Below are 55661 nucleotides of genomic sequence, written 5' to 3' on the forward strand. Positions count from 1 at the left end.
CAGCCTGCATTGATCCTTGAGGACTCCGTCTTCGGACGTTCGCAACGTCCGGATCCGCCCAGCGGCTTGACACTGCCCCTCCCTCCTCGCGGGAGGGGCTTTTGTTTGCGCGCTTCGGTCAGAGTCCGCCGAGGAAGGCGAGCAGGGTGCGGCTCGGCATGAAGAAATAGCCGCCGCCAAGGGTCCGGACGAATTTGGGCAGCGGCTTCAAGCGCACCGGACCGTCCTGGCTCGGCACCATATAGCCGCTGGCGCCGTCGCCGTGGCTGTTGAGCGGATCCTGCTCGCCCACCAGGCCGTGAAAGGCGGGGCTGACCAGCCAGGTCTGCTGGATGAACTCGAACTGTCGCTCGATGTCGCCGTTGAGGCACATGAACAGCAGGCCCGGTTTCTCTCCCGGCCTTGGCGCGTAGAGCCGACCGAGGCGATAGATGCGGTGGCGATTGGAGATGCCGACCTGCTCCAACGAGCCCGGCTTCAGCGAATCGCGCGGATTGGCGCGCCTGATGTGTGCGCCGAACGGACAGCGCAGCGCCTGCGGGTCTTCGACGCCATAGAGGAAATCGTTGTCGCCGCGCGGATTGCGCGCGGTCGCGGCGGGAATGGCGGCCTGATCCGCGGGATTGGTCGGCGGCCGCGCCGTCCGCGAGGTGGCTTCCGCGGCCAGCGGCTGCGCCTCCGCGCTGGGCTTCTCGGCCGCTTTCTCTTTCGCCCTTTTCTCGATCTCCTTCGGCAGCGGATAATAAGGGTTGCGGACGAGTGAGGAGCCGTCGCGCCAGCGGCCGATCAGCTTGGCGGCGATGAAGTCGGGCCGGACGTCATAGGGGGGCGGCAGCCGTGTCTGGAGCCGCCGCGATTCGGACCAGCAATAGTCCCAGAACCCCTTCACGTCCTGCTCGAGCTGCCGGATGACGAGGAAGGTGCCGTTGCGGCCGATCGCTCGGGGCGATTCGACGACGCTGTTGCCGAAGCTGCGGCTCCTGTCGGCGACGGGGAGAAGATTGTCCGGATCCGCGAGCGGCGACAGCTCGGGCTCGGGCGGGAAGTTGCCGCGATTATCGGGATAGCCGATCAGGAACTCGCCGGGCTCGACCAGGTGGATGGGATCGTTGTTGCGATAGCTCTGGTAACTGCCGCGGATGATCGGTTGGGAGACGCCATCGACGAAGCCGAACGGCTCTACCGCGGGCTTTTCGACGCGGGCGAGCGGGATTCGGTGCGGCTCACCCATGCCGGCGCGCGCCGCATGGGCCGTGATCACCGCTTCCAGCCGAGCGATCGCCTGCTCCGTCCGTCCGTAGGCGAGCAGCGCCAGATCGTGGCGGGCGTCGCCCCATGACCAGGTGTCCGGATCATTATCTCCGAGATCGCCGAGGATGCGGGCACGGTCGGGATGGCTCATCCCCTCGAGGAATGCGGCGGGAAAACCGCTGACGCACTCGTCGGGGAGGCCGAGCCTGCGCAGGGCGCCGGCGGCGAGGGCGACGGTCAGCACCGCCTGGCGGCGGAGCTTGCGGCCGTCGCCGAACGCGATCTGCGGGTGGATGGCGGCCATGAATGCCCGGGCCGATGCCGGATCGTCCGGCAAGCGGTAGAGAAGGCAGGCGCCATGGGGCATGAAGCCGAGGCCGCCGAAGACCAGGCTCTGTATATCGAAGCTCTCCAGCTTCGCGTCCGGCCGGGAGGCCGATCCGAAGAGGGCCAGCCACCGCGCCGCTTCGTCATTGGTGAGCGCCGCGGCCAAGCCGCGACGCAAAGTGGCGTTGCAACGGACATGGTCGGTCGTCTGAGCCGGATAGGCGCTGTACCAGAACAGCGTCGGAACCATGCTCGCGCGGGCGTAGCGCTTGAAGCGCTCGCCGTCGGTGGCGCCGTCCTGGAACAGGTTGCGCGCCCTTGGGAAGCCGATCGAATTCGACCAGACCGCGGTCAGCCCGGCATGGGCGCGGGTGATGAAATCCTCCAGATAGCTTTCCCAGCTGCCGCCGAAATTGGAGAAGAAGATCAGCTTTCGGGTCCCGGGCACGGTGATCCAGCGCGCAGCGTGGATGGTCGAGATCCCGCCCAGGAATCCCGGTTGGTAGACCTTGGTGGCGAGTTGGCCGATCAGCCAGAAGACGAGGCGGATGGTCAGCCAGCGAACCGGCCCCGGCTTCCGCACCGTCACCGAGATCATATGGTTCTGGGCGCAATGATTCTCCCGGGAGACGATCTCCCTCAGCGTGGCCGCTTCGGCTGCCCGGCCGTCGGTCCAGTCGCTCTCCTCCAGCCGGCGAAGCTTGAGGTAGAGAAATGCGAGACCGAGGAGGGTGGCGGCCACAAGGATGCCGAGCGCGCACAGCGCGGCGCCGAGCGCTTCGCCGATCTCGCCCTCGATCAACAGCGCGATCAGGAAGGCCGCCGCAATCAGGATGCCCAGGGGCCACAAAAAGGTGCGCACGAAGGGCCCCGCGAAGAGGCCGATGCCGGAGAGGATCGAGATGGAGCGCTCGTCGCGGCCCGGCGGCGGCGGCGGCTCGAGCGCCCAGCGATGAGCCGGGTCGGCCGCGACGTCACGACGGACTGCCGCCAGCCGGTCGATCGGCCGCTGGCCGGCGACGCCGCTGTCGATCCGCGCGGCAACGAAGGCGGCGAGCGCCGCTTCGGCGCGAATGCGTCCCACCGTCATGGCCGGCGTTCCGGCAAAGGCGAGACCGGGATTGTCGAGCAGCCCGGATCCGATTCCGATCCGATGGGCACGCAGATAGGCCAGCAGACCGACATTGTTCCGCCAGTCTCTTGCCCTCGCGAAGATCGGCTCCAGCCGGGGACCGATGGCCGACACGATCCGCTCGATCGCCCGGTCCTCGTTCCCGTCGGCCGTGAATTCGAGGATCAGGTGAGCCTCTTCATCCTCCCCTGCCGCGATCGCGCTGAGGCTCATGAAATGGGTGCCTGCACCGTCGTCGTCGGTACGGTCCAGCGCTTCCCGGACCTCCGGTGCCGCCGGGTTGCCGAGCGCGGCGATCTGCAGGCGAAGTGCGGCAACGTCGCTATCCTTGACCGCGGCGACGATGGTGATCAGCGAATCCATCAGGCGCTTCCTTCCCTCAGCGTCACGTCGAGATGGCCGGGAAAGGGACCGGCCCAGCGGACTGAGCCGATCCGGGCGAGACCGCGCGACACGAGCGCCCCGACGAGCAGCGGGATCTGGAAACGATTGACCGCCCTGCCCGAACAGGGGTGAAGGCCGCCGCCGAAATGCAGGTAGGCGGCGCGATCGCGGTCTGGCCGCAGCCGGGTTGGACCTGGAAAGACGGCGGGATCGAGCATCGCCGCTTCGGTCCAGGCGATCACGCGCTCGCCTTGCCCGATCGTGCGCCCGCTCAGGCTGGTGCCGGCCGTCGCCTCGCGCAGCAGGATCGGATTATGCGGCCACTTGCGCAGGGCTTCGAGGCACCAGCCGTAGAGGCGATCCTGGTCGGCGAGGTCGGCCTGCATGCGATATTGCATCCCGGGCTCTCGTCCGATCACGGTGAGGATCTTCGCCACGCAGGTGGCCGTGGTGTCGATGCTGCCGACCATCATGCCGCCGAGTGCGCGGCGGATCGCGTCGTCGTCGAGAAGGCCCTGCCGGATCAGTTGCCCCATCAGGTCGTCGCCCGGGGCCGCATTAGCCCGCCGCCGCGCAATCTCCTCGGCCAGCCACGCCTGCATGAGCCTGCCCGCCTCGATGCCGCGTTGCTTCGCGGCCTCGTCGCCGCCGAGATTGAGGAAGGTGTGGGCGAAGATCGATCGGGCTACTTCCATGAATATGAGGTCGTCCGGACCGTTGATCCCGAATAGGCCTTGCGCCGTCCGCGCCGCAATCGGTCGGGCATAGGCCTCGACTGCGTCGATCGTGCCCCCGGCCGGGACAGCGGCGAGACGGGCCGCCGCGTCCGCCGCCGCGCCTTCGCGCAGGCGCGAGAGGTCGACCGCCGCCAGGGCCTTGTAGAGCGCCCTCCGCTCGCGCTCGAGCGCGGCCGATCGGTCCATGCCGAGGATGAAGGGACCGCCATTGACCTCCTCGATCTTGCCCACATTCACCGCAGCAATGCCGAAGTCGAGGTCGCGCCCAAGCAGCTCGCGGACATGGGCGTGGCGGATGGCGATGACCCGCTTGCCGAGACGCACCGGTCTTGAAGGGGCGAAGCGGGCGGCGATCCGCGCGGCAAGGCCGGGAAGGGTGGGACCGGCCAGCAGCCGGGCAAGGAGGCCCGGCGGCCTTGCCGGTGTGGCAATCGAACTCGGAACCCCGCCTTTGCTCATCGGACGGCTCCAGATACTGGACTCGAACCGTTGCCCTCGAGAGTCAAGGTGACCTATTCGTCCAGATGAGTCCAGTTAATCCGGCAGCGCTTCCGAGTGTGGAGAAAGGCGCGGTCCGAACTCGTCAAGTCGAGGCCCGGGATCAGCCGGCGAATTCTTGGAAAGTCACGTCTTTTCCGATCATTGGAATCATTGCCCGCATAGCGGTCTCGCGCCGGCCGTCATCGTGGAGGAGGCGTCCATTGCCGGATCCTGAGGGAGAGTCCGGCTTCGTTCGGCCCACTCGGCAAGCGGGGCTAGCGCGGCGCGTCGGGAACGGTCGCCTCCGCGCCGATCCGCAGCCTCCGGGTCGCGCCGTCTGATCCGACGATCCACAGATCGCCGAAATCCTCGTGGACGAGAGGCCCCGGGCGCGCTCCGCCGAGCTGCTCGACGATGTCCGGGACGGTGTTGCTGTGGCCAACGATCAGCGCTGGTGTCGGCCCCGCGCGGACGCGCTCGACGAGCCCCGGCGTGTCCGCGGGATCGTAGACCAGAAGCTCCAGGCCAAGCCGGGTCGCGAGCGGCGCCGCCGTCTGGCGGGTCCGCTTGAAGTCGGTCACGTAGATGGCCCGAGGTGAAGGGCCGAAGCCCCAGTCGGAGAGCCGTTCCGCTTGGGCTGCGCCTTCAGCCGTCAGATCGGGATCTCGCTCACCCTCGGGCGTGTTCAGGTGGCGCACCACGTAGGTCGGGGAAGGCGCGGTTTGGGCGATTGTGGCGCAGCCGGCACCGAGTGTCAGCGCGGCGAAGGCGAGCAGGTTCAGCAGCGGCTTCATGGCCTTTCCTCTCAAGGCTTTCGGTCTCGACGGCGCCGCGTGGCAAGGGGGTGCATCGCCCGCGAAAATGGACTAACGCCGGCGCGAACCGCCAGAAACAGGGTAGAGAATGGCCGACAAGATCGAGCGCCGCAACCGGCCGGCGCTCTCCCTTCACGTTCCCGAGCCGGACGCCCGGCCGGGGGACGAGCCCGACTTCAGCCGAATCCAGATTCCCGCCGCCGGCAGCGTGCCGCGGCCGGACGTGACGGCGCAGCCCGCCGAGACCCATCCGCTCTGCTTCACGATGGTGCGGGTGCTCGACGACGAGGCCAATGCGGTCGGTCCCTGGGATCCCCGGCTCGACCCGGACACGCTGCGCCGGATGCTGCGCGACATGATGATGGTGCGGGCGTTCGACGATCGCATGTATCGGGCGCAGCGCCAGGGCAAGACCAGCTTTTACATGAAGTCGACGGGCGAGGAGGCGGTCGCCGTCGGCGCGGCCCATGCCCTCGACCGTGAGGACATGTGCTTCCCGACCTATCGCCAGCCGGGCTTGCTGGTCGTGCGCGACTATCCGCTCGTCGACATGATGTGCCAGATCTACTCCAATCGCGGCGACAAGCTCCAGGGCCGTCAGCTGCCGATCATGTATTCCGACCGGGCGCACGGCTTCTTCACCATCTCCGGCAATCTCGCCACCCAGCTGCCGCAGGCGGTGGGCTGGGCGATGGCCTCCGCGATCAAGGGCGACAGCCGCATCGCCGCGACTTGGGTGGGCGAGGGATCGAGCGCCGAAGGCGACTTCCACAGCGCCATGACCTTCTCCGGCGTCTATCGCGCGCCGGTGATCCTCAACCTCGTCAACAATCAGTGGGCGATCTCGAGCTTTGCCGGCATTGCCGGCGGTGAGCTCACCACCTTTGCGGCGCGGGCGGTCGGCTACGGCATTGCCGGCCTTCGCGTCGACGGGAACGATCCGCTCGCCGTCTATGCCGCGACCCTGTGGGCGGCGGACCGCGCCCGCTCCAATCTCGGGCCGACGCTGATCGAGCATTTCACCTACCGCAAGGAAGGCCATTCGACGAGCGACGACCCGGCCGCCTACCGCCCGCAGGGCGCCGGCGAGAAATGGCCGCTCGGCGACCCGATCCAGCGGCTGAAGCGGCACCTGATCAATCTCGGGGAGTGGAGCGACGAGCAGCACGAGTCCCTCCAGACCCAATTGTCGACCGAGGTCCGTGCCGCCCAGCGCGAGGCGGAGAAGCAGGGCGTGCTGGTCGCCTCGACCATCGACTTTCCGCACGACGTCAGGACCATGTTCGAGGACGTCTATGCCGAGATGCCGTGGCACCTGAAGGAGCAGCAGGCGCAGATGGCCGCCGAGCTGGAGACGAAGCGCAAATGACCGCGATGAACATGATCGAGGCGCTCAACTCGGCGCACGACGTGATGATGGCGCGCGACGACAATGTCGTCGTGATGGGCGAGGATGTCGGCTTTTTCGGCGGCGTGTTCCGCGTCACTGCCGGACTCCAGGACAAATATGGCCGCTCGCGCGTCTTCGACGCGCCGATTTCGGAGAACGGGATCATCGGCGTCGCCATCGGCATGGCGACCTATGGACTGCGGCCGGTCGCCGAGATCCAGTTCGCCGATTACATTTATCCCGGCTTCGACCAGGTCGTCTCGGAGGCGGCGCGGATCCGCTACCGGACGGCCGGGGAATGGTATGTACCGCTGACCATCCGCTCGCCTTATGGCGGCGGCATCTTCGGAGGACAGACCCACAGCCAGTCGCCCGAGGCCCTGTTCGCCCATGTCGCCGGCATCACGACCGTGATCCCGTCCAACCCCTATGATGCCAAGGGCCTGCTCATCTCCGCGATCGAGAGCGACGATCCGGTGGTCTTCTTCGAACCCAAGCGCATTTATAACGGCCCGTTCGACGGCTTCTTCGATCGACCGGTGACGCCCTGGTCGAAGGATCCCAGGGCCGAAGTGCCGGAAGGCTATTACACGGTTCCGATCGGCAAGGCCGCCATCGCCCGGGAAGGGCAGGCGCTCACCGTCCTCGCCTACGGGACCATGGTTCACGTCGCGATCGCGACCGCCGAGGCGAACGGAATCGATGCCGAGGTCATCGATCTGAGGACGATCGTCCCGGTCGACATCGAGACGATCGAGCAGTCCGTGCGGAAGACCGGCCGCTGCGTCGTCGTTCACGAAGCGACGCGCACGGCCGGCTTCGGCGCGGAGTTGAGCGCGCTCGTGCAGGAGCGCTGCTTCTATCATCTCGAGGCGCCGGTGCAGCGCGCCGCGGGCTGGGACACGCCTTATCCGCATTCGCTGGAATGGGCCTATTTCCCCGGCCCGATCCGGCTCGGCACCGCGTTCAAGAAGGCACTGGAGGACTGACCGGTCATGGCCCGCTACGAATTCAAGCTGCCCGACATCGGCGAGGGCATCGCCGAGGCCGAGATCGTCGCCTGGCACGTCAAGGTCGGCGACGAGATCGCCGAGGACCAGCCGATCGCGGACCTGATGACGGACAAGGCGACGGTCGAGATGGAATCGCCGGTGGCCGGGAAGGTGGTCGAGGTCGGCGGCACGGTCGGCGATCAGGTCGCCATCGGCAGCGTGCTCATGGTCGTCGAGACCGAAGGCGAGGCGGACGCGCAAGCGCCGGAGGAGCCGCTCGCCGATGGGCTCGCGGAAGTCCCCGATGCGCTCGAGGTGCCGACCACCGACATCGAGCCGGACGAGCGGCGGACCCAGGCCGATCGCCGTGGCGCCGAAGCGGACCGGCGGTCAGAGGAAAGGGGCGGCGAGGATCGCAGAGTCGGCGAATGGCGGGCGTCGGCGGAGCCGACGGACGAAGATCGGCGGCAAGGCGATCGCCGTTCGGGTGAGGAGCGCCGCGCCCAAGAGCGCGCTAGCCCGGACCGCCGGCAGGGCGAACGGCGCGCCGGAGACGTGCCGGCCGAAGGGGAGACGGCGGCCGCGGCGGAGCCGATGGCGCGGCCGCTGGCTTCGCCCGCCGTTCGCCAGCGCGCCCGCGATCTCGGCATCGATCTCGCCGCGGTCAAGTTTTCGGGCGACCGCATCCGTCACGCCGATCTCGACGCCTACCTGCTCTACCAGGGTGGCGGTATGGCGCGCGGCCCGGTGGGCCGGCGCACGGACGAGGACGTCAAGGTCGTCGGACTTCGCCGACGCATCGCCGAGAATCTGCAGGAGGCAAAGCGCCGCATCCCGCACTTCACCTATGTCGACGAGGTCGACGTCACCGCGCTGGAACAGACCCGGGCGATGATGAATGCCGACCGCGGCGACAACCCCAAGCTCACGATGCTGCCTTTCCTGATCACGGGGATGTGCCGCACGCTGACGGACTATCCCCAGATCAACGCGACGTTCGACGACGACGCAGGCATCATCCACCGTTCGGGCGCGGTCCACATGGGCATGGCGACCCAGACCGACAGCGGCCTCGCCGTGCCGGTCATCCGCCATGCCGAAAGCCTCGACGTCTGGGGTATCGCGCGCGAGATTCTCCGGCTGGCCGAGGCCACCCGCGCCGGCAAGGCGAGCCGTGAAGAGCTTTCCGGATCGACCATCACCATCTCGAGCCTTGGGCCGATGGGCGGGATCGTCTCGACGCCCGTCATCAATCGCCCCGAAGTGGCGATCATCGCCGTCAACAAGGTCAAGGAGATGCCGGTCGTCGTCGATGGCGAGCTCGAGATCCGCAAGATGATGAACCTGTCTCTGTCCTGCGACCATCGCGTCGTCGACGGCTGGGACGCGGCGAGCTTCATCCAGGACTTGAAGAAGCTGCTCGAGAACCCGCTGCGGCTGCTGTCGATGCGCTGAGGCTCATCCGCCTCCGTCCCGGTGGAACCCGATCTCAGAAGGGGAACAGCCGCCGCCGCCATTTGCCGCGCCGGCGGCCGGCCAGGTTCTCGATGAATCGCGCCAGCTTTCGATAGCTGATCTCGTCCTCGGCCCGGATCAGGAACGGGTCGCCGTCGCCCTCCGCGTGGACGGGCCAATTGCGTTCGAGCACGCGGATCGATCCGTCCGGAAACAGGCGCAGGCGCGGCGCCTTGCCGCGATGATCGAGCACGATCGACGTGTCCACGGTCGCGGTGCCGATCTGCGGCTTGTAGCCGCCGCGGACGAGCGCGTGCAGGCGCTCGAATCCGAGCGAGGCATTCCGATCGGCGACCGCTGGCGGGGGCGCTTCGTCGTCGTCCCAAAGCGGTCGCGCGCCGGCCATCTCAACCGCCTCCGGCCGCGGGACGGCGCTGCAGCGGCTTCCCGCCGAACGTGCGGCGGCTAAGGGCCAAATCTTTGAACACCGGTTTGCCGTCCTTCTCTGATGTAGCGGAGCAATACAGTCGGCAGGATGAGGCGGCAAGCGTCGCCCGCCAGGTTTCCGCTGCGTGCGAAGGACGCTAAGGCCCCGCCATGCTCAAGAAGACCCAATCGCCTGATCTCGAAGCCCTGCGCCTGGTCGAAGAGCGCCTGCGTTGGCTGTCCTCCTGGACGATCCATCATGCCAATCACCTGCGCGAGAGTCCCGACGGTCTGAAGGTAGGCGGCCATCAGGCCTCCTGCGCGTCGATGACGGCGATCATGGCGGCGCTCTATTTCCATGCGCTGGGGTCGAACGACAAGGTGGCGGTGAAGCCCCATGCGGGGCCCGTGCTCCACGCCATCCACTACCTGCTCGGCGGCCAGAGCCGCGAGCAGCTCGAGGCCTTCCGGGGCTTCGGCGGGGCGCAAAGCTATCCGAGCCGCACCAAGGACTGCATTCCGGTCGACTTCTCGACCGGATCGGTCGGCCTCGGCGTCGCCGTCACCGCCTTCGCCAGCCTGGTCCAGGACTATCTGCTCGCCCACGGCCTGATCGCGCCGGACCGGGTCGGCCGGATGGTGGCCCTGATGGGCGATGCCGAGCTCGACGAGGGCAATATCTACGAATGCCTGATCGAAGCGGCCAAGCACGATATCCGCAATTGCTGGTGGATCGTCGACTATAACCGCCAGTCGCTCGACGCGACCACCGCCGACCGGATGTTCGACCGCTTCGACGACATCTTCGAGACCTGCGGCTGGCGCGTCGTCACCCTCAAATATGGCAAGGCCCAGCAGGCCGCCTTCGAAGAGCCCGGCGGGGAGGCGATACGCGACTGGATCGACCGGACTCCCAATGCCGATTATGCGGCGCTGACCTATCTCGGCGGCGGCGCCTGGCGCGAGCGGTTGCTTCAGGATCTCGGCCACGGCGTGAAGCCGCTGCTCGACCGCCGCGACGACGAGATGCTGCAGGCGCTGATGACCAATCTCGGCGGCCACGACATCGCCTGCCTGGTCGAGGCGTTCGACGGGGCGCAGGACGATGTGCCCACCCTGTTCATCGCCTACACGATCAAGGGTTACGGACTGCCGTTCGCCGGCCATAAGGACAATCATTCCGGTCTGATGACGCCGACCCAGATCGCCGGATTTCGCGATGCCATGGGCATAAGCGAAGGCCAGGAATGGGAGAAATGGGCAGGCCTCGGCGGCAATGCCGCCGCAGCCGTGCAGGCGCTGGTCGAGCGCAGCCGCATCGCCCGTGAAAAGGCCGAGCGCGCCTGGAACGCGGCCGAGGTACCGGCAATTCCTGCCCCGACAGGCGAGGAGCAGTCCACCCAGGCCGCGTTCGGGCGCATCCTGCTCGACTTGTCCCGCAGCGGCAGCGCGCTCGCAAGCCGGATCGTCACGACGTCCCCTGACGTCACCGTCTCGACCAATCTCGGCGCCTGGGTGAACCAGCGCGGCCTGTTCCGCCGCGGCGAGCTCGCGGACGTCTTCGCCCAGGCTCGCATCCCGTCGGCGCAGAAATGGTCGGGGCACCAGGCGGGCCAGCATGTCGAGCTCGGCATCGCCGAGAACAACCTCTTCCTGATGCTGGCCGCCATGGGCCTCGCCGGGGACCTGTTCGGGGAGCGGCTCTTCCCGATCGGCACCGTCTACGACCCCTTCATCGCCCGCGGCCTCGATGCGCTCAACTATGCCTGCTACCAGGATGCACGCTTCCTGCTGGTGGCGACGCCCTCGGGCGTGACGCTCGGGCCGGAGGGCGGCGCCCACCAGTCGATCAACCCGCCGCTCATCGCGCTGGGCCAGCCGGGGCTGCGTCACTACGAGCCGGCTTATGCGGACGAGCTCGCCTTGTTCATCGAAGAGGCTTTCCGGCTGATCCAGGATCCGGCGGGGGAAAGCGTCTATCTGCGCCTCACCACCCGCACGATCCGCCAGGTCGAGCGCGAGGATGAGAGCTGGAAGGCCGACGCGCTCGCCGGTGGCTATTGGCTGCGTCCGCCCGCACCCGGTGCGGAGGCAGCTTTGGTCTATTCAGGGGCGATGGCCCCGGAGGCGTTTGCCGCTTGGGAAGCGCTCGCGGACGATCTCCCCGGGCTGGGGCTGCTCGCCGTCACCTCGCCGGACCTGCTCCATCGCGGCTGGAGCGACTCGCTCGCCGCCCGATGGGGCGGGCGCGCCCTGGCGCCTTCTCACGTCGAGCGACTGCTGGCGCCGCTGTCGCGGACCGCCGGGCTGGTGACCCTGATCGATGCCGCGCCGGCGTCATTGTCGTGGCTGGGCGGTGTCCTCGGTCACAAGGTGAGCCCGCTCGGCGTCGATCGCTTCGGCCAAACCGGCAATCTGCCCGCTCTCTACCGCACCTATCGTCTCGATGCCGATGCCGTCGTCGAGGCCTGCGCGGAGCTGTTCCTGCGCTAAGTCTTCCGACTCAAGCCTGCCCGTCGCCCGGGAGCTTCGTCGCGGTGTGCAGCGCTTCCTGGACGTAGAGACGCTTCACCATCACGTAGAGCACGACGGTCAGCGGCGCCGCCAGGATGAGACCGACGATGCCGAAGATCAGTCCGCCGGCGACTAGGGCGAAGAGCAAAAGGGCAGGGGGCAGATCCACTGCCCGCTGCTGCACCAGCGGCTCCAGGACATTGCCCTCGAACTGCTGGATCGCGAGGAAGAGCAACGCAGTCCAGATCGCGGCCTGCGGGCTTCCGGCGAAGGCGAGCAGGATCGCCGGCACCGCCGCGACGATCGGGCCGATGAAGGGCACGAATTCGAGCAGGGCGGCGAGCAGCGCCAGCGCCAGCGCCGAGGGCACGCCGATCAGCGCCAGCCCTATCCAGGTCAGCAGCCCGACGACCGTCATCGACACCAGCCGCCCGAGCAGCCATAGCCGCAGCGCCCGTCCGCTCGCTTCGATGGCGTCCGCGGCAAGCCCGCGGCCGCGTTCGGGGACCAGCTTGATCATCCCGACCCGGTAGAGATCGGGCTGCGAGGCGAGGTAGATTCCGCCGACGACGACGAGCAGGGTGTCGGCGATGCCGTTGCCGACGCTGACGGCGAGGCTGCCGACATTGGAGACGACGCCGCCGCCCGAGCCCAGGCTCGCGGTCCACTCCCGGACCGTATCTCCCAGTCCCCAGGCGTCCAGGCGCGCCTCCAGCGCGCTCCAGGCGGCGGGGACCTGCTCGCTCAGCGCTTCCGCCTGCAGGGCCGCCTGCGCGCCGAAGGTCCAGAAAGCGCCGACGACGATCCCGATGACGATCAGGACGGCGGCGGTGAGCGCCGCCCAATCTGGAAGGCCGAGGCGCCGCCGGATCGGCGCCGCGACGATGTTGAGGATTACGGAGACCAGCACAGATCCGAAGATCAAGAGGAACAGGCCGCGCAGGTTCCACAGCAGGAGAGCGATGCCGATGACGATGAGCGCGATGACGAGCCGCTCGATGAAAAACCGGTGGCCGTTGCGTTCGCTGCTCACTGCGTGCCTCCTTTGACTTGGTGGCCGGAACATTCGCGCCGCTGCGACGCTCTTGTGTCAACGCACATCCATGACGGGAGCAAGCAATGATTGGCAAGCTTATCGGTGCCGGGATCGGCCGTCGGGTCGCCGGCCGGAACGACGGTTTCAGGGGCGCTCTGTTCGGCGCCGCGGCGCCCTGGCTGCTGCGGCGCGCCTTCACCCCGCTCGGCCTCGCAGCGATGGGCGCCTACGGCGCCAAGAAGGTCTATGACCGGCGCCGCGCGCGGCGGGCGAGCGCTCCGCCGCCCGGGATCTGATCCGACGCCATTCGCTCCCATTGCGGAGCCTCTAAAAGCCCCCGATCCGCTGCAGCGGATCGGGGGCTTTCTTCTTCGGCGGCATCATTGCGCCGGCGGTGGCGGCGGTAGCTGGTCGCGCGGCAAGGTGGGCGGCGGCGGCGCCGTTTGTGGTCCAGGCGCCTGGTCGCCCGGCGCCGGCCGCGGCAAGGTCGGAAGCGTCCCGGCCGACGGTTCCGGCGTCGCCGGAGCCTGGTCGCTGTCCGGCTCCGTCGCCGTCGGCGCCCGGTCCGTCTGCGACAGCGGCACCGGAGCCGGACGCCGGACCGGCCGCGTCCCGAGCGCATCGGCCATGAAATCCCGCCAGATCCGCGCCGGCAGGCCGCCGCCGCTGGTGCCGGGCAGCGGCCGATTGTCGTCATTCCCGATCCAGACGCCGACGACGAGATCGCCGGCGAAGCCGATGAACCAGGCATCGCGATAGTCCGAGGTCGTGCCGGTCTTGCCGAATGCGGGGATGGAGAGCGCCGCGGCGCGGCCGGTGCCGCGATCGACGACCGCGTAGAAGACGTCGCGAAGCATCGGAAAGGCGCGGTCGCGGCTGAGATCGTCGGCCGCCGAGCCGCCGAACCAGCCGCGGCTCTGCTCGGGGAGACCATGCGGGCGGATCGGATAGCGGCCGGCGGCCACCGCCGCATAGGCCCCGGTGAGCTCGAGCAGGCTGACTCCATTGACGCCGAGCGCCAGGCTCGGCTCGGGACGCAGCGTGGAGGTGACGCCGAGGTCGCGAGCGGCGCGAATCACCGCATCGCGGCCGACCCGTTCCTGCACCTGCACCGCCACCGAGTTGCTCGACTGGGCGACTGCCTCGCGGACATTGATCCGGCCGCGATACTGGTCGCCATAATTGCGCGGCTCCCAGGCACCGAGCCGAATCGGAATGTCGTTGACCGGCGTCTCCGGCGTATAGCCGGCGCGGAAGGCGGCCAGATAGACGAACAGCTTGAAGGCCGATCCCGGCTGACGCCGGGCCTGGGTCGCGCGGTTGAAGGCGCTGCGCCGGTAATCCTTGCCGCCGACCATCGCGACGACCCGGCCGTCGAGCCGCATCGCGACCAGCGCCGCCTGGGCGCGGCCGAGACCGGCGCGGCGGACGGTGCGTACGGCGAGGCGCTGCAGGTCGCCTTCGAGTGTCGTCACCACCTGCCTCTCGCCATAGCTGCCTTCGGCAAGCCCGCTGGCCTGGGGAATGACCCAGTCGGCGAAATAGGTGCCGGTCGGCACGTCGTCGCCGCCGCCGCGCCGCAGCCGCGCCGGTCGCATCTCCTCCCGCTCCTCCTCGGTAATGAATCCGGCCTCGGCCATCTCGGCCAATACGAGGCGCGCGCGCTGCTGCGCGCCCTCGAGATTGCTGGTCGGGGCGAGGCGGGAGGGTGCGTTGACGATACCGGCGAGCATCGCCGACTGGGCCACGGTCAGCTCTTCCGGATCGGAGTCGAAATAGTGTCGGGCGGCGGCGCGCAGCCCGTAGACATTGTCGCCGAAATAGACATTCGACAGATAGCGGCTGAGGATGTCCTCCTTGCTCAGCCAGACCTCCAGCCAGAGCGCGATCAGCGCCTCCTGGAATTTACGCGCGGCGGTGCGGTCGGGACTGAGGAAGCTGGTCTTGGCCAGCTGCTGGCTGATCGTGCTTCCGCCTTCCCGAACACGCCCGGCCCGCAGGTTCCGGACCATGGCGCGGGCGATGCCCCAGGGATCGACGCCGATATGCATGTAGAAGCGGCGGTCCTCGATCGCGAGGAAGGCCTGGCCGACATGAGGCGGAAGCTGGGCGACGTCGACCGGCTCGCCGATGATCGCGCCACGGCGCGCGATCGGCTCGCCCTCTGCCGACAAGATGGTCAGCCCCGGCGCGCCGACCGGCTGGAGCGAACGCGAAAGCGGCGCGGTGAGGACGAGCCACAGGATGATCAGCGCCAGCAGGACGGCGACGATCTTGGCCGTTCGCTTGACCAGTCGCACGCGCGACAGGGGCGGCTGCGGCGGCGCGTCCGCTTCGGCCCCGGGGCCAGGCTTCAGATCGACGTCCACCCCTGCTCGCATCGCGCTCCCAACGAAGCGCCTAGCAGCATGTTTCAAGGCCGATGATCAAGTAGGCTGGCGTAGCCGCTTCGGGTCGACGTCCTCGGCGCCGACGCCGGCGGCCGCGAGCCGCTCCGGCCACGCGGCGCCAGTGACCAAGGCCTCGACCGCCTCGGCGACCGCGGGAGCCGTCTGCAGGCCGAACCCGCCCTGACCGGCAAGCCAGAAGAAGCCGGGAGCGTCCTCATCGAAGCCGAGGGCGGGCGTGCGATCGGTCGTGAAGGTTCGCAAGCCCGCCCAGCGATGGGCGATCCGGGCGACCGAAAGCGTGGTGTAGCGCTCGACCTTCCAGGCGGCGAGGGCGACGTCATATTCCTCGGGCTGGGCGTCGCACGGGCCGCTTTCGACCTCGTCGACCGGCGACGCCATCAGACGGCCCGATTCCGGCAGGATGTAGAAATCGTCGACGGCGGTCTTGACGAACGGCCAGCCGCGCACGTCCGCGCCGGCGGGGCCATCGACGACGATGATCGTCCGCCGCAACGGCTTGAGGCCGAGCGGCCTGACGCCCGCCTGCGCAGCAACTTCGTCCGCCCAGGCGCCGGCGGCGTCGATCAGCACCGGCGCCGACCAAAGCTCGCCTTGGTCGGTCCGGATCCTCCACGTGCCGCCCTCGAAGGCGACAGCGGCGGCCCGGCGGCCGGTTTCGACGATCCCGCCGGCAGCGCGGATCTCCCGCGCATAGGCCTGGAGCAGCGCGTCGGAATCGAGCCGAAGTCCTTCCGTATAGAGGAGGCCGTCGACGATCGAGTCGGCGCCGATGCGCAGCGGCGGACACAGGCGCTGCATTTCCGTTTCGTCGACCCGGACGAGGCTGTTCGTGTGCGCCGCCATGTCGCGGTGAAGGGCCTCCAGGGTCGGCGCCATCTCCTCGGTGGCGACGAACAGGGCCGGGCTTTGGTGGGCGAGGACGCCGTCGCCGGCGGCGATGAAGAAATCGCGGCTGTGCGCCGTCAGAGAGCGCACGATGCGGTTGCCGATGCCGAAATGGGAGAAGGTCGCGCTTCGGCCGGAGCTGTGGAAGCCGAGCGCCGCCTCCGCCTCGAGCACGACGACGCGGCCGTGTCGGGCGAGCCGGGCGCCAGCCGACAGCCCGGCGACGCCGCCGCCGATGATCAGGAAATCCGCGCCGTTCACCGCGGCGGCGCTAGCCGAATATCTAGGCGAGGTCACGCGCCGAGCGGCCATCGGCGAGCCATTCCGGCGCGCGCGGCGCGGCAACGATCCTTGCCTCCGAAGACCGGTCCAAAGGCAAGGACGTGCCGGGCAGCGGCCCGGAATGGCTCGCTCACGGCGTCGGCCGTATTCCGTTCAGTCGGCGGTGCGCCCGGCGTCGGCGCGGCCGGCGAGATAGGCGGCGCAGCTCGAGCGAAGCGAGCTGCTCTCGTCGTTCGACAGGGAGTAAGCGCGGCTGATGCGCGTGATGAAACCGGCCGGATCCGTCTGATTGCCGGCGGCGCGGCAGATTGTGGTGATCGAACCGAGATCCAGCGATCCCGAGCTGGCGGCGCGGCGCACGGCCGGCCGACGCGCCGAGGCCGGCGCGGCGCGAGACTGAAGCGCCTCCGCCCGAGCCTGGAGCTCGAGCGATTGACGGTCGATCGTCGGCAGGACCGTCTTTCCCGCCAGCAATGCGGCCAGGATGATGTCCATCTGAAATATCCCCCCTTCAAGTCATCCCCAATGACCACCGTAGATATACGGTAGCGGTAAAGAAGCCGTTAACCATGGCGGGCCGCGAACTCTCTCGCCTTCGTGGCGGAATTGCGGCAAGGGCGCCCCAAGCACGGAAAGGGCGGGGGCGAATGACGGACGAGGAGCTGGCGGCGCGGCTTGCGGAAGGCGCAGGGCGGCTGCTTGCCGAGCTGCGGGGGAGCCGGCTGCTCCAGGGCGCGGCGCTTGGCCATGTCGCGGACAAGGTCGCCAACGCCTTCATCCTGACCGCCCTCGCCGAATGGCGCCCGCAGGATCCCGTCCTTTCCGAGGAGAGCCCGGACCGGCCGGAGCGCCTCGCCAGCGACCGGGCGTGGATCATCGATCCGCTCGACGGCACCCGGGAATATGGCGAGGGACGCGACGATTGGGCGGTCCATGTCGCGCTGGCGGTGAAAGGCCAGCCGCGGATCGGCGCGGTCGCTCTGCCGGCGCGGGGGCAACTGTTCCGTTCGGACCAGTGTCCTTCGCCGCCCGAAGCCTCGCGACCACGACCGCTGATGCTCGTCAGCCGGACCCGGCCGCCGGCCCTGGCCGAGGCGCTGGCGGAGAGGCTCGGCGCCGAGATCGCGCCGATGGGCTCGGCGGGCGCCAAGGCCGCGGCGGTCATCGCCGGCGATGCCGACATCTATTTCCATTCCGGCGGGCAGCATGAGTGGGACAATTGCGCGCCCGCCGCCGTCGCCCTCGGTGCGGGCCTGCACGCCAGCCGAATCGACGGCGAGCCGCTGCGCTACAATCGGGCCGACACGATCGTGCCGGATATCGTCATCGCCCGGTCCGAACTTGCGGAGAAGATCGTCGCCTTCTGCCGCAGTCAGAGATAGTCGCGCAGACGCTGCCAGGCATCCCGTTTCGTCTCGAAGGGCAGCGTGTAGGCGGGACTGCTCGACGGCAGATCGACGAGATGGAGCCCGTGCCCCGACCCAAGCTGGTCGCGGCCGATCCGCGCCGCAGTCCCGCCGTTAAAGCCGATCGCCCGCAACTCGGGCAGATCGACGGCCAGCCGGTGCAGGTCGCTTGCGGCGTGCAGCCGGATGTCGGCATCCAAACTGCCTTGCCGGCGCGCCGCCGCGACCGTGTCCCACAGCCCGATGCCGGCATCGAGGAGCGCTTCCAGCCGCTCCTCATAGGGTCGCTCCGCCAGGTCGACCTCGATCACCGCGCTCGCCAGCCGCCAGAACTGGTTTCGCGGGTGGGCGTAATAGCGGCCCTGTGCGAGGGAGACGGCGCCGGGCAGGCTGCCGAGCAGGAGCAAGCGCGTGTCCGGCCGCACCACTGGCGGAAAGCAATGTTGGAGCGGCAGTTCGGTCACAGGCCTCAGGTGAGGCGGGATTGCCGCGTCCGCAACCCATTCGTCGCACCCGTTCGCACGCCGTCCGGTGTGACGAGGCGGCTGCCGGACGCTATGTGTCCCGACGCCGCTCCGGGAACGGTGGGCGTTAAGGAGCCGAGGTGATGAAGGTCGAGGGGGGATGCCATTGCGACGCCGTCCGTTTCTCGGCCGAGCTGCCGGAGCCGGTGGAACTGTTCGACTGCAATTGCTCGATCTGCATTCGCACCGGCTTTCGGCATCTGATCGTTCCTCACCGCGACTTTCGACTGATCCGCGGCGCCGATAGCCTCTCCGAATATCGCTTCGGAACCAGGACGGCGAACCACCTCTTCTGCCGTATCTGCGGCGTGAAGAGCTTCTACCAGCCGCGGTCGCATCCCGACGCCTGGAGCGTCAACGCCAACGCGCTCGACGATCCTTCCCGTCTCAAGGCGACCGTGAAGGCGTTCGACAGCCGTCACTGGGAAGCGGCGGCCGCCGATATGGATCGATCAGGTTGCTAGAGCGGGAGAAGCGGCATGCCGACCGCGGCCTGTGCAAACAGGGCGACCGCGACCCCGACATAACCTGCCGTGCCGACGATCAGCACCTGCCAGCGCCGGCGCTCGGGCAAAATTCGGGCGGCGAAGGCGAGGAGCGGGATCGCCTGCTGGGCATGGATGCCGACGAAATGGGCGATGCGCAGATCGCCGCCGCTCCGGTTCCAGCCGAAGACCGGGACGGCGCCGGCCTCCGGCCCGACCGAATGCCCTCCGTTGACGGCGACGGCAATGCCGAAGCCGGCGCCGAGGAGGAAGGTGAGGACCAGCCCGATCACCAGCGCCGCCTGGAGGTCGCGGCTGACATGAGCGGCGGGCCGCCGCGCGATTTCCCACGCTAGGGGCAGGGTCGTCGCGGTCAGGATCAGCGCGAACAGGCCCATCAGGCCGTACATGAGCGCGTAGAAGGGCGTGTCGACATTGAAATGGGACTCGAGCCCGTTCGCACCCTGCCATCCGATCCAGGCGAGCTCGAAGGTGCCGGACGCGATCAGGACCGCCGCGGTGACCCGCATGGACGGCGATCCGCGGCGCTCCGGCCGCACGAAGCCGAAATACCAGGCCATGGTGAGCGCGAAGATCGAGACGGAGACCAGGAACTTGGTCGGCTTCATCCAGACGTTGATCCCGCTCGGCAACGTGCGCGGGTCGATCGCCATCATCGCGGCGGCCGCCGCTGCAAGGAGGGCGAGGCCGAGGCCGTAGCGGGCGAGGGTGCCTTGGCGCGACATCAACGTCGCTCGAGCCGCGGTCACCTTCGCCGCGGTCTGGGGGAGGGCGAGACTGGTCATGCCGGGATCTCCTTTCGCGGCTGGCGAAGAGCGAGCCTGAGCAGAAGGAAGAGCAGCAGGCCCGCGGGACCGAACAGGAAGGTCAAAGCGAGGCAGGGGACGAGGAGGAGGGGGTGGATGCCGTGGCGGCGGCCTTCCTCCGCGATCCAGGCGCCCACGAACAGATCGAAGGCGAGATAATGGAGCCAGCCGGCGGCGAGTGCGCTGTCGTCGGCGAACAGCGCCCGGACCTCCGCGATCGAGCCGAAGCCGCCGCCTTCGGCGTTCCACCCGGCGGCGATGAGCAGGATGTAGGCGAGGGCGAGGATCGCCGGAAGCCCCAGGCGGGCGGCGGCGACAGCCGCCGGGCGCGCGGGCGCGAAGAACAAGGAGACGAGAAGGCCGGCCCACCCGGTCATGGCGAGGAGGCCGCCGATACGGAAGGCGAGATCTGGATCAAGCATGTTGCCGCTCCTATCTTAACGATGTACAGATAGCGTATGAGCGACAATCTGAACAGTGTCAAGACCGGTCCACGCGACAGACGTCAATATCATCATGGCGCCCTTCGCGACGCCCTCCTCCAGGCAGCCGAATCGTTGATCCTGGAACGCGGCGTCGACGGCTTTTCGTTGCGCGAGACGGCGCGACGGGCGGGCGTGTCGCCGGCGGCGCCGGCCCATCATTTCGGCGATTCCCGCGGGTTGCTGACCGCGCTGGCAACCCGCGCTTTCGTGCAGTTCGGCGATGCCCTGGAAGCGGCCGATGCCGCCGCCGCCAAAGACGGCCGGATCCGTGCGCAGGGGCTGGCCTATGTCCGCTTCGCCCTCGCCGCACCGGCGAAGTTCGACCTGATGTGGCGCTATTCTCTCGTCGACCGCGAAGATGAGGAATATGCGCGGGCCTGCGAGCGTTCCTACGCGATCATCGATGGGGCGGTGGCGGGCGGCTCCGCTTCCGCGGAGACGCCAGGGAAGGCCCCGGCCACGATCGCCGCCTGGTCGATGGTCCACGGCTTCGTCCGCCTGGCCCTGGACGGCGTGTTCGGAGACGAACCCGATTCCGCCGTCCGAGCGGCCGAGCAGCTTCTTCCGGCGGTCCTCGATCATCTCAAGGTCTAAGAGTCTGTCCTGGCCAGAGGGAGGTGTCGGGATCGCCTGAGCCTGACCAGGACAGACCCTAAGTCTCAGCCGAGCCGCGCAACCGCCCCGTCGTCGCCGATGGCGTGCAAGGCGGCTGCCATCCGTTCTGAGAACGGACATAGTCGGCAAGCTCCCGTTGCTGTAATCGCAACGCCAGCTCCCGCTTGCCGCACGGCCGTTTCCCCGCTTACTCTGCATGCTGGGGAAGGGGAGGGTCTATGGCTTCGATGGCCGAGAATGTCGGTGGGGCGGACGCCTCCGGCGGCGAAGCCGACGATCATGTGATCGATCCGAAGCGCGACCGGCTGGTCATCGTCGCGTCGTCGCTCGGCACCGTCTTCGAATGGTACGACTTCTTCATCTACGGAACGCTGGCTCCCGTCCTGGCGACGCTCTTCTTTCCCACGACCAACCCCACGGCGGCGTTCTTGCTCACTCTGGCGACGTTCGGCGCGGGCTTCGGCGTACGCCCGATCGGTGCGGTCCTGTTCGGGGTGATCGGCGATCGTCTCGGCCGCAAATACACCTTCCTCATCACGATCACCCTGATGGGGCTCGCCACCGCCGCCGTCGGAATGCTGCCGACCTACGCCCAGATCGGCATCGCCGCGCCGATCCTGCTGGTCGTCTGCCGGTTGCTCCAGGGCCTGGCCCTCGGCGGCGAATATGGCGGCGCCGCCATCTACGTCGCCGAGCATGCGCCGCGGAACAAGCGCGGTTTCTACACCAGCTTCATTCAGGCCAGCGTGATCGGGGGCTTCCTGCTCAGCGTGGTGACGGTGCTGACGACCAACGCCTTGGTCGATCCGGAGGCGCGCGACAGCTGGGCCTGGAGGATCCCATTCCTGGTATCGCTGCTGCTTCTCGCCGTGTCGCTCTGGGTGCGGCTCAAGCTGAAGGAGAGCCCGGTCTTCCAGGCGATGAAGGACGCGGGAAAGACCGCCCGCAACCCCTTGCGGGAGAGCTTCCGCGGCGGGCGCCAGGTAAAGCTTATCTTCGTCTCGCTCTTCGGCATCGCCGCGGGACTCACCGTGATCTGGTATACCGCCCAGTTCCAGGGGCTCTATTTCCTTCAGAACGCGCTCAGGATCGACGACACCGCCGCGCGTCTGATGGTCGGCATCGCGGCCGCCTTCAGCATTTTCTGGTTCATCCTGTTCGGATGGCTGTCCGACCGGGTCGGCCGCAAGAAGCCGATCGTGATCGGCTATGCCCTCACCATCCTCCTCATCTTCCCGCTCTTCCACTGGATGGCGGCGGCCGCCAATCCCGAGCTGTCCGAGGCGATGGAGCGGAACCCGGTGATCGTTCAGGGGGCCGGTTGCGACTATAACCCCTTCGCACAAGGACAGCAGGCGACCCCGTGCGGACGGGCGCTGGACGCGCTCACCCGCCGCGGTATCGCGTATCATCTCGAGCCGACCTCGGGCTGGCGCGGCGATGCCTATCAGGTGCGGATCGGCGCCCGCACCGTGGACGCGGAGGATCCGGCCCAGCTCGAGCCTGCCCTCGCCGCGGCGGGCTATCGTCTCGAGAAGACGGTGCCGCCGCTCTCCAGCGCTGTCCAGGTGGTGATCGCGATCATCATCATCGGCCTGCTCAGCGGAATGACCTACGGTCCCGTCGCGGCCTTGCTGGTCGAGCTGTTCCCGGCGCGGATCCGCTATACCTCGCTGTCGGTGCCCTATCATATCGGAACAGGCTATTTCGGCGGGTTCCTGCCCTTCATCAGCCAATATATCGTCGCCCGCACCGGCGATCCCTTTTCGGGGCTCTGGTACACCGTCGGCGTCGTCGCCATGGCGCTGGTCGTGACCTTGTTCTGGTTGCCGGAAACTTCGGGCAAGAATCTGGATTAGGGACGCGAGGAGACTTGAGCGGGAGGTCGAGCCCGCCCCCGTGACTCGCCCCAACCGCCACGCTACGGCCCCGCTCATGGCCCATTTCCCCCTGCGCCTGGCGCTCGACGGCGACGCGCTCGTTTCCAACTGGCACTGGCTCGCTCATCGCAGCGCGGGCGCGGCCTGCGGCGCCGCCATGAAGGCCGACGGCTATGGACTCGGTGCGCGCGAGGCGGTGAAGCGCCTGCAGCATGCCGGCTGCCGCGACTTCTTCGTCGCCACCTGGGCGGAGGCCGCCGCGTTGATGCCCTGGCCCGGGGACCTCAATCTGTCGGTCCTCCACGGCGTCGGCGCGGAAGACCTTGGCGAGGCGGTGCGGTCGCGGGCGCGGCCGGTGCTGAACAGCCGCGAGCAGGTGGAAAGGTGGCGCGGGACCGGCCGGCCGTGCGACGTGATGATCGATACCGGCTTCAACCGGCTCGGCGTCTCGGCCGCCGACGTTGCCGCGGGCCTGCTCGACGGGCTCGACGTCGAGACCATCATGAGCCATCTGGCCTGCGCCGACGAGGACGGGCCGATGAACGTCCGCCAGCGCCAGGACTTCGCCGATGTGTCCGGGCGGGCACGGGCACGCCGGCGCAGTCTCGCCAATAGCGCCGGCATCTGCCTGGGGGCCGACTATGCCTTCGATCTGACCCGTCCCGGCCTCGCGCTCTACGGCGGTATCCCCCGCCCCGAGGCGCAGGGCCACATCCGCCAGGTGGTACGCGTCGAGGCGCAGATCGTGCAGCGCCGCCGCGTCGCGGCGGGTCAAAGCATCGGCTATAACGCAACCTTCATCGCCGAGGCGCCGCGCGAGTTGGCGATCCTCAACATCGGCTATGCCGACGGCTATCTGCGCGCTTTCTCGGGAACCGGGCGCGCCCGGATCGGCGGGATCGAGGCGCCGGTGATCGGGCGCATCTCGATGGACCTCACCACCATCTGCGTCGATGCCGATCCAACACTGAAGGAGGGCGACTGGGTGGAACTCGACTATGATCTGCCGAGCGCTGCCGCCCAGTCCGGCCTCAGCCAGTACGAGTTGCTGACCGGGCTCGGCGCACGCTTCGAGCGGGTATGGAAATAAGGTCGCTGCCGGCGCTCGCGGACGACGCGAAACCCTGATCGCGGCTGGGGGTTGTCCCGCCATGGCCAGGATCGCCCACCTTTCGGATGTTCATTTCGGCGCGCACGATCCCGCGGTCATAGCCGGCGCCGAGGCCTGGCTCGCCGAGCAGAGACCCGATCTCGTCGTCGTCAGCGGCGATTTCACCCAGCGTGCCCGAGTCGACCAGTACAGGCTGGCTGCCGCCTTTCTCGACCGGCTGGAATCGGCCGGGCTGCCGACGCTCGGCGTTCCGGGCAATCATGACGTGCCGCTCTACGACGTCGTCCGCCGCTTCGCCCGGCCGCTCCACCGATATCGTCGCTTCATCGACGACGATCTCTGCCCCTGGTTCGAGAATGAACGCTGCGCCGTGCTCGGCATCAATACGGCGCGCTCGCTCACCATCAAGGATGGCCGCATCAATCGCGAGCAGATGGCGATCATCCGCGAGCGTTTTCGAGACGTCGGCGACGATCGCACGCGGATCCTCGTCACCCACCACCCCTTGTTCGCCATGCCGATCGGCGAGGAAGGGGCGCTGACGAAGGTGGTCGGGCGGCATCAGGACGCGCTCGAGGCGGTGAGCGAAGCGGGGGTCCACATTCTCCTCGCCGGGCATTTCCATCGCACCTTCTCCAGATCCGCCCGCGAGATGGTGGAGAATTCCGGTCCGGCGCTGGTCATCCAGGCGGGCACCGCCACCTCCACGCGATTGCGCGCGGGCGAGGCGCAGAGCTTCAACCTGATCCATGCCGTCCGCAACGACGAGATCGACCTGCAGGTGATCGCGTGGAGCGGCACGCAATTCGAGGGGCGTGGCGAGGCCCGCTTCACCTTCGACGGTGAAGCCTGGCATTCGCGCCCGGTGAAGGAGTCCTGAGCCGAGGCTTCGACCGGGCTCGCGTAGAGCGATTTCTAGTCGGATGGGATCATCCGACGACTAGGAAATCGAGATATATCATCCCTTATACCGAATGATCTGATCCGATCAGATCACAATCCGGTCTAGTCGACGACCAGATATTCGCCGAGCGGGTGCTCGGCACGGGTCCAGCCTTCAGTGCGGCGGTCCAACGCCTCGTAATCCGCGCCGTGCTCAGCCTTGAAGGCGTCGAAATCGGCCTTGGCCCGCCAGACGTCGACCGTGAGATAGGAACCGTCCTGCGCGCGCAGCAGCTCGCTGCCGCGAAAGCCGCCGCTGCGCGTGAAGAGCTGCGCCCAGTCGCCCTTTGGTCCGTAGACCGCCTCGAACGCCGTCCGATTCTCTTCGCGCACCTCGAACCGCCAGATCAACGCGATCATCCCTGCCGCCTCCCGCCGGCGGCCGAGGGTTATGATGAAGCGGCGGACTCTGCCAAGCGCCGGCGGGCCGGATGGTCGTTGCTGTACCGAAACGGTACGGCTACGCGAAGCAGGAGGTCAGCTCCGCTCGATGCAAAGCGCAATGCCCATGCCGCCGCCGATGCAGAGCGTGGCTAGGCCCTTGCGAGCGTCGCGCTTTGCCATCTCGTAGAGCAGGGTGGTCAGCACGCGCGCCCCGCTCGCGCCGATCGGATGACCGATGGCGATCGCGCCGCCATTGACGTTGACCTTGTCGGCGTCCCAGCCCAGCTCCTTGCCGACCGCGAGCGCCTGCGCGGCGAACGCCTCATTGGCCTCGATCAGGTCGAGGTCGGCGATCGACCAGCCGGCCTTCTCGAGCGCGCGCCGGGACGCGGGGACGGGCCCGATGCCCATGATCGAGGGATCGACGCCGGCCGATGCCCAGCTGGCGACCCGGCCGAGGATCGGCGCGCCTCGGCGCTCGGCTTCCTCGCGACTCATCAGGACGAGCGCAGCCGCGCCGTCATTGATGCCGGAGGCATTGCCGGCGGTGACGGTGCCGTCCTTGCGGAAGGCGGGGCGGAGCCCGGCCAGCCCTGCTTGCTCGACGCCGTCGCGAATATATTCGTCGGCATCGACGACGGTCTCGCCCTTGCGGCTCTTCACGGTGACGCCGGCAATCTCGTCCTTGAAGCGCCCTTCTGCCCGCGCCCTCGAGGCCTTCTGCTGCGACGCGGCGGCGAAGGCATCCTGCTCGTCGCGCGTCACCTGGTACTGCTCCGCCAGATTCTCGGCGGTGATGCCCATATGATAGCCGTTGAACACGTCGGTGAGGCCATCCTTGATCATCGTGTCGATCAGCTCGAGCCCCCCCATCTTCGTCCCCGTGCGAAGATTCTGGGCATGGGCCGACAGGCTCATATTCTCCTGGCCGCCGGCGACCATGATCGCCGAATCGCCGGTCCGGATCGCCTGCGCGGCCAGCGCGACGGCCCGGAGCCCGGATCCGCACACCTGGTTGACGCCCCACGCCGGTATTTCCTTCGGGATGCCGGCAGCCATCGCCGCCTGCCGGGCCGGATTCTGGCCCTGCGCCGCGGTCAGCACCTGGCCGAGAATCACTTCCGAAATCTCCTCGGGCGCAACTTCTGCCTGAGCGAGCGCGGCTTCGATGGCCACCCGACCGAGCTCATGGGCGGGGGTGGTGGCGAAGGCGCCGAGAAAGGCGCCGACGGGCGTGCGCTTGGCGGCGGTAATGACGACATCGGTCATGGTCGGCTCCATTGGTCTTCCTCCCTCCTTTCGGGAGAGAAGTTGCGGTCAGGGGCGCGCCCGGGCCGGAACCGTTCCTCCGATCCCGCGCCCGGCGCTGCCCCTTTCCCCGTGAGGGAAAGGGGCGAATGATCGCCGCCTACCACTTTGCTGCAGTGCGGGAAAGCCAGCCGGCGAGCGGCTCCCACAGCGCCTGGCGCGCGCGTGAACCGACGATCATCCCGACATGGCCCTGCGCCAGCGCCAGACGATCGCCACGCCCCATGGCCGTGCCGGCCGGGACGATCCGGTCGGTGGTGGAGACGATGTCGTAGGTCGGCAGCGTCAGATCACTGGGTGCAACGGGTTCGCCGGCAACGCGCCATTCGCCGCGCCCGGGACGATCGGCGGCGAAGAAGTCCTCGAACAGCTCGCGGGCGGCGGCCCCGGCCAGCGGCGGTCCGTCATTCGCCCAGTCCTCGAGAGCGACGAACATCCGAGCTTCCTCCGCCCCCATCGTCGCGAAGGCCTCGAACTTGGCCACCGTGCGGCCGGGATCCAGCGACCAGAAGGCGCTCTGCAGCGCTTCCATCGGCAGGACGCCGAGCGCCTCCACGGCAGGTCGGGCGCCTTGCCACAATCCCGCCAGCCGCGTGCGCGCCTCTTCGGGGAAAGCCGAGAAGCGCCAGGGCGACGCGATCAGGACGAGACTGCGCGCGCCGGCCGGGCGGGCAGCGGCCGCCGCCATCGTCCCGCCCAGGCAATAGCCGACGAGATCGACCGGCTCGCCCAGGGCGGCGGCCAATGGCAGCAGGATCTCCTCGACATGCCCGGCTACCGACAGGCCCGCGCGGCCCGGATCCGGCCAGCCCCAGTCGAGCAGCAGGACGCGTCGCCCGCGGCCGGCGAGCCAGCGCAGAAGCGACCGCTCGCCGAGGTCGAGCACGGTCGGCGGATTGATCAGCGACGGCACGAACAGGACCGGCGGACCTTCGCCGCCATAGTCGCGCAGGCTCGCATGGCGGACCGTTGCGATCGGTGGCATCGGCTGCGGAGCAGCGTCGCGAGCCGCTTCCTGATAACGGCGCAGGCCGGCCAGCGCGGCCGCTGTCCGAGCGGGATTTGCTGCGGTCTCTTCGCGCAGCATGGAAAGGAACAGGGTGAGCGGCCGGGGCCTGTGTTGCGGTGCCGCAAATTTTGGTGCTAGGCTGCTTTCCTCCCGGCAAGAGGAACTCGGCATGGCCGCATCCCGGTCAGATGACGACGTGGTCATCATCAAGAAATATGCGAACCGGCGGCTCTATGATACCGAAAGCTCCGCCTACATCACGCTGGAGCGGCTGGCGCAGATGGTGCGCCAGAAACGCGACTTCAAAGTGGTCGACGCCAAGAGCGGTGACGACATCACGCGCAGCGTCCTCGCCCAGATCATCATGGAGGAGGAGGCTCGCGGCGCGACGATGCTGCCTGTCAATTTCCTTCGGCAGCTGATCTCGCTCTACGGCGATTCGATGCAGTCGGTCGTGCCCGACTATCTCGAGGCATCGCTGGAAGCGCTGCAGCGCAACCAGAACCAGTTTCGCGAAGCGATGGCGGGCGCTTTCGCCACCAATCCGTTCGCGGAGATGGCGCGGCGCAACATGGAGATGTTCACCGCCGCCGCCGCGACCGGCCGCGGCAGCCCTGCAGGCGAGCCGCCGGTGACCGGCGAGCCGGCCGCCGACACCAAGAGCGAGCTCGCCGCGCTCAAATCGCAGCTCCAGGAGCTGCAGAAGAAGCTGGACAAGCTCGGCTAGGTTCTTCGCCCGCGCTTCGGCGGGACGAGGCCGTCCGGCCTCCGCCATGTCCCCGGCCTTGGCCGGCCCGCGGCCGGCTATCCTTCCAGTCGCGGGATCATGGTAAGGGACGCGCCCTTACTCCGGCCGCACGAACCTCAGCGTCATCCGGTCGCTCTCTCCGATGGCGAGATAGCGATCGCGATCCTGGTCCCCACGCGCGAGGCGTGGCGGCAGCGTCCAGACGCCGTTGGGCCAATCTGCACTGTCCTGCGGATTGGCATTGACCTCGGAGGCGCCGACGAAGCGGAAGCCGGCGGCTTCGGCGAGCCGCCTGACGGTCGAGACCTTGATATAGCCGCTGGTCCGTTCGCGCTCGCTGTCCGCATCCTCGGGCAAACGATGGTCGACGATGCCGAGCGTGCCGCCCGGCTTCAGCATCGCGAACATCTGGCGGAACGCCTCTTCGCTGTAGGGCTGGCTGTCGCGCTGATAACCCATCTGGAAGTTGTGGACGTTGCGGAAGGTGAGGACGACGTCGGCGGTCCCGTCCGGGACGCTGGGTTCGCTCGCTTCGAAGGCGGGAAAGGCTGCGAATCGGATGTCGCCGTAGAGGCCGGCATTGGCCGCCTGGAGCCGTTGCAGCGCGTCCTGCCGATTGCCCAGCGACGCCGCATAATAGGTGCCGCCGCCCTGCTTGATATAGGGGGCGAGGATCTCGGTGTACCAGCCGCCGCCCGGCCAGATCTCGACGACCGTATCGTCGGGCTCGACGTCGAAGAAGGACAGTGTCTCGAACGGGTGGCGGTAGCGGTCGCGCGCGACATTGGCCGGGGTTCGGGTGTCGGCGCGGATCGCGGAATGGAGCGCGTCGTGCCAGGGCCGGTGCTCGCCCGCTTGGTGGCTCATGGCCTGGTGAGGCTGTGCGGCGTCGTGGCCGCCCTGGCCCTGATGCTGGGCGAGCACGGCGCCCCCGCCGAAGGCGAGCGCGGTAGCGAAAAGGGCGATCGGCAGGCTCTGGCGCAACATCATCCACTCCCTACATGGTGCGCGGCCGCCGGTCGGCGGGCGCTATGCAGGGTTCATGAAGGACAGCGGATGACGGCGCAAGCGGGCTATTGGTGGGGCGGGGCGATCGCGGCCGTCATCCTGGCGGTGGTCGCCGGCGTGGCGGACTGGCGACGGACTCGCCGCCGCTCGCTCGACGATCCGGGCTGGGTGCCCTGGCGCGGTATCCAGGTCGCCGCCTTGTTCGCCGCGGCGGCGGCCGTGATCCTGGCGACGCATCGCTGAGCCGCCGGGACGGATCGGGGCGTCAGCCGTAGGCGCGCCTCTGCGCGTCTACCTCGTCATGGGCGAACAGCCAGTCCTCCGCTTCCTCCGGATGCTCGAAGAAGCGTGCGTTGCGGCCGCCGATGGCGCGCAGCAGCTGCATCTTCGCCAGCGTCGGCGCGACGACGAAAGCGAGGCGGCGGGAACGATAGTGCGGATCCGACAGCATCTGCCGGAAAGCGGCGACGCTGTCCTGCGGCTGGATCTTCATGTCGCGCAGGTCATTGAGCGTGACGTGGCAATTGGGCGGACAGACCAGGCGGGCGTGGGCCAGCCGGCGCGCCTCCAGGAAGCGCTCGATATCGGCCTCTTCGAAAAGCCCGGACATCGAGATGCGTACGAGATCGCGGGCGGGATCGACGTCGATGGTGAAATGCGCGCTCATGGCTCCAGCCTAGACCGGAGAATTGGCGATTCGGTGAACTTCGCGCGGCGCCGGACCTGCGGGAAACCGCAGCACGCCCGGTAGGATCAGGACAACCATCGCCCGCCGGCAATAGAATGGTCGGTTATGGCGCTGCCGCAAAGAGGCCGGGCGCCGGCGACGGATCCGGAGGGCGGCTTTCGCCGGCGCGACGAAGCCGCGGCTAGAGGCAGGCTTCGAGATAGGGCTGGTCGAAGCCGAACATCTTGGCTTTTTCGAGCGTATAGGGCCGCAGGCCCATGCAGCGATATTCGCCGATGATCTTGCCGTCGGGGGTCTCGTCCAGATACTCGAACTTGAACAGCTCCTGGGTGACGATGACGTCGCCTTCCATGCCGATCACTTCGGTGATGTTCGTGCAGCGGCGCGAGCCGTCGCGGAGGCGCTTCACCTGGACGATCAGGTCGACCGAATCGGCGATCTGGCGCGAGATCGCCTCCTTCGGCACCTTGATGTCCGACATCATCACCATGTTCTCCATACGCGCCAGGCATTCGCGGGGGGAGTTGGAGTGGAGCGTCGCCATCGATCCGTCGTGACCGGTGTTCATCGCCGCGAGCAGGTCGAAGCACTCCCGGCCGCGAATCTCGCCGAGGATGATGCGATCCGGGCGCATACGCAGCGCGTTGATGACGAGGTCGCCGATCGAGATCGCGCCCTGGCCCTCGAGATTGGGGGGGCGCGTCTCGAGCGGCAGCCAGTGCGGCTGCTGCAACCGAAGCTCGGCTGCATCTTCGATCGTGATGACGCGCTCGCCGGGATCGATCAGCTTCGACATGGCATTGAGCATCGTCGTCTTGCCCGAGCCGGTACCGCCCGAGATGACGATGTTCATCCGGCTGGCGCCGGCGATCTTGAGGACGGTCGCCATCTTGTCGGAAAGTGAACCCCACGTCTTCATCATGTCGACGGTGATCGGCTTCTCGGAGAATTTGCGGATCGAGATGGCTGTGCCGCGGAGCGAAAGCGGTGGGATGATGACGTTGACGCGGCTGCCGTCCTGGAGACGGGCGTCGGCGAGCGGCGTGGTCTGGTCGACGCGGCGGCCGACCTTATTGACGATGCGCTGGGCGATCTGGAGCAGATGCTCCTCGTCGCGGAACTGGATCTGCGCGACCTCGAGCTTGCCCTTGCGCTCGACATAGGTCTGGCTGGGCCCGTTGACCATGATGTCGCTGACCTCGGGGTCGTTGAGCAATTCCTCGAGCGGCCCGAGGCCAAGCAGCTCGTCGACCAGCACCTTTTCCAGCGCGAACTGCTCGCGCCGGTTGAGGTTGATCTTGAGCTCGGCCAGCACCTCGCCGATGATCGGCCGGAACTCTTCGGCAAGCTCGTCCTTGGACAGGGTCGCCGCCGCTTCGGGGTCGACGCGCTCGAGCAGGCGCGGAAGCACCTGCTCCTTGATCCGGTGGATCGAGGCCTCGAACCCTTCGCTCCGCGACGAGCTCTGATCGCCGCTCTGCGCCTGACGGTCGGCGAGACGGGCCATCGCGTCGTTGCGCTCGGCGGCGAGGCCGCCCTCGAGGCCGACCCCGACATCGTCCATCGGCAGCGGCACGGAGTCGATCGGCGGGAACTGGCTGCCGGTGTCGCCGCCCGGAGGCGCGATCGCCGGCCCCTTCATCGGTTTTGCGCTGCCGAAGCTGGGGCGGGCGCTCGTGCCGCCGCCATTCATGCCGTTGCGTCGTCCGAATGCACTCATGACGTTCGCCTGATCTGCCTTTTTCGTATCGGTCCAGCCGGTGGAACTGGTGAATAGAAGTGAAACTTTGACAATTGCCTAACCGGATGGGCACAGCCGCCAGCGTGTCTGCCCATCCGGTTCGCTCAGCTCTCATCCTCGCGCTTTGCGGCTTCGCCATCCTCTCGGTGGGCGATGCCCTGGTGAAGACGATGGCTGGGCAATGGCCGGCGACGGCGGTCGCGACCCTCCGCTACACCGCGGGCGCCGTCGGGCTGGCGATCGTCGTCGGCTTCAGGGAAGGGCGGAGCGGCTTTCGCGTGCCGTTGCCGTGGCTGCAGCTCGGTCGCGGCGCGGGTGTCGCGCTGGCGACGATCTGCTTCTTTCTCGGCGTCATGGCGATGCCGCTGGCGGACGCCACGGCTGTCCAGTTCACAAGTCCGATCATCACCGCCTTGCTGGCGCCGCTCGTGCTGGGCGAGCGAACTCGGCCGGCGACCTGGGTCGCGACCCTGCTCGCCTTCTCCGGCGTGCTCGTCGTGCTCCGCCCCAACGTCATGGCCCTGGGCGCCGTCGCCTTCTTCCCGCTTGCCGCGGCTGTGGGGATGTCCGTCCTGGTGATGCTCAACCGCAAGGCGGCCGGCGCGGCCTCGCCGATCGCGATGCAGTTCCTCGCGGCGATGATGGCCTCGCCGATCCTGATCGCCGCCACGATCGGTCTCGCCCTGACCGGCGATCCCGCTTTCCACGTGCCGGAGCCGCCGCTCAGCGTCGTCGTCAAGTGCCTGATCATCGCCTTCACGGCGACCGTTGCCCATCTGCTCATCTATGCGGCGACGATCCGCGCCTCGGCGGCGGTGGTGGCGCCGATGACCTATGTGCAGCTGCTCGTCGCAGCTTTGCTCGGCTGGATCCTGTTCGGCGCGGCGCTCGACCTGTCGACCCTCGGCGGCGCCGCACTCATCGTCGCCGCGGGCCTCTGGCTGTGGCGCGCCCAGAAGCCGAAGGAAGTGCCGGAGGGGGAGTAGGGGCCGCCACCTTCGTTCCGTCATTCCGGCGAAAGCGGAAAGCCCTGTTCCTTCGGCGGAGCTTCCGCCGAGACACTCGCAGATGGAAATGAGATCCTGGCTTCCGCCAGATGACCCAGCGGATCAGGCCGGGACGTCGGCCTTCTCGGCCAGCACGGTCAGGCCCTTCTCGTTGACCTCGGCGAAGCCGCCCTCGATCGCGATCCGCTCCGGCTCGGCGCCGGCGGTGCGATAGACGGCGAGCTCGCCGTTGCGGATCGTCGACATGACCGGCGCATGGCCGGCGAGGACGCCGAAGTCGCCCTCGGTACCCGGGACGACGACCATGTGGACATCCTCCGAGCGGAGCAAGCGTTCCGGGGTGACGAGTTCGAAGTGAAGGTCGGCCATTTGTCTTCCTGCCTTGAGCCTCCCCCTCGATGGGGGAGGTTGGTGGGGGTGGTGCTTCCGCCGGCTCTCAGCCCGTCGTGAACGCCACCCCACCCCAGCCCTCCCCATCGAGGGGAGGGAGGGAATGCCTCTCCCCGCCGAGGCAGGGAGAGAAGCCTCTCTTACGCGTCCTGAGCCAGTTTCTCGGCCTTGGCGACGGCTTCCTCGATGCCGCCAACCATGTAGAAGGCGGCCTCGGGCAGGTGGTCATATTCGCCGTTCACGACCGCCTTGAAGCTGCGCACCGTATCATCGATCTGCACGAACTTGCCCGGGATGCCGGTGAACACCTCGGCGACGTGGAACGGCTGCGACAGGAAGCGCTGGAGCTTGCGGGCGCGGCTGACGACCAGCTTATCCTCTTCCGAAAGCTCGTCCATGCCGAGGATGGCGATGATGTCCTGGAGCGACTTGTAGCGCTGCAGGATCTCCTGGACGGCGCGGGCGGTCTCGTAATGCTCCTGGCCGACCGTGCGCGGCTCGAGGACGCGGCTGGTGGAGTCGAGCGGATCGACCGCCGGATAGATGCCGAGCTCGGAGATGGCGCGAGAAAGCACCGTCGTCGCGTCGAGGTGGGCGAAGGACGTGGCCGGCGCCGGATCGGTGAGATCGTCCGCGGGGACGTAGATCGCCTGCACCGAGGTGATCGAGCCCTTGTTGGTCGAGGTGATCCGCTCCTGCAGCGCGCCCATGTCGGTCGCCAGGGTCGGCTGATAGCCCACCGCCGACGGGATGCGGCCGAGCAGCGCCGACACTTCCGAGCCCGCCTGGGTGAAGCGGAAGATGTTGTCGACGAAGAAGAGCACGTCCTGGCCCTCCTGGTCGCGGAAATATTCGGCGATGGTGAGGCCTGAGAGGGCGACGCGGGCGCGGGCCCCCGGCGGCTCGTTCATCTGGCCGAAGACGAGCGCGACCTTGGAACCTTCGGGCGTCGGATTGCCCTCGGCGTCCTTGGCGATGACGCCCGCGTCGAGGAACTCGTGATAGAGATCGTTGCCCTCGCGGGTGCGCTCGCCGACGCCGGCGAAGACCGAGGTACCGCCATGGCCCTTGGCGATGTTGTTGATCAGCTCCTGGATGAGCACGGTCTTGCCGACGCCGGCGCCGCCGAACAGGCCGATCTTGCCGCCCTTGGCGTAGGGGGCGAGGAGATCGATGACCTTGATGCCGGTGACGAGGATCGAGCTCTCGGTCGACTGGTCGACGAAGAGCGGCGCCTCGGCGTGGATCGGCGCCGACAGGTCGGTGTTGATCGGGCCGCGCTCGTCGATCGGCTCGCCGACCACGTTCATGATCCGGCCGAGGGTCTGCGGGCCGACCGGCACGCGGATCTGCGAGCCCGTGTGGCGGACTTCCTGGCCGCGGGTCAGGCCGTCGGTGGAGTCCATCGCGATCGTGCGGACGGTGCGCTCGCCGAGATGCTGGGCAACCTCGAGGATGAGGCGGTTGCCGCCATTCTCGGTCTCGAGCGCCGAGAGGATCTCGGGCAGCTCGCCGTCGAAGGCGACGTCGACGACGGCGCCGATCACCTGGCTGATTCGGCCGGCGATGTTGGTGGTGGGTGCGGTCTTAGCGGCGGTGGCCATCTCTTCTTCCTTCTAGTTCCCCCGCTGAGGGCGGAGGGCCAGTCGTTGGTTCCTTCGTTCCCCGGCGAGGGCCGGGGTCCCGTTCGGTCTCTGCTTCGGCCCCCCGGCTTTCAGCCGGAAGGCCCATTCTCAATTCAGTTCAGGCGCTTCCTCGTCGTCGCAGCGAGTCGGGCCGTCGATCCAGACCCATTCGCCTTCCGCCTGCTGCAGTACCGCCTGGTGCTGAGCCCATTGCCCGTCCGCGCCCTGCATCTCGTAGCGGCAGGAGAACTGGATCGAGCCGGCTTCGGCGCGCGCGCAGCTGACGTTGCGGGTGGCCGCGCGATGATCCGGACAGGCCGCGGCCAGCGCGGCGTTGAACTGCGCCGTGGTCGGCGCGGAATCGGCGGCGCCGGCAGCGGCGGCCAGGGCGAGGAGGAGGGTCTTCATAGCGCTTCGGCTCCGGAGATGATCTCGATCAGCTCCTTGGTGATAGCGGCCTGGCGCGTGCGGTTATACTCGATGGTCAGTCGGTTGATCATGTCTCCGGCATTGCGCGTCGCATTGTCCATCGCGGTCATGCGGCTGCCCTGCTCGGACGCGGCATTCTCGAGCAAGGCGCGGAAGATCTGGACCGAGAGGTTGCGCGGCAGCAACTCGGCCAGGATCTCTTCCTCGTCGGGCTCGTATTCGACCGCCGGGGGAACGCCGGCGCCGCTGTCGTTGGCGGCGGACTCGGCCGGCTGCACCGGGATGATCTGCTGCGCCATGGGCTCCTGGACCAGGGCCGAGCGGAAGCGTGCGTAGAAAAGATGGACGACGTCGATGCCGTCGGTCGTGTAGCGTTCCACGATGTCGTTCGCGATCGCCTGCGCGTCGGCGAAGCCGACCTGGCGGATTCCGCTGGTGTCGTACTGGTGGACGATCTGGCGCGGGAAGAGCCGCGCGATCGGTGCGCGTCCCTTGCGGCCGACCAGGTAGAAATAGACGGTCTTGCCTTGCCGCTGCAGATCCTCCGCCTTCCGACGGGCCGCACGGACGATGTTGGAGTTGAACCCGCCGGCGAGGCCGCGGTCGGACGTGCAGACGACGAGCAGATGGACCTGGTCGTTGCCGGTGCCGGCGAGCAGCTTCGGGCTCTGCGGGCCAGGCGTGATCTTGCCGGCGAGGCTCGCCATCACCCCCGCCATCCGTTCCGAATAGGGCCGGGCGGCCTCGGCGGCCATCTGGGCACGGCGCAGCTTCGCCGCGGCGACCATCTTCATCGCCTTGGTGATCTTCTGCGTCGACTTGACCGACGAGATCCGGTTCTTGAGCGCCTTGAGGCTGGCCATTGGCTTTCTGTTCGTCCCTTACGAGTCATTCCGGCGAATGGCGGAACCTGTGAACGCTGGGGTCAGGTCCTGCGCTTCCGCCATTCATGGGTCCCGGCCTTCGCCGGGATGACTCCCTCGTCCTTACGCAAACGTCTTGGCGAAATCGCCGATGATCGACTTGAGCTTGCCGGCCGTGTCGTCGTCGAGCGCCTTGGTCTGGCGGATCGTCGCGAGCACGTCGGCATGGTCGCTGCGCATGTGGCTGAGCAGCGCGCTCTCGAAGCGGGTGACCGCATCGGTCGGGATGCCGTCGAGATAGCCGTTCACGCCGGCGAAGATCGACACGACCTGCTCCTCGACCGGCATCGGGCTGAACTGCGGCTGCTTGAGCAGCTCTGTCAGCCGCGCGCCGCGGTTGAGCAGGCGCTGGGTGGAGGCGTCGAGGTCCGATCCGAACTGGGCGAAGGCGGCCATCTCGCGATACTGGGCGAGCTCCAGCTTGATCGAGCCGGCGACCTTCTTCATCGCCTTGGTCTGGGCGGCAGAGCCGACGCGGCTCACCGACAGGCCGACGTTGATCGCCGGGCGGATGCCCTGGAAGAACAGGTCGGTCTCGAGGAAGATCTGACCGTCGGTGATCGAGATGACGTTGGTCGGAATGTAGGCCGACACGTCGCCGGCCTGGGTCTCGATGATCGGCAGCGCGGTGAGCGAGCCGTTGCCGTTGGCGTCGTTCATCTTGGCGGCGCGCTCAAGCAGCCGGCTGTGCAGGTAGAAGACGTCGCCCGGATAGGCCTCGCGGCCCGGCGGACGGCGCAGCAGCAGCGACATCTGGCGGTAGGCGACGGCCTGCTTGGAGAGATCGTCATAGACGATCACCGCGTGCATGCCGTTGTCGCGGAAATATTCGCCCATCGTGCAGCCGGTATAGGGCGCGAGGAACTGGAGCGGCGCCGGCTCCGAGGCGGTGGCGGCGACGACGATGGAATATTCCATCGCGCCATTCTCCTCGAGCGTGCGCACGATCTGCGCGACCGTCGAGCGCTTCTGGCCGACGGCGACGTAGATGCAATAGAGCTTCTGGCTCTCGTCGTCGCCCTGGTTGGCGGCGCGCTGGTTGATGAAGGTATCGATGGCGACGGCCGACTTGCCGGTCTGGCGGTCGCCGATGATCAGCTCGCGCTGGCCACGGCCGATCGGCACGAGCGCGTCGAGCGCCTTCAGGCCGGTCTGGACCGGCTCGTGGACCGACTTGCGCGGGATGATGCCCGGCGCCTTGACCTCGACGCGCCGCCGCTCGGCCGCCTCGATCGGGCCCTTGCCGTCGATCGGGTTGCCGAGGCCGTCGACCACGCGGCCGAGAAGGCCCTTGCCGACCGGCACGTCGACGATCGTCTGGGTGCGGCGGACGGTGCTGCCCTCGGTGATCGCAGCGTCGGAGCCGAAGATCACGATGCCGACATTGTCGGCCTCGAGGTTCAGGGCCATGCCCTTGATGCCGCCCTGGAACTCGACCATCTCGCCCGCCTGGACGTTGTCGAGCCCGTGGACACGGGCGATGCCGTCGCCGACGGACAGCACGGTGCCGACCTCCGAGACCTGCGCCTCGGTGCCGAAGTTGGCGATCTGGTCGCGGATGACCTTGGAAATTTCAGCGGCGCGGATGTCCATTTTCAGCCTTTCATCGAAGCCTTGCGGGCGTTCAGCCCTTCATCGCCAGAGCGAGGGAGTTGAGTTTGGTGCGGATGGAGCCGTCGATCATCTGGCTGCCGATCTGGACGACCAGCCCGCCGAGGATGGCCGGATCGACCTGGAGGTCGACGGCGATGTCGCGGCCCATGCGGGCGCGCAGATTCTGCCGGATCGCGTCCACCTGTCCGTCGTCGAGCGGGTGCGCCGAGGTGACCTCGGCGGTGATCTCGCCGCGATGGCGGGCGGCGAGCTGGTTGAACGCGCGAATGACGTCGGCGAGGCGCGACAGGCGCCGGTTCTGGGCGATGACACCCAGGAAGTTGCGGGTCAGCGGATCGACCCGCATCGCTTCGGCCGCGGCGCCGACGGCCTTCACCGCCTGCTCGCGGCCGATCAGCGGGCTGCGGGTCAGCTCGCGGAAATCCTCGGATTCGGTCAGCGCCTGACGAATGGTGGCCAGGCTGGCGCCGACCGCCTCGAGCTGCTTCTGGTCACGGGCAAGCTCGAACAATGCGAGCGCATAGCGCCCCGCCAGGCTTGCCTGAATGCCGCTGGAAATATCCACGCGCCTTGTAACTCCCGGATCGGATTTTCGTCCCATTCGAGCAGGGGCGCAGGCGCGCTCCCCTATGGGTCGCGGCGCCCGTAGCAGGCGCTTTGCTGCGATGCAAGGCGGGCGGAGGAGCGGGCGATTTCCGCGGTTCGCCGCGGCGGCGGCTGTCCCCGCTTCGAGGTCCGGATGGGGTGGAACAGTCGAAACAAATCGGGTACACAGAAGAGGCTGGGACGGGGGACGATATGGGCCTGCTCGACCTTTTCAGGCGCGGACCGGCGGCGCCGGCCGAACGCTTCCCACTCGAGAAGCAGGGCCAGTTCGACCGCAGCGACAACCGCGCGTTGCTCGAGCTCCTCGACGTGGCGCGGGAAGAGCGCGGCGCGGACTGGAACGAGCGCTTCATCGAGCTCGCCTGGCTGGCCGCCGTGAGGCAGCCGCACGCCATGGCGATCGAGGGACCGGACGGCTTCCCCTATCTGCGTCTCGACATCGCCTCGCCGGGCCTGCGCTCGCAATGCCTCGCCAACGTCGCTGAGGATTGCCTCGAGCGCGGCTGGGGCGTCGCTTTCTATGCGGGTCGCGAGGACCCCGTCGACCAACCGGCCTATGTCGTGCCCTTCGGCCGCCTGCTGAGCATCGTCGAATATGATTCGAGCGAAGGCGATCCGATCGACATCGAAAGTCATCACCGGCCCCTTCCCGAGGGGAGCGAGGTCGTGGAGGAGGTCGGGATTCGGCGGACTGTCCGCGTCGACGAGCCCGGTGAGATGCCCCTGGCCGTTCCGAGGCCCGATTTTCTTCCGCCTTACGCGGCCCGGGCGATGGGCAGCTATCTCGAGGAGATCTGGGGTCTCGAGGACCCGCGGGTGCTGTTCGTCGCCGATCCGCGTATGCGGCCGGGGCGGGCGCTGATGATCGGGCGCCCGGAGAGCGACTTTCCGCCCGACCAGCCGGCGAGCCTGATGGTGGATATCCTGCTCTGGTTCCTGCCGCCGCGTCGCCCGATCCTGCTGATGGCGCCGGACATGGAGCTGGAGGATATGGTCCCGCTTCGCACGCTGGCCGGACTGGAGCCGGGCGAGGATTGGTGGGGCTAGCCTGATCCTCGGCGGCGGCCGCCACGGGCGTGGCCGCGCCGGCCACCCTCTCGTCGGCGCTCGTCGCCGTGCGGATGGCGCCATGGCGGGCCGGATCGAGCGCCTGAATTTCGGCCAGCTGCGCCGGCTCGGGCGTCATCGCCCGCCCCGCGAGCGCCGGCACCGGTCCATCCGGAATCGATCCTGCTTTGACAGCAAAGCACGGGACGCAGCGCCAGGCGATTTCCGCCAGGACGGCTCCACCGTTCGAGGAAGGAACCGACATGACCTACCGGATCCAGGGCTTGGCGCCCGAGCCTTTCCGGCCATTCTTCGCGATGAGCGAGGTCGAGCTGGCCGAGCGCCATGCCTGCCGCGTCACCGCCGACTCGCCCACCGGCTATCCCTGCCGGGTGACGTTCGAGGATGCCGCGTCCGGCGAATCGCTGCTGCTCGTCAACCATGTCTCGCAAGATGCGCCGACGCCGTTCCACACGGCTTACGCCATCTACGTGCGTGAAGCGGCGGAAACGGCAGCCGCCTACGAGGACGAGGTGCCCCTTGCTCTCGACCGCCGCACGCTTGGCCTTCGCGCCTTCGATCGCGAGGGCATGCTGCGCGGCGGCCTGCTCGCCATGCCCGGCGAAGCCGATTCGCGCATCCGCGAGCTTCTCGATCGTCCCGAGGTGGCGGAGATCCACGGCCACAACGCCGCCTACGGCTGCTTCCTCGCCCGCATCGAAAGGAACTGAACCATGGCTACCCTTGCATCCCTGCCGGCGCGCCCTCAGGCTCGGGCGGTGAACGATTCCCGACTTGTGCCCGACGAGGCGGCCTGGGCCGCCGTGATGGCGCGCGATCGCAGCCAGGACGGCCGCTTCGTCACCGGCGTCCTCACCACCGGCATCTATTGCCGGCCGTCCTGTGCGGCGCGGCATCCCAAGCGCGAGAATGTCCGCTTCTTCGCCACCGGCGAGGAGGCGCGGGCCGCGGGGCTCCGCCCCTGCCTTCGCTGCCGGCCCGACGAGGTCACGCGCGAGGCGGCGGCGCTCGAACGGGTGCTGCGGCTGCTCGCCGAGGCGGAGGAGACGCCCTCGCTCGAGGTCCTGGCCGCGGCCGCCGGCTACTCGCCCCACCATTTCCACCGCCTGTTCAAGCGCGCCACCGGCGTCACGGCAGCGGCCTACTACCGCAACCTGCGAGCCCGCCGGACCGAGGCGGCGCTGGCCGAGAATGGCCGGATCACCGACGCCATCTACGATGCCGGCTATTCCGGACCGGCGCGCTTCTATGCCGACGCCAAAGGTCGGCTGGGAATGACTCCCTCGGCGTGGCGCGACGGCGGCCGCGGCGAGACCATCCACTGGGCGACCGCCGAGACCGACCTCGGCCGGATGCTGGTGGCGGCGACCGAGAAGGGTATCTGCCGCCTCTCCTTCGACGAGGACGAGGCCGAGCTGCGCCGGCGCTTCCCCAACGCCCGGATCGAGCCCGCCGGTCCCGCCATGGCGGATCTGATCGCGCGCACGGCCGCGGCGGTGAATGCGCCGGAACGGCCGCACGACCTGCCGCTCGACGTGCGTGGCACCGCCTTTCAGGAAGCGGTGTGGCGCGAACTGTCGCGAATCCCGCCCGGCCAGAGCCTGAGCTACGCCGCGCTCGCGGCGAAGGCAGGCCGTCCGCGCGCGGTGCGGGCGGTCGGCACGGCCTGCGGCGCCAACAATGTCGCGGTGCTGATCCCCTGCCACCGCGCCCGCCGCGGTGACGGCACGCCCGGCGGCTATGCTTATGGTCTCGATCGCAAGGCCAAGCTGCTCGAGAGGGAAGGGTGGAAGCGGGACGGGTGAGGCCGGCCGTCCGTCAGCTGCCGGTGCCGGCTTTCGGCGCGCCCTCCGCCGAAGCCGCGCCCTGGTTGCGGCAGCGATAGACGAGCCGCTCGTTGGGCAGCTCCGGGAGCAGCTCGCCTATCTCGCGGAGCTGGTCGGCCAGGACCGTCCGCGCCTCGGCATTGGCCGTGCAGGACTTGACGTCGACTCCGCGGCGCAGCTCGCGAACCCGCGCCATCCGTTGGGCGCCGAGCTGGTAGCGCGTGACGACATATTCGCCGCTCGAGGGACTGAACTGGAGCACCGATACGGCCTGCTCGGAGGCGGGGACGAGGACCCGCGTCCAGACGTCGCCATTGCGCGCATATTGGGTGCGCTGGTTGACGCAGCCACCCTCGCTCCATTCGAGCGGGACGGGATCGCTCGACGAGGCGGTGACTCGGCTGCGCTCGGGCACCAGCTCGCACAGATTGCGTCCCACGAATCCCGTAGCGCTCGCCGACGCCGCGTCGGCATCCACGGCGGCCGCCTGCGCGGCGGTGGCGTCCTCCAGGCTCGGCCGCGTGAAGAAGACGATGATCGCGGCGATCAGCAGCAGCCCGCCGCCGGCGCCGAGGAAGATCGCCGGACGCTGCCGGTTCTTGATGATCAGGATACCGGCTCCGCCGAAGGCGAGCAGCGACAGGACGAGCAGGAGCGCCGAAATGCCGAGGCGCGTCTCGCGGCTCTCCTCCACCCGGGCCAGCGCCAGCTCGCGCGCCTGGCGCTCGCGCGTCGCCCGGGCCTCGCGCTGCGCCCTCGCTTCGGCCTCCGCGCGCGCCTCGTCCTCGCGGAGCCGCTCGCTCATGCTGACGCAGGGCGCGGCGGTCGCCTGAAAGGCCTGGCCTGCCTGACGGAGGAAGGCGGTGAGCTCGCGATTGGCGACGGCGAAGGCGAAGGGCGAATCGCCTTCCTGGTTGCGGGTGATGAGCGTGTTGACGCCGATCACCCGTCCACACGGATCGAGCAGGGGACCGCCGCTATGGCCGCGGGCGATGTTGGCCGTGTGGAGCAGGGTGGTGATGCCGTTGATCGGCCGGACATTGGAGAAGATGCCGGCGGAACGGGTCGGTGGCAGCGGCACGATATAGTCGCCGGCGGACTGGGCGGTGGCGAGATCGACGTTGCCGGGATAGCCCAGGGCGGCGACTCCGCTGCCGTCGTCGAGGGGGCCGGTATAGAGGGCGAGCGGCGGCAGCGATCCCTGCTCGAACTCGAGCAAAGCGAGGTCGCGCGCCGGGTCGGCGGCGACGACGCGGGCGCGATAGGCCTGCGCGCCTTCGGATGGGACGACGCCGACCACCACCGAAAGTGCCTTCGGATCCTGGGCGGCGAGGGCGACGACATGGGCGTTGGTCACCACCCGGTTGGCGGCCACGGCGAAGCCGCTGCCATGGCCGAAATCGACCGGCTCGCCATCCTCGAAGGCCATCACGACCACCCGCACGACTCCCCGGCCGGCGGCCGAGATGTCGTCGGCGCGTGCGGGGGATGCCAGCACGAGCAGCGCCGCGAGGAATGCCAGCAATCTTGCCATCGCCCGTCCGAGTCTCCCGAAGAGTCGGGCGGAACTATGTCCGCCGGGCCGTCGCTGGCAAGCTCGGGCGCGGATCGTGGCGAAGAAGAGCCTCTCGCTACAGGAACGAATAGGGGTCCACGTCGACCGCGACACGGACGCTCCTCGGCCATTCGAGGCTTCCCAGCCACTCGCGAATGATGTCCTGGACCGGCACCGAGCGGGCGGCGTGAACGAGGAGGCGCAGCCGGTGTCGGCCGCGCAGCATGGCGAGCGGCGCCGGCGCGGGGCCGAACACGGCCATATTCTCGGCGCTCGGGGCGGTCCGGCCGATCAGGCGCGCCGTTTCGGTCGCCTCCGCCTGGTTCTCGGAACTGACGATGATCGCCGCCAGCCGGCCGAAGGGCGGCATGCCCGCCTCCCGCCGCGCCTCCGTCTCGGCGGCGTAGAATCCCTCGGTGTCGCCGCTCACCAACGCCTCGATCACTGCAGCCGAAGGATCGTGGGTCTGGACGAGCACCCGGCCGGGCTTCTCGCCGCGGCCGGCGCGTCCCGAAACCTGCTGGATCTGCTGGAAGGTCCGTTCGGCGGCGCGCAAATCCCCCCCGGACAGGCCGAGATCGGCATCGACGACTCCGACCAGGGTGAGATTGGGAAAGTGATAGCCCTTGGTGACGAGCTGGGTGCCGATGACGATGTCGATCTCGCCCGCCTCCATTCGCGCGACGAATTCGGCGGCCTTGGCCGGCGACCAGATCGTGTCGGAGGTGACGACGGCGGTGCGGGCTTCGGGGAAGAGCGACTGGACCTCGTCGGCGATCCGCTCGACGCCCGGGCCGCAGGCGACCAGGCTGTCTTCTTCCTTGCACTCGGGACAGGCTTGCGGCGCCGGCATGACATGACCGCAATGGTGGCAGGCCAGGCGCCGCGTGAAGCGATGCTCGACCATCCAGGCGGTGCAATTGGGGCATTGGAAGCGATAGCCGCAATGGCGGCACAAGGTGAGCGGCGCATAGCCCCGGCGGTTGAGAAAGAGCAGGCTCTGCTCGCCGGCTTCGAGATTCGCCTGAAGCTCCTCCGTCAACGCCGGCGCGAGCCAGCGGCCGCGCGGCGGTGGATCCTGGATGAGGTCGAGCGCCGCCATGTCGGGCAGGCGGGCGCCGCCGAACCGGTCGGCCAGGCGCAGCTCGCCATAGGTCCCGGATTCCACCATGTGCCGGGTCTCGATCGCAGGGGTCGCCGACGCGAGCACGACTGGGATCGCTTCCAGCTTGGCGCGCATCACCGCGACGTCGCGGGCATGATATTGGACGCCGTCTTCCTGCTTGAAGCTGGCCTCGTGCGCCTCGTCGACGACGATGAGGCCGAGGTCCCGATAGGGGAGGAATAGAGAGGAGCGGGCGCCGACGACGACGCGCGCGTCGCCAGCCGCGATCGCCCGCCAGGCGCGCCGGCGCTGCGACTGCCTCAGCCCTGAATGCCAGGCGACCGGATCGGTGCCGAAGCGGGCGGCGAAGCGCTTCAGGAAGGGCTCGGTCAGCGCGATCTCGGGGAGGAGGACGAGGGTCTGGCGGCCGCGGCGAAGGGCCTCGGCGATGGCCTCGAAATAGACTTCGGTCTTGCCCGAACCGGTGACCCCGTCGAGCAGGAACGGCGCGAAGGCGCCGGCGCCGACCGCTTCGCGGAGGCGTCGGGCGGCCTCGTCCTGGTCGGCGGCGAGCGCCGGCGGGGCGTGGTCCGGGTCCGGCTCGGGATAGGGGGCGTCGATCGCCACCTCGACCGGCTCGATCGCGCCGGCCTTGACCAGGCCGCGCACGACCGCGTCGGAGACGCCGCCGACGATGGCGAGTTCACGGATGAAGCCCATCCGTTCGCCGATCCGCTCCAGTGCCTGGGCGCGTTGCGGCGTCAGCCGCTCCGGCACCCGCCCGGTGGCGCGATATTCGGTGACGGAGCGGGCGCCCTCGAGCGCGCTCGTCGACGGTAGGGCCATGCGAAGCACCGCGCCGAGCGGCGCCAGATAATAATCCGACGTCCACTCGATCAGCCGGCGCAGGGCGTCGCCGAGCGGAGGCAGGTCGTAGGCGTGGAGCAGCGGACGCAGCCGATTGTCGCCCACTTCCTCGGTGACGGCGCGATCCGGCTCCCAAACCACGCCGACCACCTGGCGCGGGCCGAGCGGCGCGATCACGACCGAACCGGGTTCGGCCGCCATCCCGTGCGGCACGCGATAGTCGAGCGGGCCCAAGGCGGCGTTCAAGAGGATCACGCGGGCACGGGAGCGGGAATTGTCCATCGGACTGGCCCATATCGTGATTGCCGCGCAAATCGGAAGGCGGGAAGGATCGGGCATGATCTCGAGACGCTGCCACGGCTGGATTGCGGCCGCGAGATCCGGGGACTAACTGCGGCTGATGGCCGAGGTCGGCCTCCCCGATCATCGTTCCACGGAGGGCAATCGCGGCGCCTGGTGCCTGCACCGGCGGGACGGCGAAATCGTCCCTGTCTCAATGTTCGCCCCGTGAGAAGACGACGCCGCCATTCGCCGCTTCGCCGGCAACGACCTCGACAAAGGCGAACTAGCACGATTTCGATGCCGCATTGCTGCTCGAGTTGGAGCGCGGATCGTTCATTTCGAGGTGATCGAAGGCTGAGCGCGGCGCCACGGCCTGCTGGTCCATTGCGGCCGGCGCGGGATTGCTGCAGCTTCCCTCGATCGCACAAGGGGGATTTCCGCATGACCCGGTTCCACGCCGCCGCCGCTTTGCTGCTCCTTCTCTCGCCCCTTCCGTGCCTTGCCCAGAGCGCGCCCGCGCAGGCATCGGCCTCGACGGCCGCGGCGCGTCCTTCGGCGGAACAGGCGCTGGCCGGCTTCGACGACGCGATCGCGGGGATGTTGCAAGCCTGGCAGGTGCCGGGCGTCGCGGTCGCGATCGTCCGCGACGGCGAGGTGGTCCTCGCTCGCGGCTATGGCGTGCGCAACCCCGACGCCGATGCGCCGATGAACGCCGATACCATCTTCCCGATCGCGTCCATGTCCAAGGCATTCACCAGTTTCGGTGCGGGCCTGCTCGTCGACGAAGGGCGGATGAGCTTCGACGCGCCGGTCACCACCTACATTCCCGAGCTTCGCGCCGCCGACCCCGCCGCCACACAGGGGCTGACCTTGCGCGACATGCTGTCGCATCGCTCGGGCATGCCCAGGCACGATGCCGTCTGGTACCATCATGACGCGATGACGCGGGACGATCTGATCGCCCGCATGCCCGCGCTCGATTTCAGCGCGCCGATGCGCACCCGCTTCCAGTACAACAATATCATGTTCATCCTGTCCGGCCTGGCCGTCGACCGGATGACCGACGGCAGTTGGGAGGAGTTTACCGAGCGGCGAGTCTTCCAGCCTCTGCGCATGGACCGGACCACCTTCTCGCCGGAGCGGGCGCGGCGCGATCCGAACCACGCGGCCGGACGAGAGGTGCTGAACGGCCGGATGGTGACCGTGCCGATCTTCCGGAACACGGCGATCCTCAATCCGGCCGGCGGCGTCTATTCGAACGTCGACGATCTCGCCAACTGGATGCTCGTCCATCTCGAGCAGGGGCGCTTCCAGGGGCGCCAGATCGTCCAGCCCGCGACGCTCGCCGACATGCATGCCACCCACATGCCCCTCGGCGCGACGGTCCGCGATCCGGAGCGCGTGCCGATCGGCTACGGCCTTGGCTGGTTCACCGACATCTATCGCGGCCGCCAGGTCGTCCAACATGGCGGCAACCTTCCCGGTACCAGCACCCTGGTGGCGCTGATGCCGAGCGAGCGCCTCGGCGTCACCGTGCTGGTCAATCACGGCGGCTCGGAGCTTCGCGACGCGCTCACCTGGGCGATCATGGATCGCCTGCTCGGCGAGAGCGGCCGCGACTGGGTCGGCGAGGCGCTTGCGCGAAAGCGCGCCGGGGAAGCGAGCGACGTGGCCGGCCGCGCCAATCGCGGCGCGAGCCGCGTCGCCGGCACGCGGCCCAGCCATGCCCTGGCCGATTTCTCCGGGACTTATACCCATCCCGGCTACGGCCCCATCGCCATCGGGCAGGCCGGTGCAGGCCTGACCGCCCGCTACAACGATGATTCGAGCCCGATCGAGCATTTCCACTATGACGTGTTCGATGCGACGACGACCGATCCGGTCCACCTGCTGCTCGACGCGCGGCTGCAGTTCATGATGGACGGCTATGGACGGATATCGGGTCTGCAGACGGTGATGGAGCCGGCGCTCGGCACCGTCACCTTCGCGCGCCAGCCCGAAGCCCGGCTCAGCGATCCGGAATATCTCGCCCGCCTCACCGGCACCTACGAGCTGGGCGGCAACCGGGTGATCGTCGCGCTCACCGGCAACCGGCTGAGCTGGACGACCGTCGGCGGCCAGCCGGCGACGCTCATCCCGTCGCTCGGAGGTGAGTTCACGCATTCCCGCCGCCGCGATGCGCGGATCGCCTTCGATCTCGGGGCGAGCGGACCGGCGACCGGCATACGCTTCATCGATGCTTCCGGCGTCTATGCGGCGCCGCGGGTGAACTGATCCAGCCGCGGAAGCGTCTCAGGCAAATGTCAGCCGCTTCTGCCCCGGTAGCATCAGCGCCTGGCCTGCGGCACGGGCGACGAGGAACAAGCTGAAAGCCAGCCACAATCCGTCATTCCCGAGCGGGCCGGTGATGAGCAGCAGCAGGGCGTACAGGGCAAAGGCGGCGGCCATGGTGACCAGCATCGCCCGGGTCCAGGTCGCGCCGATGAAGATGCCGTCGAACACGTAGGAGGCGGCGCCGAGCAGGGGGAGGAGGATGGCCCAGGGAAGGTAGCGGAGCGTGGTCGCCGACACCTCGGCATCGGTGCTGAAGCTGGCCGCGAAGGGACCGCCGGCGACGGCATAGATCGCGCTGACGAAGGCGCCGAACCCGATTCCCCAGAGGAGAAGTGCTGGAACCAGGCGGTCGAAGCGCCGACGGTCGCGGGCGCCGACGGCCTCGCCGCACAGCACCTGGGCCGAACTCTCGAAGCCGTCGAGGATGAGCGCCGAGAGGATGAACAGCTGGTAGAGGATACCGTTGGCGGCCAGCACGATCGGGCCTTCATGGGCGCCGTCGCGGACGAGCATGAGAATGGCGCCGGTCAGCAGGACGGTGCGAAGGAACAGGTCGCGGTTGAGCCGGAACAGCTCGCCGAGCGCGGCTCGGCTCCAGGTCTCGCGCCGCCGCGCCAGAGCCAGAGCGAGCGCCGCCGGCGGTTCGCGTGCGGCCACCGCTGCGGCGGCCGCGAGCTTGAGCGCCTCGGATAGCAGGGTGGCGGCCGCCACTCCGGCGACCCCCCAACCGAAGCCGAGCACGAACAGGAGGTCGAGCGCGATGTGGAGCAGGTTCGCGACCACCTCGATGACCAGCACCTCGCGAACGCGACGCCGTCCGATCAGCCACCCGACCAGCACGGCATTGGTGAGCCAGAGCAGCCCGCCCCAATAGCGGATGCCGACATAGACCGAAGCCGCCTGGGCGACCTCGCCCCGGGCATGGAGCAATTCCAGCCCGGCCGGTATCGCCAGCGGCATGAGCGCGAGCAGCCCCGCGCCGATGAGCAACGCCGCCCCGATCGACCGGACCAGGGCAGCGGCCTGCGCGGCATCGTCGGCGCGGCCGGCGGCCTGGGCGGTGAGGGCGATGGTGCCGGTGCGCAGGAAGTTGAAGACGATTAGCAGGCCCATCATGAATTTGGCGCCGAGCTCGACCCCGGCCTGAGCCGGCGCATCGCCGAGCTGACCGATCACCCACAGGTCGGCGAGCCCGAACAGGGCGGTGGCGACGTTGGTCAGCATCGACGGCAGCGCGATTGCCCAGATCGCGCCGTGGAGTCCGTTCTTGCTCGTGTCGATCGCCGTCATCCCGCCCGCCGTGACTCGCGCCTGCCTGCCGCCATGGCTACAAGACCGGCGAATCCTCACTTCCCCAAGGGGCATGGCGCAAATGAAATTCTTCGTCGACACCGCCGACACCGCCGAAATTCGGGACTTGGCCGAGACCGGCCTGCTCGACGGCGTCACCACCAATCCCAGCCTGATCCACAAGGCCGGCCGCGATTTCCTCGAGGTCGTCGCCGAGATCTGCCGGATCGTCCCCGGACCGGTCTCGGCCGAGGTAGTCGCGCTCGAGCATGACGAGATGATGCGCGAGGCCGAGGTGCTCCGGAAGATCGCCGACAATATCGCGGTCAAGGTGCCGCTCACCGTCGATGGCCTCAAGACCTGCCGCAAGCTCACCGCCGACGGCACCATGGTCAACGTCACCCTGTGCTTCTCGGCCAACCAGGCTCTGCTCGCCGCCAAGGCCGGGGCGACCTTCATCTCGCCCTTCGTCGGCCGCCACGACGATGTCGGCTACCCCGGCATGGAACTGATCGCCGACATCCGCCTCATCTACGACAATTACGATTTCCCGACGGAGATCCTCGTCGCCAGCGTGCGCAATCCGATTCACGTCCACGACGCCGCCAAGCTCGGCGCCGACGTCATGACGGCGCCGCCGGGCGTGATCCGCCAGCTCTTCAAGCACCCGCTCACCGACAATGGCCTCAAGGCGTTCCTGGCCGATTGGGAGAAGACGGGACAGAAGATCGGCTGAGAGACGTTTGTCCCCGCGACAAGGCCGGCATTCGAAGGCATCTGCCGTCCTCTTGCGCATTGGCGGGCTCTGCCGTTAAGCTTCGTCCGGACGCGGGGTCGGGGGGAGCGAGCCGATGCGGGCGTTGTGGACGATGATGGCGGCCTTGAGCCTGGCGGTCCTGCCGGGCTGCGGGGAGGCCGACGCGGCCGACACCACCTTGCGTTATGCGGTTCCCGATAATCCCCAGGACAGCCTCGTCATCCAGGCGGCTTCCGACGGACGGATGCGGATCGAGGATGGCCGCGGCCGTCTCGTTCTGGTTCGAGGCGACGAGACGTTGATCGTCTTTCTGCCGCCATCCGGCGGCCGCGCCGCGGCTCGTCTCGAGGACTATCTCGCCGTCGGCGCAGAGGTGCGGGAACGGATGGTCGCCGCCGGCGCGATGACTGAGGGTCCGGATGTGGAACGCTACGCCGTCCGGCAGGGTGAGCCGCGCACCGTGGGGGCCTGGCAGGGCACCACCTGGTCGATCGATCCCGTCGAGGCGCCGGGCGTTACCCAGGAAATCGTCGTCTCCACCGATCCGGCGCTGGCCGACGTCCAGCGCGTCGCGGTCGACGGTTTCGAGGCTTTCGAACAGCCGACCCGCGCGGTGCTGGTATTCCCCGGCGAGTATTTGCGCCTGAGCCGCGAGACGATGGCGCGTGGCATGCCCATCTCCGTCGACGGCCTCGATCTGCAGAGCGTCAGCCGCGATCCGATCCCCGCCGGCCGGTTCGAGCTCAATGAGCCGCTGTTGAGCCGCGACCAGCTGCGCGAGCTCGTCGCCCGCTGAGGCCGACGCTCAGCCTTTCAGCCGGTCGCAGCGGCGTCAGCGCTCCGGCGGCGGCCCGTCGCATCCGGCCGGCTCGAACAGGCCGATCGGCATGGATTCCTGGACCGCGCGCGGGTCTCCGGCCGCGGCCCGTGTCCAGTCATACCACAAAGCGGGGCCAAGGCCGCGGGCGAAGAGGAGCGCGGGCGCCGGATCGCTGGTTTGCGGCGGTCCGTCCGCGGTGGAGAGGTCGGCCCTAAACGCATCGAACGGCAGGGGAGGCATGTCCGCGGCCTCGATACGTTCGGCCGTGTCGCGCTCCTCGTCATCGTCCATGCGCGCCGCCCGGCGCGGATCGATGTCCGGCGCGAGATAGGTGCCGCCATAGCCGTTCGGCGAGCCGAGCGAGAACCAGTAGAGATGCTCCGGCGTCCTCAGCCACAAGGCGAGGTCGGAGCCCAATTGCTTGCGCCTGTCCTGACGTGCGAAGCCGGCGGTGAATTGGGGCGCCCCATTGAGCCGGTACACGGCGCGATCGATCGGACAATCCGGCAGCGGCGCTGCCGTCGCGACGGCGATGAACAGGGTCAGGATCATGGCGCCTCCGTGAGCAAGCCTGCCCTTCCGAGGCGGGATGCGCAATCGGACACGCCTTCTACGCCCATCGCCGCGTCCGTTCAGCGCGCCAGCGTGATCGAGGCCACCACGGCCGCTCCGGCCGGATTGCGGCCGCGTGGATCCGGGTAGCGGGCGTCGCTGTCGACATAGGACAAGGCGAATTCGAGGCCGCCCGCGTCGAGGCGCGCGCCTGCCTCCCAATCCCATTTCCCGCCTCGGTCGTCGAGGTCGAAGGCGCCGGTCTCGCGGCCGACTCGTCCGTGCAGGGTGATCGGTGTTCCGCCCAAGGCATAGTCGATCGCGGCATAGGCGTAGAGATTGTCGTGGGCGCGGCCGGCTTCGTCACGGGTGACGCCTTGGGCCGGCACATAATCGACGCCGACGCTGGGGCTCGCAGGCCCGAACGTCGAGGACAGGACCAGCCCCGCCTCGACATAGTCAAGGGCCGGATCGGACGGATAGACGTACCAGGTCGCTCTTGCGTCGAGCCCGACGGCTCCGAGCTCGGCCGCATATCCGCCGCTGAGGTCGATCTCGAGGTCGGTCTCCTCGCCGGGCTCCTGGATCGTCGAGCTCCAGAGCCCGGCATAGAGGCCCGATGCATGAGCCACGCTCAGTCCACCCTGCGCCGCCGGCCCGCGATCGGTCAGTGAAAGGCCCCTGAAGCGGTAATCCGAAACGAGGGTCGCCTCGTAGGACAGGGTCAGCGACGATCCTTCGGCGGCGCGCCCCGGCGTGGGTACCGCGGCGACGGCGACGCAGGCGAGCAGGATGAAAGGCGAGGGTCGCATTCGAGAATTTCCGGGGAAGAGGGACGGGTCAGGCTGCGGCCACGAACGGCCGGCCGGAAAGCATCGCGTCGAGATTGTCGGCGGTGAGCGCCGGCGCGAACAGGAAGCCCTGCAGCTCGTTGCACCCGGCCGACTGGAGGAAGCGGAGCTGCTCCTGGGTCTCGACGCCCTCGGCGGTGACGCTGAGCTTCATCGCCCGGGCGAGGGCGAGCACGGCGGTGACGATGGCAGCCGAATCCACGGTCTGGCCGAGTGCGTGAATGAAGCTGCGATCGATCTTGATCTTGTCGACCTCGAACTTGCGCAGATAGCTCAGTGACGAATAGCCGGTACCGAAATCGTCGAGAGCGACGGTGAAGCCGGCGGCGCGAAGCCGCATGAGCGTCGTCCGCACCAGCTCGTCATCGTCGAGCAGCACCCCTTCGGTAACTTCGAGCTGCAGCCGCCCGCTGTCGGCACCGGTCTCGTCGACGATGGCCATCAGCCGGTCATAGAAATCCGCCGCCCGGAACTGCATCGGCGACAGGTTGACCGCCATGACGAGGTCGGGCCAGCGTCGGGACGCGATGCAGGCCTGGCGCACCACCCACTCGCCGAGCCGGGTGATCAGCCCTGTCGTCTCGGCGATGGGAATGAACTGCTCTGGGGAGATCAGGCCGCGCGTAGGATGATGCCACCGCACCAGCGCCTCGACACCGACCATCGCGTTGCCGGACGCGGAGAATTGCGGCTGGTAATGGACGGCGAGCTCGCCTCCCTCATCGAGGGCACGCCGCAAATCCTCCTCGACACTGCTGCGCAGCCTCACGGTAGCATCCATTTCCGGCCGGAACAGCCGGTAGCGGTCGCGCCCCTCGTCCTTGGCCCGGTAGAGAGCGATGTCCGCCTTGCGCAGGAGCTCGTTGCGGTCCGTGCCGGCTTCGGGCGCGAAGACGATGCCGATGCTGACGCCGACATGGGCATTTGAGCCGAGGACCCTGAACGGCTTCCTGACCGCTTCGAGAATCCGTTCGCAGAGCGCTTCGACGTCCGCAGCGACGGCGACGTCGGGAAGCAGCAGCGCGAACTCATCGCCGCCGAGGCGGCAGACGGTGTCGCTGCCGCGCACCAGGCCGCCCAACCGCCGGCCGAATTCCCGAATCAGCGCATCGCCGGCAAGGTGGCCGAGCGTGTCATTGACATGCTTGAACCTGTCGAGATCGAGGAGCGCGACAGCGACATGGTTGCCGCGCCGGACGCCGGCAAGCGCCAGGTCGAGGCGGTCTTCGAAGCGCGCCCGGTTGGGCAACCCGGTGAGTGCGTCGTGGAAGGCGAGGTGCTGGGCCTGGGCGCGGCTCGCCTCCAGCTCGAGGCGGCTGCGCAGGATACGGGTGAGCAGGAAGACGAAGCCGCTGCCGATGAGCGCCAGGACGAGGAGCAGAACCGGGACCATCCGCCGGGCCACCTCGGCGCCGGGGCGGAATGCCTGCCAGTTGACGTGGCCGATCACCGCACCGGCGCGATTGCGCAGGGGCAGCGAAGCTGGCCCATGCGATACCCATTGGAAATCCGCGCCCTCGATCCCGTAGTTCGATGCGATCTCCGAGAGGAAGCTGCCATCGACGTAGCGCAGGCTGACGTGTAGCCTTTCCGTTGCCGGCGCCTGCGCGATCGCGCCCGTTTCCGAGACGATCGGCTTGATGCTCACGAGGACCGGTCGGTTGCGGATGACCAGAATATCGTAGGCGCCGAGCGTCAGCTCGGTTGAACCCTCCGGCTGTTCCTCGCCGCGGGCGATCCGTCCGCGGAGCTCCGCGGCGAGCGGGAGGGCGTGGTTGGCGATTTCGCGGAACGCCGCCGCGTCGACGCGGCGCCCGCTTCTCATCGCGTAGACGGCGCGATTGCGGCCGTCTATCACATAGGCCTCGTCGATCTTGTAGAAGTCGTGGAACCAGATCCCGAGATTCTGATCGATCCAGTCGAGATCCAGAGGCTCCTGGCGCAGGCGGACTACCGCGTCGTCCCAATTGGTGGATGCCTCCTGGTCCTTGCGCACCCTCGCAAGACCCTGGCGCACCGCCACCGCGACCAGAGCCGTCTGACGCTGGAGGGCCGCCTCGTCGGAACCGGTCGCCGACGCGTGCAGCACGGCGCCGACCAGTCCGCCGAGCAGCACGAGGACCAGGAGCGCCGGCGCGACGATCGCGCGCCAGTGGAGACGGGCGGCGTCGGTCATGGCGCTGCTCGGTCCGTCGCACCGGTTCCACACGCACACGCGAGTAGCCCCCTGCCGGCGAAGGCGTGGAAGGCGCGGCCGATCGGCTGGCCGACGGTTGCAGGTCTCGGCGGCAAGAGCGTGTACACAGGATCATTTTAGACGACTGTCGGGCCGCGGAGCCGGTGCGCACGCATTTTGGTGCCGGCGTGCAGTGTCGCGCCAGGAACGGGCGGGTTTCGCGCTCGCGAATTTTGCCCGCTCCCAGGAGGAATGCTACGATGGTTTCTCGGGGGGGCGCTGGAGATGGGACGGGCCTGGTGGAGAAGGGGCTTTGTCGTTCGCCGCACTCGCGGTCGCTGCCGAGGCGGGGGATGCCACTTTGCGTTACGCCGCCGCCGACGATCCAAGTAACAGCCTTATCATCGAGGTCCCCGGAGCGGTTGCGGGTCGAGGATGGGCGCGGCCGGGTGGTCATCGTCCGCGATGGCGCGACATTCCTCGTCTTTCCGTCGCCATCCGGAGAGCGGGTGGCGGCGCGGCTCGAAGATTATCTCGCCGTCGGCGCCGAGATCCGCCAGCATATGGTCGAAGCCGGGCGCTGAGCGGGCAGCCCGACGCAGGACGCTATGTCGCTCGCTGGGAGGGAGCGCGCGCTGTCGGCGCATGGCAAGGGGCGGTCTGGCAGATCGATCCGGCCCAGCCGCCCGGCATCAGCCATGAGATCGTCGTCTCGGACGATCCGGGCCTGACGGACCTGCGCGACATCGCGGTTGCCGCGCTCGACGCCTCCGACCGGCCGATGCTCGCCGTCCTCGCGCATCCGGACGACTTCCTCCGGCTCATGCGCGAGACTAGGGCACGGGGAATCCCCATCTCAATCGACGGCGTCGAGCTGAGAAGCGTCAGCCGCGACGCAGTACCCGCCCGGCGTTTCGAGCTGGACGCGCCTTTGCTCAGCCGGGTGCAGCTGCGTGCCCTCGCACCCGGGCGCGATTGACGAGCGCCCATCAATCCTCATCACTTAACTCACACGCACGTGAGTGAGCATTGACAGTTAGCGACGGGCGGTGCAGCTTCGTCATGCAGGCACCGGCATTCACGATCGGCGCCGCGGAGAGGGACGGATGACGAATCTTCCACCCGACTCGGTCGGGGCCGAGACCGGCCGCATCTGGGGGGGACGGGGCCGATGACCGACGTGGCCGCAGATCGGCCGATCGCCGCTTCCCGGCCCGCCCGGCCGGACCGGAGAGCGTGGACGGTCCTTGCCATCCTCTGCTTCGTCTACGTCCTCAACTTCCTTGATCGCCAGCTTCTGTCGATCCTCGCCAAGCCGATCCAGGACGATCTCGGCGTCACCGACGGCCAGCTCGGGCTGATCAGCGGGCTCTATTTCGCCTTATTCTACTGCCTGGTGTCGATCCCGGTCGCCTTTCTGGCCGACCGAACCAACCGGGTGAAGGTGCTCGCCTTCGCCTGCGCCTTGTGGAGCGCTGCGACGGTCGCCTGCGGCCTGTCGCGAAACTATCCGGAGCTCGCAGTGGCGCGGATGACCGTCGGCCTGGGCGAGGCGGGCGGCGTGCCGCCCTCCTACGCGATCATCTCGGACTATTTTCCGCCTGGGACACGGGGCACGGCGCTCGGCCTCTACAATCTCGGGCCGCCGATCGGCCAGGCGTTGGGCGTCGCCTTCGGCGCATCGATCGCCGCCGCCTATAGCTGGCGCGACGCCTTCATCTCTTTGGGCGCGGTCGGTATCGGCGCCGCCGTCATCGTCCTTCTGTTCGTGCGCGAGCCGCGGCGCGGCCGCCTCGATGCGGCCCCGGTCGCCGCGATGCCGGTGGGCCCACTCCCAGAAGCGCTTCCTGTTGCGGAGGAAGCGCCGGCCCGCTTCTGGCTCACCTGTCGGATGTTCTTCACCCGC

The 55661-nt window shown here is 68.5% G+C and carries 52 protein-coding genes (2 of these 52 running past the window's edge); 23 read left to right on the plus strand and 29 right to left on the minus strand.

The annotated features are described in order from the left end of the window. Positions 1-20, plus strand: the 3' portion of a protein-coding gene (locus DDE10_RS06000; RefSeq protein ID WP_114951845.1) for a hypothetical protein. It extends 214 nt beyond the left edge of the window; only the last 20 of its 234 coding nucleotides appear in the window; the start codon falls outside the window, past its left edge; its stop codon occupies positions 18-20. A 98-nt stretch (positions 21-118) separates the two neighbouring features. Here the strand turns inward: DDE10_RS06000 and DDE10_RS06005 are convergent, their stop codons facing one another. The 3 genes from DDE10_RS06005 to DDE10_RS06015 form a co-directional block, all read right to left on the minus strand. Next, on the minus strand, positions 119-3073 hold the full coding sequence (locus DDE10_RS06005) for a hypothetical protein (RefSeq protein WP_114951846.1): 2955 nt from the start codon (positions 3071-3073) through the stop codon (positions 119-121). Then, the gene (locus tag DDE10_RS06010; protein WP_114951847.1) at positions 3073-4290 is read right to left on the minus strand and encodes a cytochrome P450; all 1218 of its coding nucleotides are present in this window, start codon (positions 4288-4290) and stop codon (positions 3073-3075) included. The genes DDE10_RS06005 and DDE10_RS06010 overlap by 1 nt, the downstream gene beginning before the upstream one ends. A gap of 296 nt (positions 4291-4586) precedes the next feature. Continuing rightward, entirely contained in the window at positions 4587-5105 is a 519-nt protein-coding gene (locus DDE10_RS06015; protein WP_114951848.1) for a SixA phosphatase family protein, read from the minus strand. 109 nt (positions 5106-5214) lie between these two features. Between DDE10_RS06015 and DDE10_RS06020 the strand changes: the two genes are divergently transcribed. Genes DDE10_RS06020 through DDE10_RS06030 form a run of 3 tightly spaced genes read left to right on the plus strand, consistent with a single transcriptional unit; the run spans position 5215 to position 8963 of the window. Beyond that, on the plus strand, positions 5215-6495 hold the full coding sequence (locus DDE10_RS06020) for a 3-methyl-2-oxobutanoate dehydrogenase (2-methylpropanoyl-transferring) subunit alpha (protein WP_114951849.1): 1281 nt from the start codon (positions 5215-5217) through the stop codon (positions 6493-6495). After that, positions 6492-7505: an alpha-ketoacid dehydrogenase subunit beta gene (locus DDE10_RS06025; RefSeq protein WP_432653709.1), complete on the plus strand. Its 1014-nt coding sequence runs from the start codon at positions 6492-6494 to the stop codon at positions 7503-7505. Before DDE10_RS06020 ends, DDE10_RS06025 begins: the two co-directional genes overlap by 4 nt. Before the next feature lie 6 nt (positions 7506-7511). Continuing rightward, positions 7512-8963 carry a dihydrolipoamide acetyltransferase family protein gene (locus DDE10_RS06030; RefSeq protein WP_114951850.1) on the plus strand — a complete coding sequence of 484 codons (1452 nt, stop codon included), beginning with the start codon at positions 7512-7514 and terminating at the stop codon, positions 8961-8963. Between the two features lie 34 nt (positions 8964-8997). Here the strand turns inward: DDE10_RS06030 and DDE10_RS06035 are convergent, their stop codons facing one another. Then, a complete protein-coding gene (locus DDE10_RS06035; protein WP_114951851.1) occupies positions 8998-9369 on the minus strand; it encodes a hypothetical protein in 372 nt (123 codons plus the stop codon). Between the two features lie 191 nt (positions 9370-9560). Between DDE10_RS06035 and DDE10_RS06040 the strand changes: the two genes are divergently transcribed. Next, complete coding sequence (locus DDE10_RS06040) at positions 9561-11882, plus strand: transketolase (protein ID WP_114951852.1); 2322 nt, start codon at positions 9561-9563, stop codon at positions 11880-11882. 10 nt (positions 11883-11892) lie between these two features. On the opposite strand, the gene DDE10_RS06045 is transcribed toward DDE10_RS06040, so the two are convergent. Continuing rightward, positions 11893-12936 carry an AI-2E family transporter gene (locus DDE10_RS06045; RefSeq protein ID WP_162806375.1) on the minus strand — a complete coding sequence of 348 codons (1044 nt, stop codon included), beginning with the start codon at positions 12934-12936 and terminating at the stop codon, positions 11893-11895. An 86-nt stretch (positions 12937-13022) separates the two neighbouring features. Here DDE10_RS06045 and DDE10_RS06050 point away from each other — a divergent pair, with 86 nt between their 5' ends. Next, a complete protein-coding gene (locus DDE10_RS06050) occupies positions 13023-13235 on the plus strand; it encodes a hypothetical protein (protein WP_114951854.1) in 213 nt (70 codons plus the stop codon). An 84-nt stretch (positions 13236-13319) separates the two neighbouring features. Here the strand turns inward: DDE10_RS06050 and DDE10_RS06055 are convergent, their stop codons facing one another. From DDE10_RS06055 to DDE10_RS06065, 3 genes are all read right to left on the minus strand, one after another. Then, complete coding sequence (locus tag DDE10_RS06055; RefSeq protein ID WP_284734472.1) at positions 13320-15320, minus strand: transglycosylase domain-containing protein; 2001 nt, start codon at positions 15318-15320, stop codon at positions 13320-13322. A gap of 45 nt (positions 15321-15365) precedes the next feature. Then, complete coding sequence (locus DDE10_RS06060) at positions 15366-16547, minus strand: NAD(P)/FAD-dependent oxidoreductase (protein ID WP_162806377.1); 1182 nt, start codon at positions 16545-16547, stop codon at positions 15366-15368. A 123-nt stretch (positions 16548-16670) separates the two neighbouring features. Further along, positions 16671-17012, minus strand: coding sequence for a hypothetical protein (locus DDE10_RS06065; protein ID WP_114951856.1), 342 nt, complete (start codon positions 17010-17012; stop codon positions 16671-16673). Between the two features lie 152 nt (positions 17013-17164). On the opposite strand from DDE10_RS06065, the gene DDE10_RS06070 reads away from it, so the two are divergent. Continuing rightward, a complete protein-coding gene (locus tag DDE10_RS06070) occupies positions 17165-17899 on the plus strand; it encodes a 3'(2'),5'-bisphosphate nucleotidase CysQ (protein WP_114951857.1) in 735 nt (244 codons plus the stop codon). On the opposite strand, the gene DDE10_RS06075 is transcribed toward DDE10_RS06070, so the two are convergent. Continuing rightward, the gene (locus DDE10_RS06075) at positions 17890-18387 is read right to left on the minus strand and encodes a DNA-deoxyinosine glycosylase (RefSeq protein ID WP_284734473.1); all 498 of its coding nucleotides are present in this window, start codon (positions 18385-18387) and stop codon (positions 17890-17892) included. The two genes, DDE10_RS06070 and DDE10_RS06075, sit on opposite strands and share 10 nt — an antisense overlap. A 143-nt stretch (positions 18388-18530) precedes the next feature. Between DDE10_RS06075 and DDE10_RS06080 the strand changes: the two genes are divergently transcribed. Then, the gene (locus DDE10_RS06080) at positions 18531-18911 is read left to right on the plus strand and encodes a GFA family protein (RefSeq protein WP_114951858.1); all 381 of its coding nucleotides are present in this window, start codon (positions 18531-18533) and stop codon (positions 18909-18911) included. Here DDE10_RS06080 and DDE10_RS06085 read toward each other — a convergent pair. After that, positions 18908-19738: a hypothetical protein gene (locus DDE10_RS06085; RefSeq protein ID WP_114951859.1), complete on the minus strand. Its 831-nt coding sequence runs from the start codon at positions 19736-19738 to the stop codon at positions 18908-18910. The genes DDE10_RS06080 and DDE10_RS06085 overlap by 4 nt on opposite strands. Continuing rightward, on the minus strand, positions 19735-20181 hold the full coding sequence (locus tag DDE10_RS06090; protein ID WP_114951860.1) for an ABA4-like family protein: 447 nt from the start codon (positions 20179-20181) through the stop codon (positions 19735-19737). The genes DDE10_RS06085 and DDE10_RS06090 overlap by 4 nt, the downstream gene beginning before the upstream one ends. Positions 20182-20217: 36 nt before the next feature. Between DDE10_RS06090 and DDE10_RS06095 the strand changes: the two genes are divergently transcribed. The 4 genes from DDE10_RS06095 to DDE10_RS06110 all read left to right on the plus strand — a co-directional run bounded on the left by DDE10_RS06095 (position 20218) and on the right by DDE10_RS06110 (position 24730). Further along, positions 20218-20838: a TetR/AcrR family transcriptional regulator gene (locus tag DDE10_RS06095; RefSeq protein WP_114951861.1), complete on the plus strand. Its 621-nt coding sequence runs from the start codon at positions 20218-20220 to the stop codon at positions 20836-20838. Positions 20839-21086: 248 nt separating this feature from the next. Further along, the gene (locus tag DDE10_RS06100; RefSeq protein WP_114952274.1) at positions 21087-22718 is read left to right on the plus strand and encodes an MFS transporter; all 1632 of its coding nucleotides are present in this window, start codon (positions 21087-21089) and stop codon (positions 22716-22718) included. 76 nt (positions 22719-22794) lie between these two features. Next, positions 22795-23829: an alanine racemase gene (locus DDE10_RS06105; protein WP_114951862.1), complete on the plus strand. Its 1035-nt coding sequence runs from the start codon at positions 22795-22797 to the stop codon at positions 23827-23829. A 61-nt stretch (positions 23830-23890) separates the two neighbouring features. Continuing rightward, positions 23891-24730 (plus strand): metallophosphoesterase family protein, encoded by an 840-nt coding sequence (locus DDE10_RS06110; RefSeq protein ID WP_114951863.1) that lies wholly within the window; start codon positions 23891-23893, stop codon positions 24728-24730. A gap of 125 nt (positions 24731-24855) precedes the next feature. Here the strand turns inward: DDE10_RS06110 and DDE10_RS06115 are convergent, their stop codons facing one another. The 3 genes from DDE10_RS06115 to DDE10_RS06125 all read right to left on the minus strand — a co-directional run bounded on the left by DDE10_RS06115 (position 24856) and on the right by DDE10_RS06125 (position 27571). Next, positions 24856-25152 (minus strand): antibiotic biosynthesis monooxygenase family protein, encoded by a 297-nt coding sequence (locus DDE10_RS06115; protein WP_114951864.1) that lies wholly within the window; start codon positions 25150-25152, stop codon positions 24856-24858. A gap of 117 nt (positions 25153-25269) precedes the next feature. Beyond that, a complete protein-coding gene (locus DDE10_RS06120; protein WP_114952275.1) occupies positions 25270-26445 on the minus strand; it encodes an acetyl-CoA C-acetyltransferase in 1176 nt (391 codons plus the stop codon). A 139-nt stretch (positions 26446-26584) separates the two neighbouring features. Beyond that, positions 26585-27571 carry an alpha/beta fold hydrolase gene (locus DDE10_RS06125; protein WP_114951865.1) on the minus strand — a complete coding sequence of 329 codons (987 nt, stop codon included), beginning with the start codon at positions 27569-27571 and terminating at the stop codon, positions 26585-26587. A 91-nt stretch (positions 27572-27662) separates the two neighbouring features. Here DDE10_RS06125 and phaR point away from each other — a divergent pair, with 91 nt between their 5' ends. Beyond that, positions 27663-28220 carry a polyhydroxyalkanoate synthesis repressor PhaR gene (gene phaR, locus DDE10_RS06130; protein WP_114951866.1) on the plus strand — a complete coding sequence of 186 codons (558 nt, stop codon included), beginning with the start codon at positions 27663-27665 and terminating at the stop codon, positions 28218-28220. A 117-nt stretch (positions 28221-28337) separates the two neighbouring features. On the opposite strand, the gene DDE10_RS06135 is transcribed toward phaR, so the two are convergent. Continuing rightward, positions 28338-29228, minus strand: coding sequence for a class I SAM-dependent methyltransferase (locus DDE10_RS06135; protein WP_114951867.1), 891 nt, complete (start codon positions 29226-29228; stop codon positions 28338-28340). Between the two features lie 69 nt (positions 29229-29297). On the opposite strand from DDE10_RS06135, the gene DDE10_RS06140 reads away from it, so the two are divergent. Continuing rightward, positions 29298-29492, plus strand: a complete 195-nt coding sequence (locus DDE10_RS06140; RefSeq protein WP_114951868.1) for a hypothetical protein — start codon at positions 29298-29300, stop codon at positions 29490-29492. 22 nt (positions 29493-29514) lie between these two features. Here DDE10_RS06140 and DDE10_RS06145 read toward each other — a convergent pair whose 3' ends face one another. Both DDE10_RS06145 and DDE10_RS06150 read right to left on the minus strand, forming a co-directional pair. After that, on the minus strand, positions 29515-29916 hold the full coding sequence (locus DDE10_RS06145) for a hypothetical protein (RefSeq protein ID WP_114951869.1): 402 nt from the start codon (positions 29914-29916) through the stop codon (positions 29515-29517). A 202-nt stretch (positions 29917-30118) separates the two neighbouring features. Continuing rightward, a complete protein-coding gene (locus DDE10_RS06150) occupies positions 30119-31657 on the minus strand; it encodes a TadA family conjugal transfer-associated ATPase (RefSeq protein ID WP_114951870.1) in 1539 nt (512 codons plus the stop codon). 104 nt (positions 31658-31761) lie between these two features. On the opposite strand from DDE10_RS06150, the gene DDE10_RS06155 reads away from it, so the two are divergent. Further along, positions 31762-32664 (plus strand): DMT family transporter, encoded by a 903-nt coding sequence (locus DDE10_RS06155; RefSeq protein ID WP_284734474.1) that lies wholly within the window; start codon positions 31762-31764, stop codon positions 32662-32664. Between the two features lie 123 nt (positions 32665-32787). On the opposite strand, the gene DDE10_RS06160 is transcribed toward DDE10_RS06155, so the two are convergent. The 6 genes from DDE10_RS06160 to DDE10_RS06185 all read right to left on the minus strand — a co-directional run bounded on the left by DDE10_RS06160 (position 32788) and on the right by DDE10_RS06185 (position 38231). Next, complete coding sequence (locus DDE10_RS06160) at positions 32788-33054, minus strand: ATP synthase F1 subunit epsilon (protein ID WP_114951872.1); 267 nt, start codon at positions 33052-33054, stop codon at positions 32788-32790. A gap of 161 nt (positions 33055-33215) precedes the next feature. Continuing rightward, on the minus strand, positions 33216-34679 hold the full coding sequence (gene atpD, locus DDE10_RS06165; RefSeq protein WP_114951873.1) for a F0F1 ATP synthase subunit beta: 1464 nt from the start codon (positions 34677-34679) through the stop codon (positions 33216-33218). A 129-nt stretch (positions 34680-34808) separates the two neighbouring features. Continuing rightward, complete coding sequence (locus DDE10_RS06170) at positions 34809-35108, minus strand: hypothetical protein (RefSeq protein WP_114951874.1); 300 nt, start codon at positions 35106-35108, stop codon at positions 34809-34811. Beyond that, the gene (locus DDE10_RS06175) at positions 35105-35992 is read right to left on the minus strand and encodes a F0F1 ATP synthase subunit gamma (RefSeq protein ID WP_114951875.1); all 888 of its coding nucleotides are present in this window, start codon (positions 35990-35992) and stop codon (positions 35105-35107) included. Before DDE10_RS06175 ends, DDE10_RS06170 begins: the two co-directional genes overlap by 4 nt. A gap of 123 nt (positions 35993-36115) precedes the next feature. Next, a complete protein-coding gene (atpA, locus tag DDE10_RS06180) occupies positions 36116-37645 on the minus strand; it encodes a F0F1 ATP synthase subunit alpha (protein ID WP_114951876.1) in 1530 nt (509 codons plus the stop codon). Between the two features lie 31 nt (positions 37646-37676). After that, positions 37677-38231, minus strand: a complete 555-nt coding sequence (locus tag DDE10_RS06185; RefSeq protein ID WP_114951877.1) for a F0F1 ATP synthase subunit delta — start codon at positions 38229-38231, stop codon at positions 37677-37679. A gap of 233 nt (positions 38232-38464) precedes the next feature. Here DDE10_RS06185 and DDE10_RS06190 point away from each other — a divergent pair, with 233 nt between their 5' ends. The 3 genes from DDE10_RS06190 to ada all read left to right on the plus strand — a co-directional run bounded on the left by DDE10_RS06190 (position 38465) and on the right by ada (position 41145). Next, positions 38465-39319, plus strand: a complete 855-nt coding sequence (locus tag DDE10_RS06190; protein ID WP_114951878.1) for a hypothetical protein — start codon at positions 38465-38467, stop codon at positions 39317-39319. Between the two features lie 263 nt (positions 39320-39582). Then, positions 39583-40050, plus strand: a complete 468-nt coding sequence (locus DDE10_RS06195; RefSeq protein WP_114951879.1) for a DUF1203 domain-containing protein — start codon at positions 39583-39585, stop codon at positions 40048-40050. Positions 40051-40053: 3 nt separating this feature from the next. Continuing rightward, a complete protein-coding gene (gene ada / locus DDE10_RS06200; RefSeq protein WP_114951880.1) occupies positions 40054-41145 on the plus strand; it encodes a bifunctional DNA-binding transcriptional regulator/O6-methylguanine-DNA methyltransferase Ada in 1092 nt (363 codons plus the stop codon). Between the two features lie 13 nt (positions 41146-41158). On the opposite strand, the gene DDE10_RS06205 is transcribed toward ada, so the two are convergent. Next, the gene (locus tag DDE10_RS06205) at positions 41159-42700 is read right to left on the minus strand and encodes a S1C family serine protease (protein WP_114951881.1); all 1542 of its coding nucleotides are present in this window, start codon (positions 42698-42700) and stop codon (positions 41159-41161) included. Positions 42701-42797: 97 nt separating this feature from the next. Next, positions 42798-44975 (minus strand): primosomal protein N', encoded by a 2178-nt coding sequence (locus DDE10_RS06210; protein ID WP_114951882.1) that lies wholly within the window; start codon positions 44973-44975, stop codon positions 42798-42800. Between the two features lie 441 nt (positions 44976-45416). Between DDE10_RS06210 and DDE10_RS06215 the strand changes: the two genes are divergently transcribed. Continuing rightward, on the plus strand, positions 45417-47249 hold the full coding sequence (locus DDE10_RS06215) for a serine hydrolase (protein ID WP_162806379.1): 1833 nt from the start codon (positions 45417-45419) through the stop codon (positions 47247-47249). An 18-nt stretch (positions 47250-47267) separates the two neighbouring features. On the opposite strand, the gene DDE10_RS06220 is transcribed toward DDE10_RS06215, so the two are convergent. Next, on the minus strand, positions 47268-48599 hold the full coding sequence (locus DDE10_RS06220; RefSeq protein ID WP_284734475.1) for an MATE family efflux transporter: 1332 nt from the start codon (positions 48597-48599) through the stop codon (positions 47268-47270). Positions 48600-48681: 82 nt separating this feature from the next. On the opposite strand from DDE10_RS06220, the gene fsa reads away from it, so the two are divergent. Both fsa and DDE10_RS06230 read left to right on the plus strand, forming a co-directional pair. Next, on the plus strand, positions 48682-49335 hold the full coding sequence (fsa, locus tag DDE10_RS06225) for a fructose-6-phosphate aldolase (protein ID WP_114951884.1): 654 nt from the start codon (positions 48682-48684) through the stop codon (positions 49333-49335). Positions 49336-49450: 115 nt separating this feature from the next. After that, complete coding sequence (locus DDE10_RS06230; protein WP_114951885.1) at positions 49451-50152, plus strand: hypothetical protein; 702 nt, start codon at positions 49451-49453, stop codon at positions 50150-50152. A gap of 36 nt (positions 50153-50188) precedes the next feature. On the opposite strand, the gene DDE10_RS06235 is transcribed toward DDE10_RS06230, so the two are convergent. The 3 genes from DDE10_RS06235 to DDE10_RS06245 form a co-directional block, all read right to left on the minus strand. Beyond that, positions 50189-50728, minus strand: coding sequence for a hypothetical protein (locus DDE10_RS06235; protein WP_114951886.1), 540 nt, complete (start codon positions 50726-50728; stop codon positions 50189-50191). 80 nt (positions 50729-50808) lie between these two features. Then, positions 50809-51540, minus strand: a complete 732-nt coding sequence (locus DDE10_RS06240) for a TorF family putative porin (RefSeq protein ID WP_114951887.1) — start codon at positions 51538-51540, stop codon at positions 50809-50811. Positions 51541-51568: 28 nt separating this feature from the next. After that, positions 51569-53755: a putative bifunctional diguanylate cyclase/phosphodiesterase gene (locus DDE10_RS06245; RefSeq protein WP_114951888.1), complete on the minus strand. Its 2187-nt coding sequence runs from the start codon at positions 53753-53755 to the stop codon at positions 51569-51571. Between the two features lie 313 nt (positions 53756-54068). Between DDE10_RS06245 and DDE10_RS23350 the strand changes: the two genes are divergently transcribed. Both DDE10_RS23350 and DDE10_RS06255 read left to right on the plus strand, forming a co-directional pair. Continuing rightward, positions 54069-54734, plus strand: a complete 666-nt coding sequence (locus DDE10_RS23350; protein ID WP_162806381.1) for a hypothetical protein — start codon at positions 54069-54071, stop codon at positions 54732-54734. 192 nt (positions 54735-54926) lie between these two features. Then, positions 54927-55661 carry the 5' portion of a spinster family MFS transporter gene (locus tag DDE10_RS06255; RefSeq protein WP_114951890.1) on the plus strand. The gene runs 618 nt beyond the window's last position, so 735 of the gene's 1353 nt are visible here — the first part of the coding sequence; it begins with the start codon at positions 54927-54929; its stop codon lies beyond the right edge, outside the window.

Origin of the sequence: Sphingosinicella terrae (genome assembly GCF_003347635.1) — a bacterium.
GTDB lineage: Bacteria > Pseudomonadota > Alphaproteobacteria > Sphingomonadales > Sphingomonadaceae > Allosphingosinicella > Allosphingosinicella terrae.

Excerpts from the sequence above, each read along its gene's own strand:
- DDE10_RS06235 (WP_114951886.1), bottom strand. The coding sequence starts at position 50,728 with ATGATCCTGACCCTGTTCATCGCCGTCGCGACGGCAGCGCCGCTGCCG.
- DDE10_RS06210 (WP_114951882.1), bottom strand. The coding sequence starts at position 44,975 with ATGGACAATTCCCGCTCCCGTGCCCGCGTGATCCTCTTGAACGCCGCC.
- DDE10_RS06055 (WP_284734472.1), bottom strand. The coding sequence starts at position 15,320 with ATGCGAGCAGGGGTGGACGTCGATCTGAAGCCTGGCCCCGGGGCCGAA.
- DDE10_RS06020 (WP_114951849.1), top strand. The coding sequence starts at position 5,215 with ATGGCCGACAAGATCGAGCGCCGCAACCGGCCGGCGCTCTCCCTTCAC.
- DDE10_RS06040 (WP_114951852.1), top strand. The coding sequence starts at position 9,561 with ATGCTCAAGAAGACCCAATCGCCTGATCTCGAAGCCCTGCGCCTGGTC.
- DDE10_RS06100 (WP_114952274.1), top strand. The coding sequence starts at position 21,087 with ATGGCCGAGAATGTCGGTGGGGCGGACGCCTCCGGCGGCGAAGCCGAC.
- DDE10_RS06240 (WP_114951887.1), bottom strand. The coding sequence starts at position 51,540 with ATGCGACCCTCGCCTTTCATCCTGCTCGCCTGCGTCGCCGTCGCCGCG.
- DDE10_RS06060 (WP_162806377.1), bottom strand. The coding sequence starts at position 16,547 with ATGGCCGCTCGGCGCGTGACCTCGCCTAGATATTCGGCTAGCGCCGCC.
- DDE10_RS06010 (WP_114951847.1), bottom strand. The coding sequence starts at position 4,290 with ATGAGCAAAGGCGGGGTTCCGAGTTCGATTGCCACACCGGCAAGGCCG.
- DDE10_RS06090 (WP_114951860.1), bottom strand. The coding sequence starts at position 20,181 with ATGCTTGATCCAGATCTCGCCTTCCGTATCGGCGGCCTCCTCGCCATG.
- DDE10_RS06175 (WP_114951875.1), bottom strand. The coding sequence starts at position 35,992 with ATGGCCAGCCTCAAGGCGCTCAAGAACCGGATCTCGTCGGTCAAGTCG.
- DDE10_RS06205 (WP_114951881.1), bottom strand. The coding sequence starts at position 42,700 with ATGGCAAGATTGCTGGCATTCCTCGCGGCGCTGCTCGTGCTGGCATCC.
- DDE10_RS06150 (WP_114951870.1), bottom strand. The coding sequence starts at position 31,657 with ATGAGTGCATTCGGACGACGCAACGGCATGAATGGCGGCGGCACGAGC.
- DDE10_RS06145 (WP_114951869.1), bottom strand. The coding sequence starts at position 29,916 with ATGAGCGCGCATTTCACCATCGACGTCGATCCCGCCCGCGATCTCGTA.
- DDE10_RS06215 (WP_162806379.1), top strand. The coding sequence starts at position 45,417 with ATGACCCGGTTCCACGCCGCCGCCGCTTTGCTGCTCCTTCTCTCGCCC.
- DDE10_RS06065 (WP_114951856.1), bottom strand. The coding sequence starts at position 17,012 with ATGGACATCATCCTGGCCGCATTGCTGGCGGGAAAGACGGTCCTGCCG.
- DDE10_RS06035 (WP_114951851.1), bottom strand. The coding sequence starts at position 9,369 with ATGGCCGGCGCGCGACCGCTTTGGGACGACGACGAAGCGCCCCCGCCA.
- DDE10_RS06110 (WP_114951863.1), top strand. The coding sequence starts at position 23,891 with ATGGCCAGGATCGCCCACCTTTCGGATGTTCATTTCGGCGCGCACGAT.
- DDE10_RS06030 (WP_114951850.1), top strand. The coding sequence starts at position 7,512 with ATGGCCCGCTACGAATTCAAGCTGCCCGACATCGGCGAGGGCATCGCC.
- DDE10_RS06135 (WP_114951867.1), bottom strand. The coding sequence starts at position 29,228 with ATGTTGCGCCAGAGCCTGCCGATCGCCCTTTTCGCTACCGCGCTCGCC.
- DDE10_RS06115 (WP_114951864.1), bottom strand. The coding sequence starts at position 25,152 with ATGATCGCGTTGATCTGGCGGTTCGAGGTGCGCGAAGAGAATCGGACG.
- DDE10_RS06005 (WP_114951846.1), bottom strand. The coding sequence starts at position 3,073 with ATGGATTCGCTGATCACCATCGTCGCCGCGGTCAAGGATAGCGACGTT.
- DDE10_RS06085 (WP_114951859.1), bottom strand. The coding sequence starts at position 19,738 with ATGACCAGTCTCGCCCTCCCCCAGACCGCGGCGAAGGTGACCGCGGCT.
- atpA (WP_114951876.1), bottom strand. The coding sequence starts at position 37,645 with ATGGACATCCGCGCCGCTGAAATTTCCAAGGTCATCCGCGACCAGATC.
- DDE10_RS06195 (WP_114951879.1), top strand. The coding sequence starts at position 39,583 with ATGACCTACCGGATCCAGGGCTTGGCGCCCGAGCCTTTCCGGCCATTC.
- fsa (WP_114951884.1), top strand. The coding sequence starts at position 48,682 with ATGAAATTCTTCGTCGACACCGCCGACACCGCCGAAATTCGGGACTTG.
- DDE10_RS06120 (WP_114952275.1), bottom strand. The coding sequence starts at position 26,445 with ATGACCGATGTCGTCATTACCGCCGCCAAGCGCACGCCCGTCGGCGCC.
- DDE10_RS06245 (WP_114951888.1), bottom strand. The coding sequence starts at position 53,755 with ATGACCGACGCCGCCCGTCTCCACTGGCGCGCGATCGTCGCGCCGGCG.
- DDE10_RS06105 (WP_114951862.1), top strand. The coding sequence starts at position 22,795 with ATGGCCCATTTCCCCCTGCGCCTGGCGCTCGACGGCGACGCGCTCGTT.
- DDE10_RS06025 (WP_432653709.1), top strand. The coding sequence starts at position 6,492 with ATGACCGCGATGAACATGATCGAGGCGCTCAACTCGGCGCACGACGTG.
- DDE10_RS06230 (WP_114951885.1), top strand. The coding sequence starts at position 49,451 with ATGCGGGCGTTGTGGACGATGATGGCGGCCTTGAGCCTGGCGGTCCTG.
- DDE10_RS06125 (WP_114951865.1), bottom strand. The coding sequence starts at position 27,571 with ATGCTGCGCGAAGAGACCGCAGCAAATCCCGCTCGGACAGCGGCCGCG.
- atpD (WP_114951873.1), bottom strand. The coding sequence starts at position 34,679 with ATGGCCACCGCCGCTAAGACCGCACCCACCACCAACATCGCCGGCCGA.
- DDE10_RS06015 (WP_114951848.1), bottom strand. The coding sequence starts at position 5,105 with ATGAAGCCGCTGCTGAACCTGCTCGCCTTCGCCGCGCTGACACTCGGT.
- phaR (WP_114951866.1), top strand. The coding sequence starts at position 27,663 with ATGGCCGCATCCCGGTCAGATGACGACGTGGTCATCATCAAGAAATAT.
- DDE10_RS06190 (WP_114951878.1), top strand. The coding sequence starts at position 38,465 with ATGGGCCTGCTCGACCTTTTCAGGCGCGGACCGGCGGCGCCGGCCGAA.
- DDE10_RS06220 (WP_284734475.1), bottom strand. The coding sequence starts at position 48,599 with ATGACGGCGATCGACACGAGCAAGAACGGACTCCACGGCGCGATCTGG.
- DDE10_RS06080 (WP_114951858.1), top strand. The coding sequence starts at position 18,531 with ATGAAGGTCGAGGGGGGATGCCATTGCGACGCCGTCCGTTTCTCGGCC.
- DDE10_RS06170 (WP_114951874.1), bottom strand. The coding sequence starts at position 35,108 with ATGAAGACCCTCCTCCTCGCCCTGGCCGCCGCTGCCGGCGCCGCCGAT.
- DDE10_RS06050 (WP_114951854.1), top strand. The coding sequence starts at position 13,023 with ATGATTGGCAAGCTTATCGGTGCCGGGATCGGCCGTCGGGTCGCCGGC.
- DDE10_RS06070 (WP_114951857.1), top strand. The coding sequence starts at position 17,165 with ATGACGGACGAGGAGCTGGCGGCGCGGCTTGCGGAAGGCGCAGGGCGG.
- DDE10_RS06160 (WP_114951872.1), bottom strand. The coding sequence starts at position 33,054 with ATGGCCGACCTTCACTTCGAACTCGTCACCCCGGAACGCTTGCTCCGC.
- DDE10_RS06095 (WP_114951861.1), top strand. The coding sequence starts at position 20,218 with ATGAGCGACAATCTGAACAGTGTCAAGACCGGTCCACGCGACAGACGT.
- ada (WP_114951880.1), top strand. The coding sequence starts at position 40,054 with ATGGCTACCCTTGCATCCCTGCCGGCGCGCCCTCAGGCTCGGGCGGTG.
- DDE10_RS06140 (WP_114951868.1), top strand. The coding sequence starts at position 29,298 with ATGACGGCGCAAGCGGGCTATTGGTGGGGCGGGGCGATCGCGGCCGTC.